The sequence below is a fragment of the Bacillus sp. JAS24-2 genome (assembly GCF_008274905.1).
GTDB classification, from domain to species: domain Bacteria; phylum Bacillota; class Bacilli; order Bacillales; family Bacillaceae_G; genus Bacillus_A; species Bacillus_A cereus.
On sequence record NZ_CP031068.1, the window covers coordinates 5,156,727 to 5,214,397 of the forward strand.

The following is a 57,671-nucleotide window of genomic DNA, read 5'->3' on the forward strand; positions in this document are numbered from 1 at the left end:
CGATAAATAAATAATGCTGTTCCTGTGCAAAATAGCACATTAAATAGTTGTAAAGCGAATAATGAATCACCAAATATACGAATAATTACCGACTCATATATAATAAAAGGTAAATGAGTTACAGTCCCTATATTATTACCAATTGCAATCTGCTTTGCAGACTCATACATCACTTTCATATCACCAATTATTGGAGCATCTACAAATAACAGCATACTAACCCTCACAACTATAGATATACTTATAAGAAAAATAAGAAATTGTTTATCTGTAAAACGATATTGTAGAATTGATGCCACTAACAAAATAAGTATGACGAAAATTGCTAATATGATTGTTACACTTGTTGTACTTCCTCCAAAAAATTGCTTACTTGTCTCAAATGCTGCCCAACAACTATAAACAAAAAATGCGAGCATCGCACCGATTGTAATTTTATTGAAGAAAGATGAAAAATTTGTTTGTATATGATTCATATGTCCATTGCACCTCTATTTCCATTCATAACAAAACGATTCTATCATGAATGGGGACACGGCTGATAGGGAATTTCTATGACAAATACATAGTCATTACTTTTTACTTGCAATGTAAGCGAATCCTCTTTTACACTACATTTTAGATAAAATAAATTTTCTTTCAGTTACATGAATACAAATACAGAAGTTTAAATAATCCTCTTTTGGAATACACTTTACTTCATTAAATATCTAATATGAGTAATCTGCTTACACATATTATTCTGATTGAAAACAGACTATAGGGGCTGAATATATGGAAAAGAAATTCATGCGAGAATCTAAAGCAATTAAGACAACACGTGTTTTTCCTAACGATTTAAATAATCACCAAACACTTTTTGGAGGGAAATTATTAGCAGAAATTGATAGTATTGCTTCAATTGCGGCTGCAAGACATAGTCGTAAACATTGCGTAACAGCATCTATTGATTCAGTTGATTTTTTAACTCCAATTCACCAAGCTGATTCTGTTTGTTATGAAGCATTTGTATGTTATACAGGGAAATCTTCAATGGAAGTTTTCGTAAAAGTAATCGCAGAAAACTTATTAGCAGGCGAGCGTAGAATTGCTGCTACTTGCTTCATTACATTTGTGGCAATAAAAGATGGAAAACCTTCATCCGTACCACAAGTACTTCCTGAAACTGAAGAAGAACATTGGTTACACACAACCGGTTTAGAACGCGCGGAAAACCGAAAAAAGGGACGTTTAAAAAGTAAAGAGATGGCTGAAGTTTTAACTTTAAGTAAGCCATGGAATATATAATACGATACTCTCACTTCATACATGCACAGGTTTATTTCATCCTTGCATGTATTTTTTATTGTAAAAAATTCCACCTCTTATCTTTTATTTACTGTTTGTCTCCTAAAATAATCCACCAGTTTTTCCTTTATTTTGCTATACTATTAATGGTATATTAGATAAGGTTCGTTTAAAAATAACTATAATATAATTAAGTATATAAGGGATGGTGCGATAATGTCTATTGAGGTACCAATTTCAATACCAAAAACGTTAATTATTATTCCTGCGTATAACGAGGAAGAAGCAATTGCAGATACATTAACAAGATTATTAAAACTAAAACAGCATTTTACAGAATTAAGCATTTGCGTTATTAATGATGGATCACATGATAAAACAGCTCAAATCGTAAATGATTTTCCTGTTCACCTTGTGAACTTACCATATAACCTAGGTATTGGCTCAGCTGTACAAACTGGTTATAAATACGCTTATGAGAATGGATATGATATTGCGATTCAGTTCGATGCTGATGGGCAACATAATCCTGATGATTTGTACAAAATTATAAAACCTATTGCTGAAGACCAATGCGATATGGTGCTAGGTTCACGTTTTACAGAGAAAACAGCCTATAAAGGTAGTATTTCTAGAAGAATTGGTATTTTTTATTTTACTGCTCTACTGAAAGTACTAACAAAACAAACCTTTATGGATCCAACTTCTGGGTATCGTGCTATCAATAGAGAAGTAATTAAGATTTTTGCACATAATTATCCAAAAGATTATCCAGAACCAGAAGTCCTTATTCATTTAAAAAAGAAAAAATTACGCATTAATGAAATATCCGTAAATATGCAAGAGCGTCAAGGGGGACAATCTTCTATCACACCTCTTAAATCTGCATATTACATGATTAAAGTAAGCCTTGCTATATTGATGCAAAAAATTGTGAAAGGTTGATAATAAATGCCTATAATTACCTTTTCATTTATCTTCATTCTATTATTATTTTTATTAATTATTAATTCCATTCGTCGTGGAGCTTTAGAAACTAAATATGCTATTTTATGGATTTTCGTTTGTGTTGCAATGGCTATTTTAAGTTCTACTGAAAAAATTATAAATTGGATTGGCCAACTATTACACGTAGAATATCCTCCATCTGTTTTATTCTTATTTGGACTATTATTCTGTTTCATATTAATTTTTGACTTAACAAGAAAAATTTCTAAATTACATCATCAACTTGTAACGTTAACGCAAGATTATGCGTTATTAAAGCAAAAATTAAAAGTAACGCAACCTGAAACCGATAAAGAATAGTTTTCTATTTAAATATGAATATATACAAAAAAACATCTTAATTTTTTAAAAAAATTAAGATGTTTTTTATTGCAAACTATTTTTTTCTAATTAATAATTTACTAATTTTCATAACAGTTGCCACGGTCCCAACTCCAATTATAATAAATAAGAATGGTATTAACGGTAATGCATATCGTTCATATGCAACATAAAAACATGTTAAAGCTGTTTGCAATAAAAGGATTGACCATAAAAATGTAGTCTCTCTCCACCTTTTTAAAAGGAAAATAAATGAAAGTACTGTACATATTAAAAACGTCGTCTTAATAAAATTATATATTTCATTCATATCCTTTGCAGAAACATTGAATACTTCAATATTATGCTCTATAGAATAATACGGTTTTTTCCAAAGAATTTCTGGCTTCAAAACTAAATAACTCTCTATCATAGATTCCTTATCAGTTTTCCACCATTCCTTCATTTTATCAATCGCTATTTTTTCTTCTAATTCCATAAATTCATGTGCTTCAAGATTAGGGTATTTTGCATGTAACTCTATTTCAAGTTCCCCCATATCCTTACCTTCTGGGTAACCTTTCCCTTGATACGTTCCAAGTAATAACGGATTCCCTGCCCCAGCAGTTAGTGGGATAAATTTATCAAATTGAATGTAATTGCGAGCCCACCATGGTCCAAGTACGATAAGTCCTATTCCTATGCTTATAATCGCTTGCTTCATCATAATACGGAATGGGTAGCGTTTCATTAAAAGATACCCAAATAGTAAGATTGGATATAAGGCAATTTGTACACGGAGGTACAGTGCTAAAAAGTAGAAAATTAATACAATCAGAAGATGTTTCGTTTTATGAGTATCAGCTAATTTTAAACTCCAATATACTAATCCTAATGAAAGGAATAGAAACGGTCCTTCTGTTAAAGTTAAGTTTTCCATAACAATCTCTGGAGGATACACAGCTAATAAGAAAGCACCTATTAATCCTGCAGCAGAATTCAATAAATAAGTGCCAATCTTATAAGTTAGCAAAATACTAAGTACCCCTAATAGGATAATAATTAATTTTGCTACAAAAAGACCTTCACTGCCATTTCCAAAAAAATAAAATACAACAGCTAATAAAGCTGGAAAACCCGGCATAATATGAATCGTTGGTTTATCTGGTTCATGATATGTTAACATCCCTGTTTCCAATAAAATATTTGCCGTTTTTTGATAACCTATATCATCGCTAGCTATAGATAGATCTGCACCATGTGTTTGTAAAGTTGCAAAACGAAGTGTAAAACCGACTATCATAATAATCCCTAAAAGGATTATATTAGATTTGCGAGTAAATCGCCCTAACATCTCATCTTCTCCCTTCAGATACATAATTTTCAAAATATATTTCTATATTTTTACAACACAATACGTTCTATAATAAATACTTTTTATACAAAGTACAACAATAGAAAGTTGATTTACAAAGTTTATATGCGTTAAACTTATACAGATGTTCTTGTAATCTTCTTCCTTCCAAAAGGCTTGTATATATGATGCAAGACATAAAAAACTTGAGGAGATAAAAATTCTATGATGGAACAAAAGCAACTTGTTTCTGTTGTCATACCCCTGTATAACACGGAAAAATATATTGAAGAAACGATGCAGTCAATACTAGATCAAACATATAAAAACATTGAAATTGTAATTGTAGATGATGGAAGTAAAGATCAATCACCTTCTATTGTGAAAAACCTTGCTGAAAAATACCCAGGGCAAGTAAAATACGTTCATCAAAAAAACCAAGGTGTTTCGGTAGCCCGTAATACAGGTATCGAAAATGCTAGCGGAGAATATATCGCTTTCCTTGATAGTGACGACTTATGGCATCCAACTAAAATTGAGAAACAAATCGAGAGTATGCATAAAAACAACATGGACGCGTGCTATTGTGGTTATATGAATTTCTACGAAGAAACAGGCGAAAAGCTTGAGCATACAACAAACTTTATTAAAGGTGATATGGCAAAAGCATTCCTAACACATCAAGTTGTTGCTCAAACAAGTACTTGGATTTTCAAACGATCCATCGTAATGGATCATAACATTCGTTTTACACCAGGATGTAGTTGGGGAGAAGATTTAGAGTTTTTATTTAAACTTATGAGTTTGACAAATGTATGTTATGTCGATGAATACTTAACTTATTATAGAATCTTATCAGAAGGAAATCTTTCTTCTAAGTATAAAGATTATGAATTAAAAACAACAAAAGAGCTAGAAGTATTCAATCGTATGAAAGATTGGGTACATAATAAATCTCAAGACTTCATTACGAAAGACCCTCAGTCACTGATTGAGATTCTTGAGACTTATTTATTCCCTTATACAGTCATCAATAACGCTTGTATATATATTAAAGAAAACTCTCGATTAGATAAATCACAAGTTCAATTAATCAAAAAAGATATAAGGAAATATTGCCGTAAAATCTATTCAAAGAATGGAAAGCGTAGTAAAAAACTATATGCAATGCTTTGGTTTGTACGAATTAAATTTCTGTTTTCTTAAACTGAAAATATAACGATACTCTCTCTTTCTGTGAACAAATTAAATTTACAAATAGGACAAACTAACCGGGTCCTAAAGAATAGAAAGGTCTTTTCTCATGAAAACAAATAAAATTCTAAAAAACGCATCCTACCTCTTTGTAGGAAACATTACTGTCCGCTTTGTACTGGCTATTGCAACAATTTTCTTTGCAAGATATGTTTCTCCAAGTGATTACGGTATGTTTACAACTGCGTTAGCAGTTTCAGCTGTTATTTGTTACTTTACAGATGCAGGTTTAACACATACGTTTATGCGTGAAGGAACGAGAAGCGATGCTAATATTAGTGTGCTAATAAGTAGTTATTTACGTATTCGTTTAATATTAGCTATCGTAATTTCTGTACTTTTCGCTATTTTTGCCCAGTTCTTCTATCCCGATGCTTACTTACGTGCGATGGTATATTGGGTTGTCCTACCAACAATGTTCGGAGCAACCTTACAAGGTGTTGGTATGGCTTACTTCCAAGTAACAGAACGCATGCAATTTACAGCTATTATTTCTGTACTACAAGGTGTAACAGCTGCTGCTGCCCTATTACTAGGGATGTCTTTCCAATGGTCACTTATGATGGTTGCTGCCATGTACGGGGTATCTAGTCTTGTAACAGGTGTTATCGCCTTTATAATGACAATACGTTACACGAAAGTCCATAAGGGTTGGGATAAAGGCATTTTAGATCAACTACTTATTTTCACGATCAACGGAATCATTATTATGCTCTTACCACAATTGGGCCCTATTATATTAGAAAAGGTTTCAACATATAAGCAAGTTGGATTCTTTGGTGCTGCATCTAAAATACCTGCTGTACTATATCAAATACCTGGAGTAATTGCAGCTGCTTTTTATCCAAGACTTTTTGCTTTTGGTAATGAGAAAAATATTGAAGAACATAGAAAATTATCAAGTTTTGAATTAAAACTTATGTCTTTTTTAGGAATGGGAATTTCTATCCCCTTTATTGCTGATCCAAGTTTCTGGATTGTTAGTTTATTAGGAGAAAAATACGCTCCCGCTGGTGACGCTCTTGCTATTCTAGCGTTTATGGTTATTTTACAATCAATTAACTATCCACTAGCCGATAATTTAACAACGATTGGCCAGCAATGGAAACGTGCAACAACAATGACTATTGGATTAGTTGTTGCCATCATAGGTTATATTGTATTAGGTAGTAAATATGGAATGATGGGGGCAGCTGCCGCAGCCATCATTACCGAAATTACACTATTAATTGGATTTACCCTCTTTATTCGTAAAGGCATGCAATTATTAGTTAAAGGAATTATATTTAATTCCTTAGCCTTTATTATTAGTTACGGTATATACCGAATTGCATTAATCAACTTACCACCATTAGTTGCTTTAACTCTTACTGGTATACTATACGGTATAATCGGAATTGTAATTGATCCTCAAATACGTGGATTCGTTTTAGGATTTATAAAACAAAAGCTTATTCGCAAACATGCTTAAAAGCAAAAAGCTTTTCCTATTTAAAAATGGAAAAGCTTTTTGCTTTTTTATATACCATCATTTTTCTTCAGTAAAAAAATGCTATATATTCCAGCTCAAATTGACTTACTTTCTGAAAATGCCTTATACTAAATTACATGTAAACTATGAACTTCAACGCTTGTAAAAATATATATGCTTCAACAAAAATATATATTTTCTCATGTTAAAACTAAAGAACACACCTTTAAAAATTGGTGTGTTTTTATATGCTACCTAAAAACTAGTTGCTACATGTAACGACTTTCAAAGGAGGATTATCAATTTTTATGAGCATAAAGCCGAATAATAAATTCTTTTCCAAGAAAACAATAATAATTATGCCAATATTATTATTGTGCGCTTTTGCTTTTCATTATTTCTTTTTAACATCTAATCAAGCCTTTTCTGGTACAGGGGATGCGTTACGTCAATTTGGTTTTTTTACGTTTCTTCTACAACATGCCTTTAAAGATGGCAACCTTTTTTGGTCTTTTGATTATGGATTAGGTGGAGATTTATTTGGAGAGTTTAGTTATTATTACAGCACATCACCGTTTTTCTGGATTACACTGTTACTACCTAAACTAAGTCTTGAGCAAGTATATGACGTGAAATTATACATGAGTATTTTAAAAAACTTTTTAGCTATGGTATTCATGTATGGTTCTTTACGTTACCATAATAAAACAGCATTCTCATCTTTTGTTGCTGCTATTATATATGGTGGTTGTATTACTTTCATCCGCCACTCTTTACTATGGGATTTCATGGCTGATGCCATTGTATTTTTACCATTAGTAATATGGGGACTTGATAAATATATTATTGAAAAGAAGCGCGGACTTTTCCTAATCGCTGCTACTTTAATGTTAGCATCAAACTTTTATTTTGCTTTTATCACAAGTATTTTCATATTTATTTATGCATTATTCCAATACTTTGCGACACAACAAAATAAAACGATTGTCTCTTTTCTAACTTATTATATTAGAATCGGTTTATTGTATGGATTATCACTCGGTTTAGCCGCCGTTTGCTTCCTCCCATCAGTTAATGCCGTATTTAGTGCTGATCGACTATCAAAAAAGTTTGAGATACCATTATTATTTGAAGATAAATTTTATAAAGATTTAATGGAAAATATTTTCTTCATGTATAATGCTGAAAATCATCAATTAGCTTTACCAGCTTTAATTTTATTCTTAATCGTATTTGGAATGTTTATACGTGATAAACTCGTTAAAAATAAAGTATTCTTTACGTTATTCATGTTCATTCTGTTTATGCTTCCATATACATATTCTGTGTTTAATGGTTTTTCAGCAATGCAATCTAGATGGTTCTATTTATTTGTATTTGTAATTGCCCAAACAATTGCATACATTCTAGATTGGATGATTATTCATAAGAAAGACTACAAATTACCTTATTTAATAAGTTTATTAGTGTCTATTGGATTATTCATTTATGCATTTTATAGAAAAGCAAATATAAATGTAACTGATAAACCTTTACAAGACGTTGATAACATTTTACTCGGAACTGTCGTTCTTTCTGTTATTACAGTATGTTTATGGCGTTATATTTCCAAACCTTTCATACAATTTTTAGTTGTATTGAATGTACTCGTTAGCACAATTTCTATGAATTATATGTATGCGAATAATATACTTAGCACCGTTTACGGACAGAGCCAGATTTCAACTGAAAAGTTACACGAACCAGGCTATGATAATAAAGAAGAAATTGCTGCAATTCGCTACATACAAGAAAATGATAAAGACTTTTATCGTATTCTTAATCCATATAGCGAATATAACACACCGATGCTACAAGGATATCATGGCGTAAGTACGTATCAAAGCTTAGTTAATTATTATGTCCATGACTTTATGAAAAATAAATATGGTGTATTCCAAATGTACGATACACCTTCAATGTTTTATCAAGCTGATAGTCGACTACTACTCGAAAATATGCTAGGTATAAAATATCGCGTATTAAGTGCTGATACAGATTCAAAGAATGTACCTTATGGATATAAACTATTACAGCAAGTAGGACCATATAATATTTACAAAAATGACTATGCTTTACCGTTAGGATATGTATATGATTCGGCTATAAGTGAAGAAGAATTTTCTAAATTAAACTTCGCTCAGCGTGATCAATTATTATTACATGCTGTTGTCGTTAATAATACAAAAGAATTTTCATTAAACCATTTTAATAAACAAGACCTCAAATCAAAGGCAGTATCTATTAAAACGGAAAAAGCAAAATTCGAAAACATGGAAAAACAAGAAAATAAACTAATTGTTCATGGCTTTGGAAATATGATTGTACCTATCAATTATCCTGATACACCTGGTGATCTACTGATAGAATTAAAATTAAAAAATGCAGGCACATTCAATGCAACTGTTAATGGAAAAACGATAGGAAAAGGGGACGATGCTGGTGCATACTCTTATCCGTTAGAAAGGTTTGTTTACAATTTGGGCAATGAGCGTCCAGAAAACCTAACTATCTCTATTGATATGGCAGGTGAGTATGAATTAGGTGACTTGCAAGCAAATATTGTAAACTATGAAAGTGTACAAAAAGAAACAAAAAAACTAACTGAAAATAGGCTTGAAAATATTTATTATAAGAACAATTATTTAAAAGGGGATATCAAATCAAATAAAGACGGGCTCTTATATTTATCTGTCCCATATAGTAAAGGCTGGACTATAAAAATTGATGGAAAAGAAACAGAATTTACGAAAGCGAATTCTGCCTTTATCGGTGTTCCCATTACAAAAGGTTCACATGTAATCGAAATGACTTACGTTACACCTTACTTCAAATTAGGTATGATTATATCAATCATCTCACTAATTATCTGTATAGCTTTACTAATTTTCAAAAATCCAAAAGCACGACGAAAATTTTCTTTTAAAAAGCAATAATGAGCAATCAATGAATCATGAATCTATCCAATTGGATAGATTCATATAAAAACGCATAACATTGTTTTAACCCACTACAAACAAGGAGTGTCAAAAATGACTCTTTCAATCGTTGTACCATGCTACAATGAAGAAAAGGTGCTTCGAGCCTTTTATTCAGAGACTTCTCTTGAAATTCATAAATTAACTACCGATTATGAATTTGTTTTTGTTAATGATGGTAGTAAAGATGATACTTTAAATATTTTACGTGATTTAGCTAGTTCAGATTCGTCAGTACACTACATATCATTTAGTCGAAACTTCGGAAAAGAAGCTGCAATGTTAGCTGGTTTAAAATATGCTACAGGCGATGCAATTGTTATTATGGATGCTGACTTACAACACCCTCCTACGTTAATAAAAGAACTGTTAGAAGGATATAACGACGGCTACGACCAAGTCATTGCAAAAAGAACAAGAACTGGTGATTCACCCGTTCGCTCTTTCGTCTCTCGTCTTTACTATAAAGTGATGAATAAATTTGTAGATATTGAATTAGTAGACGGTATTGGTGACTTTAGACTTTTAAGTCGAAGAGCAGTAGATTCTTTATTATCTTTAAGTGAATACAACCGATTTTCAAAAGGCTTATTTTCTTGGATCGGTTATAACGAATTAATCATTGAATATGAAAATGTATTACGTTCTGATGGAGAAAGTAAATGGACCTTCTCGAAATTATTAAATTACGGAATTGATGGTGTAATTTCATTTAATAATAAACCGTTACGTCTATCTATATATCTCGGATTACTAACAACCATTTTAGGACTTTTATACGTAATCACTACGTTCGTTCAAATCATCCTTGGTGGTGTGGAAGTTCCTGGTTACTTTACTCTCATTTCCGCTATACTATTTATTGGCGGTATTCAACTCATATTCCTAGGTGTTATTGGTGAATATATCGGTCGTATTTATTATGAAACAAAACGTAGACCGCATTTTATTGTAGCTGAAAAGAAAGTTAGTGAAGTTAAACAAAAGGCATAACCAAAAAGTTACTTCTGTAGGTAGAAGTAACTTTTTTATATACTAACATTTACAAACACTTCTTTTGAAAAAATATACATTTTGAAATGATGGCATTATATGAAAGAATTTAGTATCATGATTCAAGGTACTATTTCAAGTTGGACGGAGGATACTATGAGCTTATTAACAGTTGAAAAATTAGGACATACATTTGGTGATCGTACATTATTTAAAGATGTATCTATGCGATTATTAGCAGGTGAGCACGTTGGATTAGTTGGTGCAAACGGTGTTGGTAAATCAACATTCATGAATATCATTACTGGTCAGCTTATTCATGACCAAGGTCGTGTAGAATGGACACCGGGCACACATTACGGCTACTTAGATCAGCATACTGTTTTAACGCCTGGACGTACGATCCGTGACGTACTAGCGGATGCATTTTTACCGTTATTCGAAAAGGAAAAAGCTTTAAATGAAGTTACAGAAAAAATGGGAACTGCTACACCAGAAGAACTAGAAGAACTTCTTGAACAAATGGCAGAAATACAAGATGCACTTGAAGCAGGTGGTTTCTATTTACTAGATATGAAAATTGAAGAGGCTGCACGTGGTCTTGGAATTGATGCTATTGGTTTAGATCGTGATGTTTCAGCACTAAGTGGTGGACAACGTACAAAGGTATTGCTTGCAAAGCTATTACTTGAACAGCCAGAAGTATTATTGCTTGATGAACCTACTAACTATTTAGACGTTGAACATATTCATTGGTTAACAAATTATTTAAAAGAATACCCACATGCATTCTTATTAATTTCTCATGATACAGAATTTATGAACAAATGTGTTGATGTTATTTTCCATCTAGAATTCACAAAAATGACACGCTATACAGCGACATATGAAAAATTCCTAGAACTAGCAGAAATCAATAAAAACCAACATATAAACGCTTATGAAAAGCAGCGCGAGTTTATCAAAAAGCAAGAAGACTTCATTGCAAAAAACAAGGCTCGTTATTCAACGACAGGTCGTGCAAAGAGTCGTCAAAAGCAACTTGATCGCATGGAACTTATTGATCGCCCAGAAACAGCAATTAAACCTGAATTCTCATTTAAAGAAAGTCGCGCAAGTAGTCGCTTCGTCTTTGAAGGTGAAAATGTAGAAATCGGATATACACATCCGCTACTACCAAAGCTATCAATGACGATCGAACGTGGTGAAAAAATTGCTATTGTTGGATGTAACGGTGTTGGTAAATCAACGTTACTAAAAACAATCTTAGGTAAAATTAAGCCTTTAAGCGGTAAAACAAGCCTTGGTGACTTCTTAGAGCCTGCATACTTTGAGCAAGAAGTTAAAGCTGACAATATAACACCAATTGATGATGTATGGAATACATTCCCTGGTTTAGACCAGCATCAAATTCGTGCGATGTTAGCAAAATGCGGATTAAAAAATGAACATATTTCTCGCCCATTAAGTCAATTAAGTGGTGGAGAACAAGCAAAAGTTCGTTTATGTAAGCTAATGGGTGAGGAAAGTAACTGGCTACTATTTGATGAGCCGACAAACCATCTTGATGTTACAGCAAAAGCGGAACTTAAGAAGGCTATGAAAGCATATAAAGGAACAATCCTCCTTGTATGTCACGAACCGGACTTCTATGAAGATTGGATTACAAAAGTTTGGGATGTTGAAGAATGGTCTCAAAATAGTAAATAGTCTTTAAGAAAAAACTCCTTGTGTAGACAAGGAGTTTTTTACTTATTTTTATTAAGAATTTTTTATATTGTAGTATCCTATAAGTCGTAATCGAAATTCTTTTAATTCCGGATACGCCTCTAAATTTGCTAACATACCTCTAATTACTGGAATTCTTGGATTAAGCAATCGTATTTCCGCCTCTAAAACATCTAACGTTACTAACAACTCATCATCCTCTAATTGATCAGCTAAACTACGCTTAAATACAATAATTTCTTTTAAAAAATGCTCTTTAACTTGTTCCTTAATAAGCTCTGATTTACAAAGGAATTCTCCAAGCTTTTCTTCATGTAAAATAGGTTCTTCCGAAGATTCTACCAAACCATCTACTAAATGATCTACTCTTTTTAAAATAAAAGCAGCGACATACGATAAATCAATTTCTGGTGCTTGTAAAATAATTAATTCTAAATAACCACGGCATATGCCTTCTACTATAATTACTAAATCCAATAAATATGGCATAACCTTTTCACCATAAATGGACAATAAACTATTCCGATAAAATGCATGAGACTCTAACTTCATCCGCATCATAAATGCTTCTACTTCTTTATTAAACGGAATTGCATTTTCTCTCGCATGCATAATAATAAATTCTTTATGCTTTTGTATATCATTAAACTGACAATGTAATTGTTTTGCAAATTTTTCACGCGGTAATAAAGACTCTTGTTCAATATCCAGCATTTTCTTTTGGATTTTGTCATAATAATATCGAAGTGTCGCTAATAAAAGCTCATCTTTCGATTTAAAATATAAGTAAAAAGCTCCCTTAGATATACCACTAGCTGTCACAATTTCCTGCACTGATGTCGCATTTACACCCTTAGTAGCAAATAACTTCATAGCCAATTCTATAATCAAACGCTCTTTTTCTTTCATATCTTCTCTCCTAAATTTAATCTCGCATCTTATTATAAATGTATTATACCATCTCTTTTTATTGACGATTGACCGAACGGTCAGTTATATTATGTATTAGACTGACCAGTTGGTCAATATAATAAAAAGGGAGCGCAAACATGAACAAAATCATCAATTTCTCGTTAAAAAATAAGTTCGCAGTTTGGCTACTAACCATTATTGTTACTATTGCCGGGATCTACTCTGGACTCAATATGAAGCTGGAAACAATTCCTGATATTACAACACCGATTGTGACAGTAACTACGGTCTATCCTGGTGCTACACCAGAAGAAGTAGCTGATAAAGTTTCAAAGCCGATGGAAGAACAACTACAAAATTTAAGTGGTGTTAACGTTGTGAGCTCATCATCTTTTCAAAACGCATCTTCTATTCAAGTAGAATACGATTTTGATAAAAATATGGAAAAAGCAGAATCAGAAATTAAAGAAGCTCTCACAAATGTAAAGCTCCCAGAAGGTGTTAAAGATCCTAAAGTTTCACGAGTAAACTTCAATGCCTTTCCTGTTATTTCGTTAAGCGTAGCAAGCAAGAATGAATCTTTAGCTACCTTAACTGAAAATGTAGAAAAGAATGTTGTACCAGGATTAAAAGGACTTGATGGTGTTGCATCTGTCCAAATTGCTGGCCAACAAGTAGATGAAGTACAGCTTGTCTTCAAGAAAGATAAAATGAAAGAACTAGGACTAAGTGAAGATACTGTAAAAAATGTTATTAAGGGATCGGATGTATCTTTACCACTTGGCTTATACACATTTAAAGACACGGAAAAATCAGTTGTTGTAGATGGCAATATTACAACGATTAAAGCATTAAAAGAACTTAAAATCCCAGCTATACCTTCCTCACCTAACGGTCAAGGTAGTCAAAATGCTGGCGCTGGTGCACAAACGCCGCAAATGAATCCAGCTGCTATGAACGGGATTCCAACAGTTACATTAGAAGAAATTGCTGACATTAAAGAAGTTGGGAAAGCAGAATCTATTTCTCGAACAAATGGAAAAGAAGCAATTGGAATTCAAATTGTGAAGGCCTCTGATGCAAATACAGTTGATGTTGTAAATGCAGTAAAAGATAAAGTAAAAGATCTTGAGAAAAAATATAAAGATTTAGAGATCATTTCAACATTCGACCAAGGTGCACCTATTGAAAAATCAGTTGAAACAATGCTAAGCAAAGCAATTTTCGGTGCTATCTTTGCGATCGTTATTATTATGCTGTTCCTACGAAATATTCGAACAACGTTAATCTCTGTCGTTTCCATACCACTTTCTTTATTAATTGCTGTTTTAGTCATAAAGCAAATGGATATTACGCTTAACATTATGACACTTGGAGCAATGACCGTTGCTATAGGCCGCGTTGTCGATGACTCAATTGTTGTTATTGAAAATATTTACCGACGTATGTCATTATCAGAAGAGAAATTGCGCGGAAAAGATTTAATTCGTGAAGCTACGAAAGAAATGTTTATCCCAATTATGTCTTCTACCATCGTAACAATTGCTGTATTTTTACCACTTGGACTAGTAAAAGGTATGATTGGTGAAATGTTCTTACCATTCGCCTTAACTATCGTCTTCGCTTTATTAGCATCATTACTAGTAGCAGTTACAATCGTACCGATGCTAGCTCATTCCTTATTTAAGAAAGAGAGCATGAGGGAAAAAGAAGTACATCATGAAGAAAAACCAAGTAAATTAGCAAATGGGTATAAACGCATACTTGCATGGGCTTTAAATCACAAAATTATTACATCAAGTATCGCTGTCCTTCTATTAGTTGGTAGTCTTGCACTTGTACCAGTTATCGGTGTAAGTTTCTTACCTTCTGAAGAAGAAAAAATGATTATCGCAACATACAACCCTGAACCAGGTCAAACGTTAGAAGACGTTGAAAAAATTGCAACAAAAGCTGAGAAGCACTTCCAAAATAATAAAGACGTCAAAACAATTCAATTCTCATTAGGTGGCGAAAACCCAATGAGTCCTGGTCGATCAAACCAAGCAATGTTCTTCGTGCAATATGATAACGACACGAAAAACTTTGAAAAAGAGAAAGAACAAGTCGTTAAAGATTTACAGAAGATGTCTGGCAAAGGCGAATGGAAAAACCAAGACTTCGGAGCAAGTGGCGGTAGTAACGAAATTAAACTATACGTTTACGGAGATAGCTCAGAAGACATTAAGCCTGTCGTAAAAGATATTCAAAATATCATGAAGAAAAATAAAGACTTAAAGGATATTGACTCTAGTATTGCAAAAACGTATGCAGAGTACACTTTAGTCGCAGATCAGGAAAAGCTGAGTAAAATGGGCTTAACGGCTGCTCAAATTGGAATGGGACTTTCTAATCAACATGATCGCCCTGTTCTGACAACAATTAAAAAAGACGGTAAAGATATCAATGTATATGTAGAAGCTGAAAAACAAAATTATGAAACAATCGATGACTTAACAAATCGTAAAATTACAACACCACTTGGTACTGAAGTGGCTGTGAAAGATGTTATGACTGTAAAAGAAGGTGAAACTTCGAATACAGTGAAACACCGCGATGGCCGTGTTTATGCAGAAGTAAGTGCAAAACTAACATCTGATGACGTTTCAAAAGCATCTGCCGCTGTTCAAAAAGAAGTAGATAAAATGGATCTTCCTTCTGGCGTAGATGTTTCTATGGGCGGCGTTACAAAAGATATTGAAGAATCATTTAAGCAACTTGGCTTAGCGATGTTAGCTGCGATTGCCATTGTATACTTCGTTCTTGTCGTTACATTTGGCGGTGCCCTTGCACCATTCGCAATTTTATTCTCGCTACCATTTACGATTATCGGAGCTCTTGTTGCCTTATTAATCTCCGGTGAAACATTAAGTGTGTCTGCAATGATTGGGGCGCTTATGTTAATCGGTATCGTTGTAACAAACGCAATCGTGCTTATCGACCGCGTTATTCATAAAGAAAATGAAGGACTATCAACACGTGAAGCTTTATTAGAAGCTGGTGCAACACGCCTTCGTCCAATTTTAATGACTGCAATTGCAACAATTGGTGCTCTTATCCCGCTTGCATTAGGATTTGAAGGTAGTGGCTTAATTTCTAAAGGACTTGGTGTAACGGTAATTGGTGGATTAACAAGTTCAACGTTATTAACACTTCTTATTGTTCCAATCGTTTATGAAGTATTAAGCAAATTTAAAAAGAAAAAAACAAAATAACAAAAAATAACCTCGCTAACTGCGAGGTTATTTTTTATTTCCAAACAAGACTAGAAAATCACCATAGCCTTCTTTCTCTAATTCCTCTTTTGGAATAAATCGAAGGGCTGCAGAATTAATGCAGTAACGAAGGCCATTTGGTCCTGGACCGTCTGGAAATACATGCCCAAGATGTGAATCTCCTTCCTTACTTCTCAGTTCTGTACGCGTCATATTATGACTCACATCCATCTTTTCTTTCACACTTGCTGACATAACTGGTTTTGTAAAACTAGGCCATCCACATCCACTATCAAATTTGTCTAGAGAAGTAAATAGCGGCTCACCTGAAACGATGTCTACATAAAGACCTTCCTCTTTATGGTTCCAATACTCATTTCGAAATGGTGGTTCTGTACCATTTTCCTGCGTTACATAAAACTGCATCTCATTGAGTTTTTCTTTTAAATGAGCATTATCCTTTGGCCAATGTTGCTTAATAAAAGCATCTCGTCCTGAGCCTTTTCGATATAACTCATAGCGGAATGTGTTTTTCTTATGATATCCTTGGTGATATTCTTCAGCTGGATAAAATGTAGCTGCTGGTAGTATTTTTGTCGCAATTGGTTTTGAAAAGCGCCCACTCTGCTCAAGTTCTTCTTTTGAGGCTTCTGCTTTTTTATGTTGTTCTTCATTATGATAAAAAATCACTGTTTCATAAGACTGTCCGCGGTCGTGGAATTGTCCTCCAATATCGGTCGGATCAATTTGTCTCCAATATATATTTAACAATTCCTCATACGACATTTTATTTGCATCAAATGTAATTTGTACCGCTTCATAATGTCCTGTTGTTTCTGAGCACACTTCTTTATACGTTGGGTCCTCTTTATGACCGCCTGTATAACCTGAAATAACCTGTATAATGCCCTCCATCTCTTCAAATGGAGAAACCATACACCAGAAACACCCTCCAGCAAATGTAGCTAACTCTACCTTTTCATTTACAGCCATTACTTCACCCCTATTCTATATTCTCCTTACAGTATGGCATAAGAAACATAATGTTATAAAAGAAAAAGCATCGAACATCGATGCTTTTTCTTACTTCACTTTATTTTTTCCAACATCCTTCTCCATTTCATCACTTGTCACGTCTAAAACATCTAGTAAGAAAATGAAGATTGGAATACCGATAATCAGTCCCCATACACCTAAGAAGTGCTCTGAGAAAATTAATACCATAAAAGTATAGAAAATCGGTAAATTTGTTTTTTGCGACATAAACTTCGGATTTAATACGTAACTTTCAAGCGCATGAATCACTGTTACGATAACTAAAATATAAACAACGTACATAATACCGCCAATATTGTAAGCAATCATACAAAGTGGGAATAACGAAATGATAACCCCCGCTACTGGAATTAATCCAAGCAAGAAAATCATTAATGCTAAACCTAATAATTGCGGGAATCCTAATATCCATAATGCGATAACTGAAAGAACACAGTTAACAACAGCAATTAAAAATTGTGCTTCGATTACCTTTCCAAATGAACGTGCAAATTTCTTTCCGAAGTACTCAATTTCAGTATAGAAAATTGCAAGCCTGCTTTCTTTAAACTTTGCAGTAAAACCAACAATACGAGATTTTTCTAATAAGAAAAACAAACTCAAAATTAAAGAAAGTAAAACCTGAAGGCCAAATTTACCAACATTCGTAATCGATTTATACAAAATGTCTACGCCTTGTCCTACATATTTAGAAAGCTCCATATGATTGACAGCATTAACTGCATACTTAATTAGTTCACTATCTGGTGGGTTTCTTAAAAATACATTGAATTGGTAAATCAGTTGTGAAATTTGTATCGTCAATACTGGTAAATATTTAAATAGCGTAATAGCAATTCCACCAATTAACATTACATATAGAAATGCTATAATAATTTTTCGATTAATAGGCATGAAATGATCTAATTTGCGGGAAATAAACTTTTGGAATCGATCCATTAAATACGTGAGAATAAACGTAATTAATATTAAATTCAACATACTTTGCAGCCCGTATAACACGAGAGCAAGTATTACTAATACGAGTAACCTCTGAAATCCTTTACTTTGAAACAGGTTTTTTATTTGCATAATCGACGAATACTCTCTCCTGTCCTATAAACTAAAACGTTAATAAGTAGATTTCTCTCTCTTTTCTACTTTTAATTATTCATTCATATTAAGATTTTTATAAACTCATTATATGCCTACCTTAACAGGTATATAGTAGCTTACTTCTTATTTTACAATACAATGACCTAATTCAAAACGTATTCTACATAGTATTAATGAAGATTTAAGGAAACTTATATTTTTTTAAATAGGTCTTACCACTACTGTAACATAAAAAGCAAGCTATCAGTAGAAATCTGTCCTACAAATAGCTTGCTTTTCTTGTTTTTTAAGTAAGTTTTACTATCCAATGAATGGTATGAACATTGGGATGACAACTACTGTTACAACCCCAACTACTGTTACAGCAATACTTGCCATCGCTGCCTCTACCTCACCCATTTCAATTCCTACCGCAACTCCTAATGCATGACCCGCTGTTCCAAGTGCTAAACCTTTTGCAATCGGATGTTTCACTCTAAATGTTTTTAAGAATAATGCTCCTAATGCGTATACGATAACTGCGTTGAAAATAACTGCAAACGATGTAATTGCTGGAATACCACCAATACTTTCTGAAATTGGTAACGCAATTGCTGTTGTTGCTGCTTGTGGTAGCATTGAATTCATTACTGCTGTATCTAAACCGATTGCTTTTGCAACAATGAACACGACAATTACTGAGCAAATAGATCCAACCACGATAGCTGATAAAATTTGCCACCAATATTTTTTCAACTTATCAACTTGTTTATAGAGTGGGATAGCAAATGCAATTGTTGCTGGCTCTAAGAAGAAACTAATCATTTTTCCGCCAGTATTATATTCTTCAAAAGTAAAGTTACCTACCTTTAGAAAGACAATCCCTAATACCATCGCTACGAATAATGGTGTAAATAGGAAGAACCCTTTTGAATGCTTGAATAATAATGTTCCGATTCCGTATGCGATTAATGAAACGACGATTCCGAAATATGGAGTCATTGTGCTTGCCATGTTCATTACCTCCTAACAATATATAAATGCAATGGTTACGCAACCTTTCCGTGCTTGCGTCCTTTATTTACTACTTTCAATTCTTTTGTATCTTCTGTTTCTTTTTCATCTTTTCCTAAAATAAATTGTGCAAATAACCCTGTTACAGCAAGTAAAATAACTGTTGCTACAACAATTACAGTTAAAATTTGTACAAAGTATTGCCCCATTACACCAAGAGAATTAATAACTGAAATACCTGATGGGACGAATAAGAATCCAATAATACCTGTTAAAGCTGTTCCGAGTGATTCAACTTGCTCCAATTTAATAACTTTTAAACATAATAGACTAAATAAAATAACTAACCCGATTACCGATGAAGGCATTGGAATTGGTAAATGTGTTGCAATAATATTAGAAATTAACATAATAGCTGAGAATATGAATGCTTGTGATAAGAAACTATATACTTTTTTCGTACTCATTTTGGCCACCTCTTTCGATTTGGTACCTTTATTGTATAGGATACAAACGTATAAGTAAGCGTTTACATAACAGAACGTCAAATATACAGAATCAGTTACAAATATAAAAGGATGAAATACAAAAGCTGCTTCTTAAATACGAAGCAGCTTCTTGAGTTCTTTTGCATATGTACGGCTAACAGGTACTTTCGATCCTTCTTTCATGATTAAATTATAAGTAGAATTAAACCATGGCTGAATTTCAGTAATATGATTAATATTCGCAATAAAGCTACGGTGTACGCGCATGAAGCTTGCTTGTGGTAACTTCTTCTCTAAAATTACAAGTGTATCATGTGTTACATACGTTTCCCTCGTTGTTTTTACTGTTACTTTCCCATCTACAAGCCCTACATATATAATATCTTCAATATTCACAAGTACGATTGATTCTTCAATTGGTAATGCTAATTTATGCATCTCTGCTGTTACATCTGTCCCCTTTATTTCGTGCTTCGTTTCTATTTGCGCTTGTTTTTGTTTTTTATACTTCTTTAATGTCTGCACAATACGCTCTTCATCAAATGGTTTTAAAATGTAGTCTAACGCATCTACTTCAAATGCTTGCAGCGCATATTGATCATAGGCAGTAGCAAATACAATTGCAGGTGGATTTTTCATCTTCTTTAATATATTCGCGATTTCAAATCCGTTATCATCGGATAATTGAATATCTAAAAACACAATATCTGGTCTACTTTGCATTAGTTCTTCTAATGCGTCTTCCACACAATCAGCCTCACCAATTATCTCAACTTCTTTCGTTCTCTCTAATAAATACTTTAGTTCATCACGTGCTAACATTTCATCGTCAACTACTAATACTTTTAACACCCGGCTCTTCCTCCCCTACTTTTTTTGGAATAATAAAGGTAATCTCCGTCCCTTTATTTAATTCACTTTCAATATGAAGCATCGTTTCTTTCCCAAATAACCCAATAAGACGTTCATTAATATTATATAAAGCTGTTCCAGTCCCTTTCTTTGACGAAACTACCATCTTTCCTAATTGTTCTAAACGTTCTTCCTCAATTCCCTGTCCATTATCTTTTACTTCAAAGTGAACCATACCCTCTTTTTCAAAAACATGCACTTCCACTTCGCATACTGGTTGCTTCTTCGGAAAAGCATGTCGCAATGCATTTTCAACCAATAGTTGAAGAACAAATGGTGGTACTAAAGTTGTCTTTAGCTCATCTTCAATATACATCTTTACCTCATACTTATTTGGGAACCTTGCTTGTTCTAGTGATAAGTATGCCTGTACATGGTTTAATTCTTGTTCTAGTGGAATCAATAACTGACGTGCCCCTTGCAAATTACAACGGAAATATACGCTAAGCTGTAATAATAACTTCCTTGCTTTTTCTACATCTGTTCGACATAAAGCTGATACTGTATTAATCGCATTAAATAAAAAGTGTGGGTTAATTTGCGCTTGTAATGCTTTTATCTCCGCATCTTGAAGTAATTTACTTTGCAACTCAGCTTCTCCTAACTCTAACTGCGTGGAGAATATTTTTGCTAACCCTTCTGCTAATTCCTCTTCCACACGACTTAACTGGTTAGGATTTTTGAAATAGAGTTTTAATGTCCCTATCGTATTTCCATGCGAAGTTAGTGGAATTACAATCGCCGCTTGCAAAGGGCACCCTTCATGTTGACAATTAATAACCTCACGTGATTTCGCTTTCATTATTTTCCCTGTGTTTAACACTTCTTTCGACAAACCGGTTATTAAACTATGTGAAGGAATATGGTGATCTGATGCTAATCCAACATGAGCTAATATTTTCTCTGTATCTGTTAAGGATACCGCATCTGTTCCTGTAAAACGGTGAATAATTTGTGCCACATGCTTACATGATTCTTCTGTTAAGCCTTGGCGGAAATACGGTAACGTTTTATCTGCAATACGTAATACTTTATGGGTCTGAAGTGCCTTTGCATTCTCCTCCTGACGCAAAATAGCTTGTATCATAGAAAGTAAAATAAAACTTCCAAAACTATTTACAAGAATCATTGGTATCGCTATTGTTTTCACAACGCTAATTCCATCCTCTATAATTAATAAAATCATTAGCATTTCTAAAGATACGATAAAAACACTTAAAACTGCTGAAAACTTAGGAGTAATTGTACGATTATATTTTTTGAAAATATATCCAATATAACCAGTTATAATCCCCGCTAAAATAGAAGAGATTGCGCAGCTTAGCGCTGTCGTACCACCAAGCATATAACGATGAATACCAGCAATAAATCCTACTCCAACCCCTACGATAGGGCCACCAAGTAAGCCGCTAATACCGACACCCATAATACGCGTATTCGCAATTGTACTTGACGAAGAAACACCTTGTAACCAGTTTTCATTCATAATCGTATTTCCTGCTATTTCAATCCCAGTGTAATTGCTTACAATTGTAAATACCGAAAAAATACAAATAAGCTTCAGCTTATCTACATAGCCATCCTGTTTATGAAGGAGGCGTCTGAAAGTTTTAATATGAGAGAGTAAAAATCCTAAAATAACTATAAGTCCGACTCGTTCAATCATCATGAGTACTAAATTTAGCATCTTTGATTCATTCCTTTTTATTTAGTTAGTTTTATTATGGGAAAATAATGAAGTCGGCGTCAAGAAGAACGAAATATTTTTTGAAATATTTTACACATAATAACTTCCTCTTTATTTGACAATACAATAGAAGAGTGCTAAAAATAAAGTAATATAATACAGTCCTTTAACTCAACCCCGTGAGGTTGAGAAGGAAGTCGGAATATAATATACGTATGTTCTTTTTGGGGGATACGTATGCTTTTTTGGCCTTCTCATCATATCAGGTGAGAAGGCCTTTTGTTATTCTTCCATAGCGACTGTAGAAAATAAGGAGGAGTAATAATGAACGTCACTACTGATGTACAACAAACAACAGAGGAGACGAAAGCGAAAAGATATAAAACATTATTTGGTTCTGCGCTAGGATATGCAGCAGAAGGTTTAGATATGTTGCTATTATCTTTCGTACTTGTCTATATTTTAAAAGAGTTTCACTTAAGTCCTGTTGAAGGTGGAAACTTAACATTAGCTACCACAATAGGGATGTTAATTGGTTCTTATTTATTTGGATTTATTGCTGATTTATTTGGCCGTATTCGTACAATGGCCTTCACAATCTTACTGTTTTCACTAGCAACCGCACTCATTTATTTCGCAACAGACTACTGGCAATTATTAATTCTGCGCTTTTTAGTTGGAATGGGAGTTGGTGGTGAATTCGGAATCGGAATGGCCATCGTAACAGAAACCTGGTCTAAAGAAATGCGAGCTAAAGCGACATCTGTTGTTGCACTTGGATGGCAATTTGGTGTACTGATTGCTTCACTCCTTCCAGCATTTATTGTCCCACACTTTGGATGGAGAGCCGTTTTCTTATTTGGATTAATTCCAGCTTTACTAGCTGTCTATGTCCGTAAAAGTTTAAGTGAACCGAAAATATGGGAGCAAAAACAACGCTACAAAAAGGAACTGTTGCAAAAAGAAGCTACAGGTAAATTAACAACTACTGAAGCAGAACAACTAAAACATATAAAAAAATTCCCACTTCGAAAGTTATTTGCCAATAAAAAAGTAACAATTACAACAATTGGTCTTATTATTATGTCGTTTATCCAAAACTTCGGATATTACGGAATCTTCACATGGATGCCCACTATTTTAGCAAATAAATATAACTATACATTAGCAAAAGCAAGTGGCTGGATGTTCATTTCTACCATCGGTATGCTAATTGGAATTGCAATCTTTGGTATTCTAGCTGATAAAATTGGTCGCCGTAAAACTTTTGCAATCTATTATATTGGCGGTACAGTATACTGTCTCATTTACTTCTTCTTATTCACAGATTCAACATTATTATTATGGGGAAGTGCATTGCTTGGATTCTTTGCAAATGGAATGATGGGAGGATTTGGGGCAATTTTAGCTGAAAACTATCCTGCTGAAGCTCGCTCTACCGCTGAAAACTTTATTTTCGGTACAGGACGTGGGTTAGCTGGATTTGGGCCTGTTATTATTGGCTTACTCGCTACAGGTGGCAACCTACTTGGAGCATTGTCCTTGATTTTTATCATCTACCCAATCGGGTTAATTACAATGCTACTATGTGTACCAGAAACAAAGGGAAAAGTATTAGATTAAACGTAAAAGAGGAAGCATCTCATTTAAGATGCTTCCTCTTTTACGTTTTTATTTATTTTGATTTACTAGCCTTCTGAAATAAGAATGCAGTTTTATCTTCTTCTTTTACAATACCTTGTTTTAATGCTAATTCTCCCGCAACTTTAGGCGCTAACCATAGCATTGGGAATAACAAAATTGATACCGGAACTGCCGTCACCACGATAAACGATTGTAGCGCATTAATACTTCCTTCACCCATATATAAAAGAATTGCTGCAACTGCGCCCATAATAAGCGACCAAAAAATTCGCAAACTAATTCTAGGATCTCCGTCTCCAGTCACTGCCATTGAAATGGAATACGCCATTGAATCCCCTGTTGTCACTACAAATAAAATTGTTAATAAAAGAAATGCTGGTCCAATAATATTAGAAAGTGGCAATTGTCCTGTAATTGCAATCATAGCTGCCGGCATACCAGATTCACTTAATGCGTCCGAGATAGACCCAGGATTCATCAACTCATAAAACACGCCTGATCCACCTAATATAGTAAACCAAAACGTTGTAATAATAGGTGCGATAATTCCAATTGCAACGATGATTTCTCGAATCGTTCTCCCTCTTGAAATTCGACTCACTAAAATTGCCATCATTGGTCCGTATCCAATAAACCATCCCCAGAAAAAGATTGTCCAAGATCCTAACCAACTTGCATCACCACGATATGTGCTCATCGGTATAAATTCATTTACATAAAATCCAAACGAAGAAACAAACGAATCAATAATAAATCCACCTGGCCCAAATAGTAATATGAATGCCATTAATACAATTGCTAATCTAACATTTAAATTACTTATAATTTGAATCCCTTTATCAATACCTGTTACTGCCGATATGGTAGACACGGCCACCACACAAACAATAATTGCTAATTGAGTAGTAAACACATCAGAAATTCCAAATAATTCTTGTAATCCATAACTTGCTTGTAAACCTAAAAATCCAATTGGGCCAATTGTACCTGCAGCTACTGCAATAATTGCAGCTGCATCAATTATCGTTCCAAGCAGGCTCTTTCTTAATTTTTCCCCAAAAATAGGATATAAAAGCGTTCGAGGTTTTAGCGGCATATCTTTATGATAATGTCCATACATCATAACTACCGCACTAATTGTACCTAAAATCGTCCATGCTAAAAATCCCCAATGCATATAACTTTGTGCTAAAGCAGGCATGACTGCTTCTTTCGTTCCAGCAGATATACCATCATGTATTGGTGGCACCGTCATCAAATGATACATTGGCTCTGCTGCTGCCCAAAAAACGCCACCTCCGGCAAGTAATGTAGACATAATAATAGCAAGCCATTTTGCCGTACTAATCTCAGGTTTTTCTAATCCTCCAAGCTTAACTCTCCCATATTTGGAGAACGCCATACACATCGCAACAATAAATGTACCTAATAATAAAATTTGCCAGAAGGCACCGAAATATTTAATTGAAAAAGCGAAACTTTTATTAATCGCACTCTCTACATAATCCTTGTTCAAAAAAACTGCAATTACAAATAATAAAAGTGAACCACCACTAATAATAAATACAGGCCAATCAGTTTTTCGACTCTTCATCCTCATTTACACTTCCTCCTTCCTCAGCAATCTAAAAAAACAACTTTATTATGTTTTATTGTTTAAAACCAAAACACAATAATTATATATGCATAACATTTTATCGACTTCCCACATACTTATGTTGTCCCTAAAAATATGCCAAATCCCTTATTAAAAAGAAAGAATCTCTTCCTCTTACATAAAAAAGCAAAACAAAAGACCTTATATTTCTATAAGGTCTTCGAAACAGAAATTTGATTATAACATAAGGAACTCCTTGGTTCAAAAAGCCTCTTCCAAAAATAACCGAGAGTAAAGGCTTCCATTTGCTACATAACAGTAATTTTAAAAAATTATATTTCACAGAAAAAACCTACACTAAATATCATTTATGAAAGAAATTTGGCTTCAAAATTTCATTCGGATACGGTTTATGATAAATGTGGGTGGTAGCTGGAGATAATGGTGGAATAAGCCATACCCAATTACCTGTTACAACACGACCACAAGCAGCTTCTTGCTTCTCAAATTGCTGAAATTGTTGTGCAGCAGTATGGTGATCAACAATACTAACTCCTTGTTTTTTAAAGGAGTGTAGTACGGCAATATTTAACTCAATTAGCGCCTTATCTTTCCATAAGGTACCGTTTCTCGATGTATCTAAATCCATCATCTCCGCAACAGCCGGAAGTAAATTATAACGATCATGATCTGCTAAGTTGCGCGCCCCAATTTCTGTTCCCATATACCATCCATTGAACGGAGCGGCTGTATAAGAAATACCGCCAATTTCTAAACGCATATCTGAAATCATTGGAACACCATACCATTTTACTCCAAGTGATGAAATAGGGTATTCCGGGTGTTCAATTGGCACTTCTTTTACTTCTTCTCTCGGAATTTCTTTATATATAGGCGCTTTTCCATCTATAGAAAACACAAGTGGCAATACATCGTAATTCGTACCTTCTCCTTGCCAACCAAGCTCCTGACAAAAGTCCGTAAATGTAGCGGAATGAGAATCACCAATCACTCCCGTTTCTGTTTTATATCCTGCATATCGAATCAATTGGTGATTATAAATTCTTATATTATTTTCTTCACCTTGATATTGCTTAAAAATCGTAATGGTTGGTTTAACTTTTCCGTCGTTCGTTGCATATTTAATATGATGAATTAATGCATTATATACACCCTCTTCATCATTTACTTCGCGCGCATCTAATATGTGCATCTTACTCCAAAATAGTCTTCCAATACATCTATTACTGTTACGCCATGCCATTCGTGAACCATGAACAAGTTCTTCAAATGTATGCTCATATGTCCCTGTCTTCTCTATCTCAATTTGAATTTCTTTTATACGTTCTTCTATCAATTGTTCTTTATGAAGCTCCTTATAACAAATCGTAATAAAATTGCTTGCTTCCTCTATTAATTGTTTCGTTTTACTCATAAACAATCTCCTTCTATTTCAACAAAACCCTGCTACTTTACAGTATAAGCAAAAAGGATAGGAGTCACAAATGAAAGTGAGAGTGTTACTTTTATTGTAATATTTTTCAGAAAATTAATGGAATTACTATTGACTTATATGGAAAACGGGTGTATTTTTGACTTAGGTAAAGTATTTTTACCTAGACCAACTTTTTAAGTCGAAAGGAGGGAATGTTATGTCTTCATTTCAATTGCCAAAGCTTTCATATGACTATGATGAACTAGAGCCACATATTGATAGCAATACACTTGCCATTCATCATGGAAAGCACCATGCGACATACGTAAACAATTTAAATGCTACTTTAGAAAATTATACTGAATTACATAATAAATCTTTAGAAGAATTGCTATGTAATTTAGATGCTTTACCGAAGGAAATTGTTACAGCTGTACGAAATAACGGTGGTGGTCACTATTGTCATAGTCTTTTTTGGGAAGTGATGAGCCCACGAGGTGGCGGTGAGCCTAATGGAGACGTTGCAAAAGTAATTGATTATTATTTCAATACCTTTGACAACTTAAAAGATCAACTTTCCAAAGCAGCTATTAGTCGTTTTGGAAGTGGCTATGGATGGCTTGTTCTTGACGGTGAGGAACTCTCTGTTATGAGTACACCAAATCAAGATACGCCTTTGCAAGAAGGGAAAATCCCCTTACTCGTAATTGATGTATGGGAACATGCTTATTATTTAAAGTATCAAAATAGGCGCCCAGAGTTTGTTACCAACTGGTGGCATACAGTAAACTGGGACCAAGTAAACGAGAAGTATTTACAAGCAATTCAATCACAAAAACATTAGTCGTACGTATAAGGTAAATTTGGTAATGTAAAATCAGTATTGTCGAAATCCTCCAGAATCCCCCGGATTGCCACCGGGGGATTTATGATTACTTCATTGTATTTATATAATGTTTTAAAATATTTTTTATTTCTAGTTTCAGCTCTCGGAACAAAAATCCGAATTCACGAGCCTTTCCATTATGTAACGTACAGTTAGTTACCTCATTATAAGGAGCTATATTTCCCCCAGCTTTCTGAATGAGTGCTTTTATTCCTGTCTTCTCTTCTATGAAATGAATAATTTCTTCCATAGAAACTACTCCGTTACTACAGGCGTTAATTGGTCCTCTCACATTTGCCATTCCGCACCAAGCTAGAAACTCTCCTGCCTCTTTTTCATGTATAAATGACAAAGTTCCATCTACATGATCCACAACGATAGGTTTTTGGTTCACAATACATTCAACGTAAAATTGTAACCTTTTCGTATAATCATTTTCTCCAATAACAACTGGAAAACGCACTGCAACGACTGGGAATGTTGCATGTTGAAATACAACGGCTTCAGCTAATCTCTTTCCTTCACCATAATTGAAGTCATTCCTATCTCCATACGCGATTGCATACTCGTACGGATTAAAGTCTTCTTCTGATAAGCTTAGGGCAGGTTCATAGACGGCCATTGAAGATGTCATAACATATTTCTTCGTTTTCCCTCGTAACACTTCACATATTACCTTCGCTGCATTCGAGCTATAGCATAAATTATCGTATACAATATCATAACTTTTATCTCCTAGACGCTCTGCTAGTTGTTTTTCATCTTCCCTATCTACAATAAGTCTTTTTACTCTACTGCCAAAAGAATCTTCCGTAATTCCTCTCGTCGCAATCGTTACATCGTGCCCCTCTTGCAAAAGTGCTTCTACTAAATGTTTACCAAAAAATCTTGTTCCCCCTAGCACCAATACTTTTTTCAACTTCATCATCCCCACTTTAGCAAATTGTAAAATACTACCTCTCTATTATAAGTGCTAACATATAAAAAGCATGGAATTCGTTTAACGATTCCATGCCTTTATACAGATAATATATTAACGTACTCGATATTTATAAATACAATAACAGAAGTATAAAATAGAAATTACAGATACATAAACCCATAATTCATATACGAATCCCTCTCCCCACACTCCCATAAAATAAAAGAGTGAAGGTAAAGTCAATGTTACCCATGATTGTACGAAGGCAATCCTTCCAAGATATTGATTAATGTTCTTCTTTTGTGTATTTAATACAAAGAATAAATACCAAAGTAATGCCCACATAAACCACGTTAACGCATTAACAACATCATGGAATTGAACAAATGAAACAACCATATAGAATAAGGCTATAATTGCTACCCAAATACAAAACCATCCTAGACCACTACTATCCATTCCTTTTATAAAAGTAACACCTACATATAAATAAGTTAATCCAAATAAGAAAGTAGCCGCATATGAATACACTGTCCAATTGCTTTGGTCAGAAATCATAATCAAATAAAACGGAATAATAATTTGTAGTGCACCCACAAATAAATTAAAAACACCCGCACTTTTCATCTCTGCTTTCCCTAATATAACAAGACTATTTAAAAATAAAGCTGCCCCTGAAAGTAATAATCCTACATAACCCATATATATTCGTGTGAAAATCTTTACCTTTCACACTTTTAACCTCCCCACACTATAAAATGATACTTATATTATTTTTCTTCCCATTTAAAACTACATACATAATTTTTCACCTAAATAAGTCAGACCTCCTACCTCAAAAAAAGGAGTGAATTTAAAACGCTTTCAATAATAAATACTCCTATCAAAACATGAACTAGGATTCCTTGATTATAAACGTACTCTAGCAATGATACAAGTGTTGGAATACATTTCAATAATACGCTTTCAATTCCCATAAAAAATTAATAAAATAATACATTACTCTATCTCATTCTACTACCTTCTAGCATAAGATATTGTAAAATCATATCATTTAAAACAGCGAACGTTCTTTTCTAGGTTCGCTAATAAACTTAGTAGAAAATGAATATAAAAAATGACCTCTTGCTTTTATGCAAAGGTCATTTTTTATATTCATCATTAAACTTCTAAATAGCCATTTTTATTATTTGATTGCCATTTCCAAGAGTCAGCACACATTTCTTCTAATCCGCGTGTTGCCTCCCAGCCTAATTCACGCTTTGCTTTCGATGCATCAGCAAAACATACTGCCACATCACCTGGGCGACGCTCTGTAATTTTATAAGGAACTTTCTTGCCCGAAACTTTTTCAAACGCTTCAACCATCTCTAGTACACTATAGCCCATGCCTGTGCCCAGGTTATAAGCATCTACTCCTGTTGTACTCAGTACTTTCTCAAGCGCCTTTACGTGACCATTTGCTAAGTCCACAACATGGATGTAATCACGGACTCCTGTTCCATCTTTCGTTGGATAGTCATTTCCGAATACGCTTAATTCTTTTAACTTACCTACCGCTACTTGCGTTACATATGGCATTAAGTTATTTGGGATTCCATTTGGATCTTCTCCGATACGCCCACTTTCGTGTGCACCAAATGGATTGAAATAGCGAAGTAATGCGATACTCCATTCTGCATCTGCAAATGCTACATCACGCATAATTTGCTCAATCATTAATTTCGTTTGACCATATGGATTTGTTGCACTTAATGGAAACTCCTCCGTAATCGGTGACGTTTCCGGGATACCATATACAGTTGCAGATGAACTAAAGATTATCTTCTTTACATTATGTTTCTGCATTACTTCACATAGCACTAACGTGCTTGTAATGTTGTTATGATAATATGTTAATGGAATCGCTACTGACTCCCCTACAGCTTTAAATCCTGCAAAGTGAATAACTGCTTCAATTGAATTTTCTTCAAAAATTGCGTCAAGCGCTTCGCGATTTAAAACATCTTCTTTATAAAACTTAAATTGTTTTCCTGTTATTTCTTTTACTCGATTTATAGATTCTACCGAGCTATTCGAAAGATTATCCACTACTATAACTTCGTAACCGCTATTTAGTAATTCTACACATGTATGACTACCAATATATCCTGCTCCACCTGTTACAAGTATTGCCATAATTATAGTCCTCCATATTTCATTCATTATAAACTTCTCAAAGTATATCACATATTTCTTATCCTATGTTTAACATGCGAACACAGAAACTTACATTTTATCCCATAATAATTTTATAACATATACGATTCTAATCAGGTAATAAAAAAATGCCACATAATAAAAATTATGTGACGTTTTTTTATTAAATTACGTAACAATATACACTTAGAAAATGCGCAAGACTACCTAATAATACAAAAACATGAAAAATTTCATGATGCCCCATGTATTTAAACTCTAACCATTTTGGCTTTGTTCCATAAATAAATCCACCAATTGTATAAAAAATGCCCCCAAGTACTAAGAAAATAATGCCTCCTGTACTTAAATTCTCAGCTAACGGTGCAAAGAATAAAACAATTAACCAACCCATCGTAATATAAATTGCTGTCGATAACCACCTTGGACAATTAAACCAAAACATTTTAAATACAATGCCACAAATCGCAGTTGCATAGACTAAACAAAATAATAGCAAACCACTTGCTGAATTTAATGTAATTAAGCAAAAGGGTGCATATGTACCTGCAATTAATATAAAAATCATAGAATGATCTAGCTTCCTAAAGAAGTATATAACACGTTCATTGGCCACAACACTATGATATACAGCTGACGCCGTATAAAGGACCATCATTCCAATACCAAACAAAATAACAGCTGTAATTGCAGCAAATGATGGCATCTTGATAGAAACTTTCACAAGCATAGCTAATAACGCAATAAATGATAATATCGCTCCACCTAAGTGAGTAAATGCATTAACTGGTTCCCTTACATAAGTATTCATAATAACACCCCTCATATAATTACATGTAGTTTCAATAACTACATGTAATTATATACATATTTCTTTTTAAGGTCAACATTTACAATTCATTTGTTTCGTAATACCATATTTAAAGATATATTAAACATTAAGTTCCACTAAGTTATAAAAGTGAGGGATTCTACGTGGAAAATATAAATGAATTACTTAAGACATTACATTTAGAAAAAAACATTAAACTTGAGGATATTCCAAATGTTGACTTATATGTAGACCAAGTTGTCCAACTATTTGAGAATACTTATGCAGATACAACGAGAACTGATGATGAAAAAGTATTAACAAAAACGATGATTAATAATTACGCAAAAGGGAAACTATTCATCCCTATCAAAAATAAAAAGTATTCAAAAGAGCATATGATTTTAATTAGCCTAATTTATCAATTAAAGGGAGCTCTCTCCATTAACGACATAAAAAGTTCATTAGAAACTATAAATGACTCCTTATTAAATGATGATTCATTCGAATTAAATACGTTATACAAAAATTATCTTGCTCTTACTGAAAGCAATGTCGAAAGCTTTAAACAAGACGTAAATAACCGTGTTACAGAAGTAAATGAGATTTCTTCCTTAGAAGATACAAAGCTAGAAAAATTTCTACTACTAACATCCTTCGTCACTATGAGTAATATGTATAGACGTTTAGCGGAGCAACTAGTGGATGATTTAAAAGAATCATAAATAAAAAACTATCCACCTATTAAAGTGGATAGTTTTTTATTTACTTAATTGCTTCATGAACTTTTAGTTGTTTCCCTTTAATCGTTGTAGTCTTCATGACTTTCAAGACAAGTGGTCCTTTTCCATTTAATATTTCAACGTAAGAAACATTATCTTGTATCGTAATAATACCTATATCTTCTGCTGTAACACCTTTAATTTTAGCAATTGTACCGACGAAATCTACCGCCCTAATTTTCTTTTTCTTCCCGCCATTAAAGTACAGCTTCATAATGCCTTTGTTGATATCTGTATTTTTATCTTTCTTTATAATTGGTTTAGCATGTATCTTTTCTTCAAATGCAGCTTTCTCTTTCATAACTTCTTCTTTTGAAGGTCCAATTGCCTTTGGAATTTCAAATCCAATATACTCCTCAATCTCTTCTAAAAATCTATTTTCATATGGTGTTATAAATGTAATAGCTTTTCCACTATTTCCAGCTCGTCCCGTTCTTCCAGTACGATGTACGTAGCTTTCTTTTTCAAGTGGAATATCATAATTAATAACATGTGTAATATTATCAATATCAATTCCTCTCGCAGCTACATCTGTTGCTACTAAATAACGGAATTTTCCTTTTCTAAAATCATCCATGACTTCAAAACGATCTTCTTGTACCATACCACCATGTATTTTGTCACAAGGATAGTTAGCTCGTTTTAATTGTCTATATACATGATCTACATTTTCTTGTGTACGACAGAAAATAATACAGCTATCAGGATTCTCAATCGTTGTTACATCTTTAAGTAGTGAAAGCTTCTCGTCTTCTATCACCTCAAAAAGAGTATGTTCAATTTTATCCGTCGTAATCCCAGCTGCTTTAATTTCAATATGAATTGGTGAATTCATATATGTACGAGACAATTTCTCAACATCTTCTGGAAGTGTTGCTGAAAATAACATCGTCATTCTTTTTGTAGGTAATTCATCAATAATTGCCTCCACTTGATCGATAAAGCCCATATTTAGCATCTCATCTGCTTCATCAATAACTAAATACTTCAAACACTCTAAAGAAAGGGTACCCTTCTCAATATGATCCAACACACGACCAGGAGTACCAACTACAATATGTGTCTTTTGCTTTAATTCTAATTTTTGACGTGCAAATGGAGATTTCCCATAAACTGCCGCAGCCTTAATCCTTTTGAATCGACCTATATTTGTAATATCTTCTTTTACCTGTACCGCAAGCTCTCTCGTTGGTGTTAAAACTAATGCTTGTGGTTTATTCTCTTCCCACTCCACCATTTCACAAAGTGGAATACCAAATGAAGCTGTTTTTCCACTTCCAGTCTGGGACTTCACAACAAGATCCTTCTTTTCTAATGCAACTGGAATAACCTCACCTTGTACTTCTGTTGGATGATTATATCCTAACCCAGTAAGTGCCCTTACGATTTCCGTACTTAGTTTATAATCAGAAAAACTTTTTTTACTCATATATTAACCTCATTTTATTTTGTATTATTTTCTTTTTTATCTTTTGTATACATTACTATCACCCTACTTATTATACTTGAAACCTCACATAAAAAGGTGGATCATGCCAGATTCATCTTTTTATATAGAAATAAACCTTATCATTTCATATAATGTTCAACTACTTGATAACATCTTTTGCTCGTATTGTTAGCATTAACCTTTTCATAGTATCCTACATCCACTCAAAAAAGATAAAAAGAATACATACAACCTTGTATAATTATCTTAATTTTTCAACCCTTCTCATAAACGAACAATACAAATGAAAAAACGTTTTAAATTCGTTTTTAACGTTCTTTTTCAGATATAAAATCTACTTTTTCAAAAAACGTTAAGAAATCCTTTGACTTCTTAATAAAAATAATGTAAATTATCCTATGGACGAACATTTTTGATTAATAAAAATAAAATATTCGTATTTTAGGGGTGTAAATGATGGAAAACGTATTCGACTATGAAGATATTCAATTAATTCCTGCAAAATGTATTGTAAATAGCCGCTCTGAATGTGATACAACTGTCACTTTAGGAAAACATAAATTTAAATTACCTGTCGTACCTGCAAATATGCAAACGATTATTGATGAAAGAATTGCAACTTATTTAGCTGAGAACAACTACTTTTATATCATGCATCGTTTCCAACCAGAGAAACGAATCTCATTCATTAGAGATATGCAATCACGTGGATTAATCGCTTCTATCAGCGTTGGTGTAAAAGAGGACGAATATGAATTCGTACAACAATTAGCTGCTGAGCAACTGACACCTGAATATATCACGATTGATATCGCACACGGTCATTCTAATGCTGTGATCAACATGATTCAACATATTAAAAAACATTTACCAGAGAGCTTCGTTATCGCTGGAAACGTTGGAACTCCAGAAGCGGTAAGAGAATTAGAAAATGCTGGTGCCGATGCAACAAAAGTTGGTATTGGACCTGGTAAAGTTTGTATTACTAAAATTAAAACAGGCTTCGGAACTGGTGGTTGGCAGCTAGCTGCACTTCGCTGGTGTGCAAAAGCTGCAAGTAAGCCAATTATCGCTGATGGTGGTATTCGTACACACGGCGACGTAGCTAAATCTATACGATTTGGGGCAACTATGGTCATGATCGGTTCTCTATTCGCTGGTCACGAAGAGTCTCCAGGGGAAACAATTGAAAGAGATGGCAAACTTTATAAAGAATACTTCGGTTCTGCTTCTGAATTCCAAAAGGGTGAGAAGAAAAACGTTGAAGGTAAGAAAATGTTCGTTGAGCATAAAGGTTCTTTAGAAGATACGTTAATCGAAATGGAACAAGATCTTCAATCTTCTATCTCTTACGCTGGTGGAACAAAATTAGATGCTATTCGTACTGTAGATTATGTTGTCGTGAAAAACTCGATTTTCAATGGTGACAAAGTATATTAATTCTTAAATTAACTTGAAGGACAAGCATTTTCATGCTTGTCCTTCTTTTTTGTATATAAAAATGAAAAATATTTTAATTTAACCGAATTTTCTATTATTATATTTTTAGATAGTCTTAATAAGGAGGATATACGACTTGAAAAATGTAATAGAAAATCGTCTTAATTGCGCAGAGGTACCTGCTGAACTAACATGGGATTTATCCGATTTGTATAATTCTGATGCCGAATAGCATACTGCATTAAACGCATTGGAAAATGATATACAGAAACTTGATTCATTTAAAGGACATTTACATACTAGCTCCCACACTTTATTAAATTGCCTACTTTTAGAAGAAGAACTTTTAATGACGTTAACAAAACTGTACTCATATGCAAATTTAAAAGAATCTACTGATCGTACAAAGCCAAGTATTCAAGCGAACTCTTCCAAAATTTCTGCTTTATGGACGAAAGTACATACTGCACTATCCTTTATTCATAATGAAATCCTCATATTCGGCGAAGGAACAATTGAAAAATATTTAACTGAAGAAACAAAACTTGAACCTTTCCGTAAATCGTTACTAGAAATACTACAAAAAAGGCAGCACACACTGCATCCACTGCAGTAGCTCAAATGATTAAAGAGGAAGGACAACCTGCTATTGATCGCTGGTGGTACAATGAAACATGCCGGAGTAGATATGTCAAAACCAGACGCAATCCGTAAAGCTGTTTCTTACGTTGGTTCATTAATTGATAAATTAGAGCATTCTTATCAAGTATAAAAAATAAGCCCTCGCTTTATGAGGGCTTATTTCATATTTACTTCCCAAACCGTTTGCGATATCCACATTTCCTGCAAAGTTCTTCAACCGCAACTCTTTTCGAAAATCCATCGACAATGTTTGTTGCTCTTTCACCTTCGATAATGTTAGAAAATGAATCATTATTAATATTCCCAAGGTTAATAATCCCTTCACCATCTAAACAACAAGGAATAACTGTTCCATTCGCTAAAATACCCGCTTGATTACGAAGTCCATGACAGAATCCTTTCCCATCATCCTCTTCTTCATGTAATGCTGGCCACTGGAATTCATAGTCTTGATTAATAAAGACACGTTCTGCAATTTTTATACCTTTTCCTGGTGTAAGCTTCTCTTCAATTTGATAAGATAGATCAAATTCATTTTCAATTATAGATAATAACTCTCTATTTTTCTGGATTTCAGCATTCGTTTTATTATCCTGAGTTAAATTCCATAACCTTAACGATACAATTAAATCTGATTGACTTGTCGCTTCCCTAATGAAGGAAAGTATACTCCTTACATAGCCCTCTTTATCTTGCGAACCTGGATGTCCATCAAAACTATGCAGTGAAAAATTCATTTGTCTTAACGCAGGCTTATTTAACAGCCTATGTCTTCTCTTATTAATTAACGTTCCGTTCGTTGTAATATTAACTTTAAACCCTTTTTCATGACTTAAGTCTAATAGTTGATCTATTTTCGGGTGGAGCAACGGCTCACCCTTCACGTGCAAATAAATGTAGTCTGTGTGAGGTTTAATTTGGTCTAATCTTTTAGCAAAATCCTCCACAGAAATGAATTGCTTCTGCCTTTCCGTCGGCGGACAAAAGCTACACGCAAGATTACATACACTCGTAATCTCCAAGTAAAACTTCTTAAACTTCTTCACCTTTAATTCCTCACTTCTCTAACTACTTATACTTTTTCCTCTTCATATTACAGCATATTTTTATGGAAATAGAAACATACTTATTTTAGGAAATCTACATACCATCTAATAATATTTAAAAGACCATCGGTAATTTTTGTCCAATGGTCTTTTTATCCTTTTATATGCAAAGAATAAATTTATTTATGATACGGTTCATCGTAACTATTCTAAATAAGGTTATTTTTTATTATTTTCATAATTAAATTTAACAAAAAAGGTAGTGCCTTCCGATCCTGTTTGAATTTCTATTTTTGCATTATGGCGGGCAGCAATGGCATAACATACACCTAACCCCAATCCAGTTCCATTATCTTTGGTCGTGTAAAACGGCGTACCCAGTTTCTCTAATACTTCAGGCCTGATACCTTTTCCTTGATCCCGCACTGCAAGCACCACACAATTTTGACCTTCCTTGTAAGTGCTAATGGTTAGAGCTTTCCCTGTATTCATCGCTTCTAAGCCATTACGATATAGATTCATTAATAATTGCCGTATTTCATTACGATTTAAAAGTAATTCTGGAATGTCATTTGTATCGACTTGAATATATTTATTTTGATTGTACGTATCAATCTTTATTAAAGGAATAATATCGCGGATAATTGAATTTAAATCTAACATCTGCAAATCCGATTTCCTTGTATTACCCATTGAGAGAAATTCAGTAATAATAGAATTGGCACGGTTAAGTTCTTCAATCATTAAATGAAAGTACTTATTATGTTTCTCATAGGTATTCTCTTCTTTTAATAACTGTAAAAATCCTAGTACTGTTGTCATTGGATTTCTAATTTCATGGCTGATACCTGCTGCCATTTGCCCTATTAAATCTATGTTGGATAATCTTTTCAATTCCTGTTCATATTTCTTTTTTTCCGTTATGTTTTTAAAAATACAACAAATACCATCATCATACGGGTATGCAATAACTTCGTGCCAATATTCATCTGCAGTAGAAAGAAATTCGAAATGAACTGTAGTTCGCTCTGACATCGCACGATGAAATTCCTTATACATAACTGTGTCGATTTCACTCGGGAAAACATCCCATATATTCTTTCCTAATACATCTTTTGCTGTTTTTCTTTGCGGAAAATATTGGTGCTTATTTACGTACGTAAATTCCCATTTATTATTTAAAATAAAAAATCCATCCGTAATACATTCAATCACACTTGTAACTTTTTCATTAGCAGCAGCTAGCTCTCTCGTTCGCTCTTCCACTATGCTTTCTAGTTGATCCATATATGACAAATTCGAAAACGTAGGGGCTGTGGCATCAACGATAGATTTTGCTAGTTGAAGTTGAGAATGATCATAATTGTGAGCTTTTCCTTCTTTGCCAACGACGATTACCCCTAATACTTCTCCAATTGAAACCAATGGAATCATCAATAGACCCTTACTATCTATATTTTTTGTTTGAATAACTTCTTGAATCTTGGCTTCATAGCTTTTCTCTGTCCAATCCGCTTCTGTCCAATGACAGCCCTTACTTAATTTCGTTGTTTTAATTGTTGTTTTATCTAGCGGATCTAGAAGATGAGCAGTCATATTTTTACTCTCTAAAATCTGTTCTAGGTAAAAAAAGCATTTATCAAAACTCTCCTGTATCGAGGAACACATTGATAAATCACGTGTAACATTTAGTAACAGCTGCTTCTCAGCAATAAGGTTTTCCTTTTGTTTTAAATTATTTGTGTTTTGAATTGCAACCGCAGCCATATTTACATAAGCTTCAACACTTTGAATTTCTGAATCTGTTAAGTTCATCGGAATTCCATAATCAAATAAAAAAACTAGACCAAATAACTCTTGCCCAAATGAGATAGGCAAAGCTAATAAGGACTTAATTTTGAATGCATTAACCGGTCTCGGATCTGGTCGATGATCCTTTGAGGTATCAGGAATATAGATGGTTTTTTTCGTTTCAATAACCTCTTTTGCCAGTAAGTCTATTTCAGGATCAATTACTTGAGTATCGAGCGTTACGCCATTTATAGTCTCTGGTTTTCCTGCAAACCCTCTAAATGTTCCATCTTCCTGGGGTAAATAAATTCCAACAGCATCGCACCTAACAATTTCCTCTGATATCGCCATTGTCACACGCTGTAATACGTCACGTAGTTCTAATTTCGTATTTATTATTTTTGTTATATTTGCGAGTCTAGAATATCTCGTCTGATCACTTACCATTCACATAGCCTCCAATTATAGGCATAATAAAATAAATATGATAATATCAGTGTTTTACATAGAATACATTACTTATGATACGGTTCTCCACGATTAATCCGAAACGCTCTATACACTTGCTCAAGCAACACTAATCGCATTAATTGGTGTGGTAATGTCATCTTTGAAAAAGAAAGTGATTCATTTGAACGCTTCATCACTCCTGAGCTTAGTCCAAGTGATCCACCAATTACAAATGCGACTTTACTCTTTCCGTATGTAGCAAGGCGATCTAGACTTACCGCAAATTCTTCTGATGACTTTTGCTTTCCTTCTATAGCTAATGCAATCACATGCGTGTCATCAGAAATTTTATCGAGTATACGTATACCTTCTTTTTCCTTTACAATTAACATTTCTGCTTCACTTAAATTTTCTGGCGCCTTTTCATCAGGTAATTCAATTACTTCTACTTTTGCGTATGCAGATAATCGTTTTAAGTATTCTGCTATACCTTGTTTCAAATATTTTTCTTTTAATTTCCCAATTGAAATAATCGAGATATTCACACGTATCCTCCACCTTACAAACATGTTATCCACAAAACTTATCCACATATCCACAAATACTACCCACATATTGTGTGAGAATCTGTGTTCGATACAACATATGTCGCCTCATTTTGACAAAATTCACATGTTTTTTTCTCTTTTCCCGAGTTATCCACATTGTTGATAACTGGTGCAACTTCACACTCATCCACAATAATATCTAACGCTAATTCAACATGTTCTAAACAACAAGGTAAATTCATTTTCTACACCTCACTTTTCTACAATAGAAAACAGGAGGTAGGCCCTCCTGTTTTTAATACTTTTGAATGCCTAATTTCACTGTTGTTGTTACTCTTTTTGTACCACGATAAAACGTAAGGGTCATTTTATCATTAATTTCCTTATCATATAAGGCCGTACGGAATCCAATAATATCGCGAATCGGTTTTCCATCTACTGCCACAATAACATCATGTTCTCTTAAACCAGCATCCGCACCTGGCGAAGGACTTTTCACATCCAAAATACAAACGCCCTCTGTTACAGTACCTGGTAAATGTAATGTTTTTGACCAATAATAGTTTGGGATTTCATTTAATGACCTAAGTTCAATCCCAACATACGGTCTTCTTACTTTTCCATACTTCTCAAGTTCATTCATAATCGGAACAGCTCTAGTCACCGGAATAGCAAGGCCGATTCCTTCTACTTCTTTTGCAGCAATTTTCATTGAATTAATACCAATTAATTGTCCTGCTGCATTTACAAGCGCACCACCACTATTCCCCGGATTAATCGCTGCATCTGTTTGTAACACTTCTACTTGCCAATCATAATGTCCATCTTGATCTAAATCTACAGGGACAATACGTTCATTAGCTGAAATAATACCTTGTGTAACTGTTCCAGAAAATTGCAGTCCAAGTGGGTTTCCAATCGCAATAACTGGTTCTCCTCTGCGAACAGTATTAGAATCGCCAATTTCAATTATTTTTTTCACATGCTTTGCATCTATTTCTAATACAGCTAAATCTGTGACTACATCGGTTCCTAATACTTTTCCAGGAACCTTCTTACCATCACTTAGACTTACTTCAATACGATTCGCTCCAGCTACAACATGATTATTCGTTACAATATAAGCTTGACCATCTGTCTTTTTATAAATTACTCCTGATCCTGTACCGGCCTCTGAATCTGCCTCTGAAAAATTATCTCGTTGAATGTTAATAACACCCACAACAGCTTCAGATGCACGATCAACAGCATCTACAAAGCTAATCTGTTTAATCCCTTGAGCTTCAGCCATATTACTTTCGCTTGCTTCAGCTTGCGGAAGCGTATCAGCAGAATTCGAAAATAAAGGCGCTCCAAACGCAAATAAAGAAGCTCCTACAATTGTTCCCGCTATACTCGAAAGAACTATACCTTTGTGCTTCTTTTTTCCTGCACGTTTCATACGATAACTTTCTTCATCAATAAAGGACATATTTGTTCACCTATCTTCCTGAAAACAACTATATTCACCTTTATTGTTTACTAAAATGAAGAATTATACGTATTGAATTTTTGTAGGCATTTTTGGATCTGTATCGTGAATTTCAAAGGATTCACCCACTCCAAATCCTTTTTCCTCTAGTACTTGTGATACTGACATACGCGCTAGTTCTTTCATGTTATTATCTAAGCTTAAATGGGCTAAATAAATATGCTTTGTCTCATCTGTAATTACATCTGCCATCGCTAATGCAGCATCCTCATTACAAACATGCCCAACGTCACTTAAAATACGTCGTTTAATGCTCCATGGATAACGTCCCATACGAAGCATTTCTACATCATGATTACTTTCAAATACAAAAGCATTAGCTCCCTTAATAACGCCCTTCATACGGTCACTTACGTATCCCGTATCTGTAATAAGCGCTAATTTCCTATTATTGTTATGGAAAGCATAAAACATCGGTTCTGCCGCATCATGAGAAACTCCAAATGACTCGACTTCAATATCACCAAATGTTTTCACATCACCAACTGAGAAAATAAACTTTTGTTCAGTTGGGATATTTCCTATTAAATGTTCCATTGCATTCCATGTTTTCTCATTCGCATAAACAGGTAAATCATATTTACGTGCCAATACACCTAATCCTTTAATATGATCACTATGCTCATGCGTTACAAGAATACCTGATACATCATTTATATTTAGTTCTGCTTGTTTAAATAAAGCCTCTGTTGCTTTACCACTTAAACCTGCGTCGACTAGTAATTTTTTTTCATCGGTTCCTACGTATAGCATATTTCCTGTACTTCCACTTGCAAGTACGCTAAAATGCAACCCCATTCTTTCTCACTCCAGTATGTTCATCAACCACTTGATTTTCCTTTTCTCCTAATTCCATAACTTGTCCTTCAATTGCATTCACAAAGAAGTCCTGCTTCTGCTCCGTTTTTAAATTCCACGTTGGAGCAAGTACTTGGTTATTAGAAGTAGATGCGGTAAGAGTGGCATAACCAATTTGCGCTTCTTTAACATGCGTATTTCCATGAATTTTATTTTTTAAATACAAATTTTCTAAAGCTGTTTGAGCCGTAATAATTTCTTGCTCTTTCGTTTTTTCACCTTCGCCCATTTCTTTTAAATCAGTTAGCATTGTCTGCGTATATGAAACAAGTTCATTTTTTTCATTTAATTCCACAACAATCATCGCCTGATTATTATAGAAAATAGGCTTATCTTTATATTTTTGGAAGAAATAAATTTTAGAGTCTTTCACCGCTCCAAATTCATACTTTTGTCCATCCAATACATAGTTCTTCAAAAATTCATTATACTTATCTTTTGATAATGATTTCGTATTTAAAAAAGGCTCTTTTAGCTTACTTTCTATCTTGTACATATTTTGTATATGCACCGTTTGATTTTTCAAAGACTGTATATCTTCTTCTTTAAAGGCTTTATTTTCCGCTCTAATAAATGACTCTTTTTTCGGTTCTTTAGGGATATTTCCCATCGTAATTTTATTTGCTTTTAATTCTTGATCTATCTTTGTTTCTGCAATAAGCTCCAATTGATTACTATCTTGCTTTTGAATGAATTGGAAAATGAGAAAGAGGTCCAAAACAAAAAAGGTCACAATAAATATGGTTTTAATCCGATCCCAATCCATTTAGTCCTCCCTCACTCCACTCATAGATTTTCTGTTTACCTGTTTCATCTTCAACAAGCTTTACATACCAAATTGGTTGTAGTCGAACCACTTGCCCATCTAGTGATAACTTGTATCCAATGCCAATATCCTTAATTAATTGTTTCTTTATCTCTGGATTATTTTCTAGGGATGCTATTACAACATGCCCTGACGGAAGAGTAACCTTCTGTTCTATACCTTTAGTATTTAAAGACAGCAACGGTCTTTCATATTCCATTACTTCTTCTGATCCCCATACTTGTCTTAATTCCGCTAATCCATCTGCATTGAATACTGGATATCCATCTTCATTTAAGCGAAATACTGTCTCTCCTTTATTCATATAGTCCAAACGATATGAATCCAAACTCCCACTGTGACCACTTACAAATTCAAAGCTTTTTTGTAAAAGCATTAAATTATCTATCGTTTTCTCAGTTAAAACAGAAGAGTTTTTATACTTTAGCATGTGACGATCGTTTTCAATTTCCATGGATCTAATACCATCTGTAAATGTTTCTTTCGACATCTCGGTAATCGGACTTAAATAACGAGGATCACTAAACAGAGTATTCTTAAACGTATCAACTGCTAAATTAGATGAAATATATGTTATATTGCTTAACTCTGTCGTTCCATCTGGTAAAAATAATTTTTTCATATCATTAAGTTGATAATCAAAATAAGGTTTTGCTGATACTATAAATTGATTTTGGGCATTTACAATATCTTTTAAATACAAGCCACTTAATTTTGCCTCGTATATTTTAAAGTTATCACCATCAGAAACAAAGTTAATTTTAATTTCTTGATCCTTACTTCTAGAAGGATCAAGGAGAATACGATTAAAATGTTTAGGCTTATCTGTACTTTTCTCTTTCATGTTGAACATGGATTTAACTGCATCAAATGGGATATCGGTAGGGAAAACAAGTTCAACTTTCCCTTCACCATGCACATATGAAAGGAAATCCCCCTTAGTGATTGATATCTCTCTAAAACCATGTAGTTCCCCTACTTCTAGAGGCTTATAGATTGATTCTATATCTGCCTCTCTTCTGCTCCCATAATGATTTTTATCTTTATGCACGATGATAGAAGTAGGACGGACAACATCGGAAATTTTAGTTTGGTTCATTCCTTCATTCCCCTGTACAAATTTCGCGTTTTGCATGGATGTAGAATCTGGCACATACGTCCATAGATTAAAAGTAAGAAATAGGCTAATTACAACTAGGTTAATTAAAACTATTGTTTTAAAGTTTTCCATACTCATTCCCAATCGTCCTCTTCATCTGCTGCCATTGGTAACGTGAAATAAATAGTTGTCCCTTTTCCTTCTTCACTCTTCGCCCAAATAGAGCCACCATGTGCCTCAATCATTTCTTTTGCAATTGCTAATCCAAGTCCCGTACCACCCATTTGTCTTGAACGAGCTTTATCTACGCGATAAAAACGTTCAAAGATTTTATCAACGTTTTCTTTTGGAATACCCATTCCTTGGTCACTTACACTAATTTCTAATAAATCACCGCGATCACGTAAACGATATGTTACTGTTCCACCTTCTGGCGAATACTTTAATGCGTTAGAAATAATGTTATACAGCACTTGAGTAATTTTGTCAGTATCCATATCAATAAATCTAGATTTCTTAGAGAAAGATCGTTTGAAACTTACATTTTGCTCTTTAGACATTTCAAAGCGATCAATAATATTATTAAAGAAATCAGTAAAGTCGACCCATTCTTTCATTAAACGATGCTCTGTACTATCCAGTTTAGATAGCTGTAACAACGCATTTACAAGTCTAATCATTCTTTCTGTTTCTTCTTGTGTAACCGTTAAAAATTGTGGTGCAATATTTGGATCCTGCCATGCTCCATCTGTAAGTGCCTCTAAATAACTGCGCATCGTCGTTAATGGCGTCCTTAATTCATGAGAGACATTTGCCACAAACTCACGGCGTTCCCGTTCTATACGTTCCTGCTCTGTTACATCATATAGTACAGCAATTAAGCCGTTTGCCTTCCCTGTTTCTTTTTGAATAACAGAGAAACTAGCACGTAAAATATATGGTTCGTTTCTCGTACTAAAATCTAATAAAACAGAATCTGGCTCTTCATATAAATGATCGAGCGTAAATTCTTCCTGTATCCCTAATACCTCTAAAACAGATTGATCGAGCGCTGTTTCACGAGAAACATTTAACATCTTTTCCGCAGGGTCATTTAGTAAAATAATATCCCCTTTTCGATCAGTAGCAATTACTCCATCTGTCATATGTGATAAAACAGATGATAATTTACGCCTTTCACTTTCTGTAGAAGAACGAGCTTGTTGTAATTTTTTCGATAAATTATTGAAGGATAATGCCAGTTGTCCAATTTCATCATGGCTATGCACTTTTACTTTTCTGGAATAATTTCCTTTTGCCATTTCGATTGCTTGTCTCCGCATATCTGAAATTGGTCTTGTAATTGTTTGAGCCAATAAAATCCCAAGTACGGCCGTTACTAATAAAGCAATTACTGTTCCCGTAGCAAAAATTTGATTTATATCCTTCATTTGTTTATATACATCTTCCATAGATGCCACAATGTAAATAACACCAAGCGCATCCTTACCGTTATCATCTAGAATCGGAGTAAGCATAACTTGAACACGATGACCTGTACTACCATCCTTCTCAATTTTCACTTCCGGCTTTTTTTGTACTAATACTCGCTGAACAGCTATATCAGTTGATGTTCGATTCACCTTATTCTGCTTTGATTCATCTGAAATAGCCAGTAACTTTCTGTGCGAATCAAATACGCTTACCTCTTGTATAACTTTCTTCTGATCAGAGGCAAATTTTCGAATTGAAGTTTTAATCGTTTCATCTGTTGACTCTGTTTCTGCTTTTGTATAACTTTTTTTAAACTCTTGCTTCAAATTATATGATAATAAGTTTGTTTGCTGCGTTAAAGAATCCCTAAAACCTTGTACTAAGCTCTTCTCTAATTCCCTTACGAAATATACTCCAATAACTTGCATCGCTATTAATATTAATAGCATATATATAAGCACAAATTTTAAATGAATAGATTGAAAAAAACCAACTTTCTTCATATACTATTCCTGCTCTGGGTCACGCAAGTAATACCCTACTCCACGTCTAGTTACAATTAAAGTAGGATGGCTTGGATTATCTTCAATTTTTTCACGCAAACGACGTACTGTAACGTCTACTGTGCGCACATCTCCAAAATAGTCATAACCCCAAACTGTTTGTAATAAATGTTCGCGTGTCATAACTTGTCCTAAATGTTTCGCTAAATAATGTAGCAACTCAAATTCACGATGTGTAAGCTCGATATTTTCCTCGCGCTTCGTTACACTATATGCATTTGGATTAATCACAATTGGTCCAATAACCATTTCTGTATTTTCTTCTTTTTCCGCAGCACCACCTTGTTGATGGCGGCGTAAATTCGCCTTCACACGAGCAAGTAATTCCCTTGTACTAAATGGCTTCGTTACATAATCATCTGCCCCAAGCTCAAGCCCTAATACTTTATCAATCTCAGAGTCCTTTGCTGTAAGCATAATAATCGGCATTTCTGAGCTTTTACGTATTTCACGGCAAACCTCTAAGCCGTCTTTACCTGGTAGCATAATATCTAATAAAACCATATCTGGTTGCTCTTCATTAGCCTTTTCAATTGCTTCATCACCATCATGCGCCATTACTATTTCAAAACCTTCTTTTTCTAAGTTAAACTTCAAAATATCTGCAATCGGCTTTTCATCATCAACTACTAAAATTTTCTTTCCCATCATCGTCTATTTCCTCCTTATAAAAATATGGTCAATAATCCCTAAACATATTGATGTTTACATAGTATGTCCTATATGACCGCATCCTTTGTTTAAGTATTTTCTCCTCTATTCTCATAGACTCATGTATGATCCACTTTTACACGGCATCTTATACGATCTATAGAAAAACCTCTAGCTTCAACTGCTAGAGGCTCCTCGTTCTATTTTAAAATAACTACTCAGTTTTGTAAAATTACATAAATAAAAAGGATATTAAGTGGGCCCACTTAATATCCTGAGAGTGGCTCGGGACGGAATCGAACCGCCGACACGAGGATTTTCAGTCCTCTGCTCTACCGACTGAGCTACCGAGCCAAAACTATATATAAAACCACTAATGGTGGTATAAACAAAAGTGGCGGTCCCGACCGGGGTCGAACCGGCGATCTCCTGCGTGACAGGCAGGCATGTTAACCACTACACCACGGGACCAAAAATAAGCAAAAAAAACATGACCCGTACGGGATTCGAACCCGTGTTACCGCCGTGAAAGGGCGGTGTCTTAACCACTTGACCAACGGGCCACGAAAAATAAAATGGTGAGCCATGAAGGACTCGAACCTTCGACCCTCTGATTAAAAGTCAGATGCTCTACCAACTGAGCTAATGGCTCATACTCACCAACGTCATATTTTCGTGACGACAAGATGTATCATAACATGTATTCTGTATTTATTGCAATACTTTTTTCGTTTTTTTATAAAAGAATAAGAAAAAACTCATGCAGACATGAGTTTTTTCTAAACACTATTAATTAAGCTTCGTATACGTTACGAACAATATTTGTTTGGTTACGATCTGGTCCAACTGAGAACATAGATATTTGAATTCCTGTTAACTCAGAAACACGTTCTACGTATTTTCGTGCATTTTCAGGAAGTTCATCTAATGATTTTACACCAGTAATATCTTCTTCCCAACCTGGAAGCTCTTCATATACAGGCTCACATTTTGCTAAAATGTTTAAGTTAGCTGGAACTTCATCAATAACTTCACCATTGTATTTGTAAGCAACACAAATTTTAAGAGTTGGAATACCTGTTAAAACGTCGATAGAATTTAATGATAGATCCGTTAAACCACTAACACGACGTGCATGTCTTACAACAACGCTATCGAACCAACCTACGCGGCGTGGACGACCAGTTGTCGTTCCATACTCGCGACCAACTTCACGAATTTGATGACCAATTTCATCATGAAGCTCAGTAGGGAATGGACCATCACCAACGCGGCTTGTATATGCTTTACATACACCTACAACGCGAGTAACTTTCGCAGGACCAACTCCAGTTCCAACTGTTACACCACCAGCAATTGGGTTAGAAGATGTAACGAACGGGTACGTACCGTGGTCAATATCAAGCATAACACCTTGCGCACCTTCAAATAATACACGGTGATTATTATCTAATGCATCATTTAATACAACAGATGTATCACATACATATTGCGCGATTTGTTGCCCGTACTCGAAGTACTCTTCGAAAATTTCTTCTACAGTGAAACCTTCTGTATCGTACATTTTTTCAAATAAACGATTTTTTTCTACTAAATTGCGCTCAAGCTTCTCTTTAAATGCTTCACGGTCTAAAAGATCAGCCATACGAATACCAATACGAGCAGCTTTATCCATATATGCAGGACCGATACCTTTTTTCGTTGTACCGATTTTGTTATCACCTTTACTTGCTTCTTCTAACTCATCTTGCTTTAAGTGGTAAGGTAAAATAACATGTGCACGGTTACTTACACGTAAATTATCAGTACTTACACCACGATCGTGTAAGTATTTTAACTCTTCAAGTAATGCTTTTGGATCTACTACTAATCCGTTTCCGATTACACAAATTTTCTCTTTATAGAAAATACCAGATGGAATTAAGTGTAATTTATATTTAACTCCGCCGAAAACAATTGTATGTCCCGCGTTATTTCCACCTTGATATCTTGCAACTACTTCCGCATGCTCAGAAAGAAAATCAGTGATTTTACCTTTTCCTTCATCGCCCCATTGTGTTCCTACAACTACTACTGAAGACATTATTAAAGCACCTCCGCAATTTTCAAACGATCTATTCAAACAATATAATTGTACCAAAACCGAAAGAGAAGTCAACCGAAAAGCGAACATTTTTTCACAAAAAAACATTTTCGTTCGTAAGAATTATATATTTAACTTATGAAAGCCTTATCTTTCTTATAAAAAAAAAGAAACACATCTTATTATAAGAAATGTGTTTCTTTTTTATACTGCCTTTATGCCGGTGGAGCATGTCCATCCTCAAAACGACGTTCTAAGTTAACGAACTTATTGAACTCTTTGACGAATGCAAGTTCCACTGAACCTACTGGACCGTTACGTTGTTTTGCAATAATAATTTCAATTGTATTTTTGTTTTCCGTTTCTCGATCATAGTAGTCTTCACGATATAGGAAAGCTACAATATCAGCATCCTGCTCAATACTTCCAGATTCACGAATATCAGACATCATCGGGCGTTTATCTTGACGAGATTCTACACCACGAGATAACTGTGATAAAGCAATAACAGGCACTTGCAATTCACGTGCAATCCCTTTTAAGGTACGAGAAATCTCAGATACTTCCTGCTGACGGTTTTCTCCTGATTTCCCACTTCCTTGAATAAGCTGCAAATAGTCAATCAAAATCATACCAAGACCTTGTTCTTGCTTTAATCTACGACATTTTGCTCGAATCTCATTTACTTTAATACCTGGCGTATCATCAATATATATACCAGCATTTGAGAGACTCCCCATTGCCATTGTTAATTTTGCCCAATCATCGGAAGTTAATGAACCAGTACGAAGTCTTTGTGCATCAATATTCCCTTCTGCACAAAGCATACGCATAACAAGCTGATCAGCACCCATCTCCAAACTAAAAATCGCTACATTTTCATCCGTTTTCGTCGCTACGTTTTGTGCAATATTTAATGAAAATGCCGTTTTCCCTACTGATGGACGTGCTGCCACGATAATTAAATCATTTCGTTGGAAACCTGCTGTCATCTTATCTAATTCAGTAAACCCAGTTGGTATCCCAGTAACTTCACCCTTTTGATTATGCAAAAGTTCAATTTTGTCATAAGCATCTACAAGAACATCTTTAATGTTTTGGAATGCTTTTGCATTCGTTTGATGGGATACTTCTAATATTTTTTTCTCAGCCTCATTTAAAAGACCATCCACATCATCTTCTCTCTCGTATCCATCCGATACAATATGAGTCGCCGTGCGAATTAAACGACGTAAAAGCGCCTTTTCAGCGATGATGCGTGCGTAATATTCTACGTTAGCTGCAGTTGGCACAACTTCTGCTAACTCTGCTAAGTAAGAAACCCCACCAACTTCTTCTAGTAATCCTTGATCAGCCATTGCTGATGTCATCATTACTAAGTCGATCGGCTCTCCCTTATCAGATAGCCCAAGCATGACTTCAAAAATCTTTTGATGTTTCGTTCGATAGAACGAATCAGGTACCAATAACTCTGATGCTGATGTTAACGCATCTTGATCAATCAATATGGCCCCTAAAACCGCCTGCTCAGCCTCTATATTATGCGGAGGGGTACGATCAGCAAGTACATCACTCATACGCAATCCTCCTTGCTTAATTTATTTTTATTGTTCACTAACATGAACTTTTACTGTTGCTGTTACTTGTGGATGCAATTTCACAGTAACGTTTGTATAACCTAACGCGCGGATTGCATCGTCCATTTCAAATTTACGTTTATCAAGCTTAATCTTGTGTGATTTTTGCATTGCATCTACGATTTGTTTGCTTGTGATAGAACCAAATAAACGGCCACCTTCTCCAGATTTCGCCTTTAATTCTACAGTTAATTTCTCTAAAGTCTCTTTTAACTCTTTTGCATTTTCAAGCTCTGCTGCTGCATCTTTTTCTTCTTTACGCTTTTGAGCTTCTAAAGTTTTCATACTGCTATTTGTTGCTTCAGCAGCTAATCCTTGTTTTAATAAGAAGTTATTTGCATAGCCATCTGGTACGTTTTTTACTTCTCCTTTTTTACCTTTACCTTTTACGTCTTTTAGAAAAATTACTTTCATGATTGTGTGCCTCCCTGTAAATAGTCATCAATAACAAATCGAAGCTTCTCCTCAGCTTCATCTACTGTAACATTTTTCATCTGTGTGGCTGCATTCGTCAAATGCCCGCCCCCGCCTAAGTTTTCCATAATTAGCTGCACATTCACTTCACCTAAAGACCTGCTGCTAATTCCAATGAGATTCTCGCCACGTTTCGCAACAACAAATGATGCAATAATCCCTGTCATCGTTAATAACGTGTCTGCCGATTGCGCAATAAGCACTTGATCGTAGTAATCATCACTATCAACTTTAGCAATCGCAATTCCATTTTTATAAATGTACGCATTTTTTATAGCTTTTGCAACCCGTAAATACTGATCCATATCTTCCTTTAAAAGTTCTTGTACAAGTACAGTATCTGCACCATGTGAGCGTAAATAAGAAGCAGCATCAAATGTACGAGCCCCTGTCCGGAATGTGAAACTTTTCGTGTCGACAATAATACCCGCTAACAATGCCGTCGCTTCTAACATTGTCATCTTTAAATTTTTAGGTTGATACTCAAGTAATTCTGTAACCAATTCTGCTGTTGAAGAAGCATATGGTTCCATATAAACTAGCAATGGATCTTCAATAAAATCTTCTCCACGGCGATGATGATCAATAACTACTACATTTTCAATTTTATGTAACAGTTTTTGCTCCATCACCATAGAAGGTTTATGCGTATCGACAACAACAAGTAACGACTCATCATTTGCAAATTCCATCGCTTGCTCTGGAGTAATAAAACGAGACCATAACTCCTCATTTTGTTTCACTTTGTCCATCAAACGCTTAATTCCTTTATCGGAATCATTTTCATCTAACACAATATATCCTTTACGCTCATTTAATTGAGCCACTTTTAAAATACCAATCGCAGCACCAATTGCGTCCATATCGGGAGCCCTATGCCCCATAATAATGACATTACTACTTTCTAATACTAAATCCTTTAACGCATGCGAAATGACCCTAGCGCGTACACGGGTACGTTTTTCAACCGGATTTGTCTTACCTCCATAGAACTTAACTTTACCTGTCGCTTGTTTAATAGCTACTTGGTCTCCCCCACGCCCAAGCGCAAGATCTAAACCAGATTGAGCCATTGCTCCAAGCTCTGATAAAGGTAAATCACCTGATCCGACACCCACACTTAATGTAAGTGGTATATTCCTTTTAGATGTTTCTTCACGCACCTGATCTAAAATGCTAAATTTCCCTTTTTCCATCTGCGTCAAAATACTTTCATTTAGCACAACGAAGAATCTTTCTGAAGATGCACGTTTTAAATACGCCCCATACTTAAGTGCCCATTCATTTAGTCGCGATGTCACAAGACTTGTTATATTCGTACGTAATTGATCATCTAATCCTTGTGTAACTTCATCATAATTATCCAAATAGATGACAGCTAAAACAGTCCTTTGATCCTCGTACATCTTTTCGATTTCTGTTTGTTCCGTTACATCAAAGAAATAAATTAACTTTTCTTCTTTCCTTACAAAAACGCGAAACTTTCGATTATTTAAAGAGACTATATCATCAGAAGTTTCTCCTTTAATGAAAAGAAGTAATGTTTCTGATACATCGTAAAGGTGCCATCCAGCTAATGCATGCTGTCCCAGACATGAAGATAAATAAGGATTTGCCCAATCAATCCCATAATCCTTATTGTATAACAAAATACCAATCGGCATTTGGTTAAATGCTTCATTACTTACTTTCTTTACTCTTGTAATCATATCTGTCGTATGCTTTTCGAAATTCCTTTGAAAATTAAGTTCAAATCGTATAACGATAAAGAATACGATACAAAAAATGACAAAAGCAGCTATCCCCATAATTAAATGAAAATAACAGAGAATTGAAATGAGCACAAACACAAAAAATGCCAATACATAAACAGGATATAAAAACCACTGTTTCTTATCAAATTCAGGCATGTATACAACTCCTATAAAGTAAAACTAACTCACCTTCCAGTTAGTTAAACAGATTAAAATAGTATAAGGAATATTATTTTATCCCCCTATTTTAGAACGCAATGAAATCCCTAAGTCAATTATACCTAAGATTGTCACAAGAGGAAACAGCATCGGAATAAACATGCATGCAATAAAACTAATAATAGGAACCCCTTTAGTAAAACCTTTTCTATACGCTAAAAAGGCGATAAATGTCAGACCTTGCAGTACAAGCAATAGTGCAAATATGACATTTAGGTTAGAAAATACCATATGTAAATATGATGTTGGTTCTACTTTTATAAAAGTTGCTAACAAAATAAATATAACGTAATACCAAATGATACTCTTTGGTAATTGTATATCTTTAAATTTAGGCCAAGATATAACGTCATGTTTTAACTTTTTCAAAACACTACCTGATATTATCACTGTAATCCAAGAAAAACATACTGAAACTAGCACAAGTATACTCGGAAGTAACGATTGTAATATATCATTCATTTGTGCAAGTAACTCTTTTTGTTCCTTACTAATCGGCATACCTGTAGCACTTACTATCTTTTCGCTTTTCGCCATACTTTCACTAAATATACTTTGCATTTGCTTCATTATATCTATGTTGAAAAACTTTATACTCGCAACATAAATAAGTACAAAACCAATTAAGTATGCAAGCGTCCCAGCTATTAAGATTTCCACTGGCTTTTTTCTTGTTTTATACATATATCCTAAAACAATCCCTATCAATCCAAACATAATTGTCTTCACTAAATTCATCGGTTGACTCACAATAACAGTAACAAAAAGTGCCGCTACAAAAACCACGAGCACATTAGATAGTTTATGTCTTATCATTAATAGTATAAATGGTAACGGCAACGCAAAAGTTACAACTGTACCCAAAATCGGAACATACATAGATATAAGCAATAACATTGCATATATAGCCAACAACGCGGCACCTTCAGTAATAAATCTTGCTTGTTTCACATTTTAACCTCTCTTTCAAAAAAGAAAAGCATAGCAAAATGCACAGTAGAGTCCGACTCTACTGTGCATTTCATACGCTATTATTCACCAACATATGGTAAAAGTGCCATTTGACGAGCACGTTTAATTGCAACTGTAAGTTTGCGTTGGTATTTCGCGCTTGTTCCTGTTACACGACGAGGTAAAATTTTACCACGCTCAGAAACGAAACGTTTTAATAAATCAACATCTTTATAGTCAATGCGAGTGATGCCGTTAGCTGTGAAGAAACACACCTTACGACGTTTCGCACGTCCACCTTTGCGTCCTGCCATGTCTATTTCCCTCCATTCTTTGTTAAAACTAACAAATTTACTGTATTAGAACGGTAAATCGTCGTCGGAAATGTCGATCGGTTGACCTACATTTGAAAATGGATCGTCATTCTTCGTAAATCCAGAGTTACCTTGGTTACCTGAATTACTAGATTGACCAAATGGGTTAGAGCCTTGGTTACCGAAACCAGCTCCTGATGGTTGCTGATTAAATGAACCACGTTGCTCCCCACCGCCATTACGCGGCTCTAAAAATTGCACGCTTTCCGCAAGAACTTCTGTTACGTATACACGTTTACCATCTTGTCCCTCGTAATTACGAGTTTGAAGACGTCCATCTACGCCTGCTAAGCTACCTTTTTTCAAATAATTTGCTACGTTTTCTGCTTGTTTACGCCATATTACACAATTAATAAAGTCAGCTTCACGCTCACCTTGTTGATTGGCAAATGCGCGATTCACAGCTAACGTAAAAGTAGCTACTGCAACACCATTGGGCGTGTAACGTAAGTCAGGGTCCTTAGTTAAACGACCAACGAGGATAACACGATTCATCAATCGAACCACTCTCCCTTATATATCAATTATTTTTCTTCTTCTTTAACAACGATATGACGAAGGATGTCTTCGTTGATCTTAGCTAAACGGTCGAATTCGTTAATCGCTTCTGCGTTAGATTTCACGTTTAAGATCATGTAGAAACCTTCACGTAAGTCGTTGATTTCGTAAGCTAAACGACGCTTACCCCACTCTTTCGTGTTAATGATTTCTGCACCATTGTTTGTTAAAACACCTGCAAAACGTTCAACTAAAGCTTTTTGAGCTTCTTCTTCAACGCCAGGACGAATGATGTACATAATTTCGTACTTTCTCATTACACTTTCACCTCCTTTTGGTCTAAACGGCCCGTAATGGGCAAGGAGCAATTAATTTATAGTAATTACTCACGAGTTTAGATTATATCATAGTAAGTTATATGAATCAACTCACCAATACATAAAAAACTTGGCAAACATATAATATATTTGCCAAGCTCATATCTTTATTTTTCCTAGGAAATATTAAATTAAACGTTAAAACGGAAGTGCATAACATCTCCGTCTTTTACGATATATTCTTTTCCTTCTAAACGTACTTTTCCAGCTTCTTTTGCAGCTGTCATAGAACCGTTTGTCATTAAGTCATCGTAAGAAACTGTTTCTGCACGAATAAATCCACGCTCAAAGTCTGTATGAATAACACCAGCACATTGCGGTGCCTTCATTCCTTGTTTAAATGTCCAAGCACGTACTTCTTGAACGCCAGCTGTAAAGTAAGTAGCAAGTCCTAATAGGTCATATGCTGCACGAATTAATTGATCTAAACCAGACTCTTCAATTCCTAATTCTTCAAGGAATACTTTTTTCTCTTCTTCGTCTAATTCAGCGATTTCTGATTCGATTTTTGCACATACAACGATTACTTGAGAATTTTCATTTGCTGCAAATTCTTTTACCATTTGTACGTATTTATTTTCCGAAGGATCGATAACATCGTCTTCACTTACATTCGCTACGTATAACATTTCTTTTGTTGTAAGTAAATGAAGGCCTTTAACAACCTTCATCTGCTCTTCTGTAAATTCAACAGTACGAGCTGGTTTTCCCTCTTCAAAAGCTTCTTTTAAACGAACTAAAATTTCATGCTCATATACCGCTTCTTTATCTTTTTGTCTTGCTAATTTCGCAACACGCTCGATACGCTTATCAACAGACTCTAAGTCCGCTAAAATTAGCTCTAAATTGATTGTTTCAATATCATCAATTGGATCTACTTTCCCTGAAACGTGCGTAATATTTTCGTCTTCAAAACAACGAACAACTTGGCAAATTGCATCTACTTGACGAATGTGAGATAAGAATTTATTTCCTAAACCTTCACCTTTACTAGCACCTTTTACAATACCTGCAATATCAGTAAACTCGAATACAGTCGGAACAGTCTTTTTCGGTTCTACTAATTCCGTTAATTTATTTAAACGCTCATCTGGTACTTCTACAATCCCTACGTTTGGATCAATTGTACAGAATGGATAGTTCGCAGATTCTGCTCCTGCTTGTGTAATTGCATTAAATAAAGTGGACTTCCCTACGTTAGGTAATCCAACAATCCCAGCCGTTAATCCCATATTTTTCACTCCTATGTCTCAATCTTTCATCATTATAGATAGTAACGAAAAAAATGACAAGTTTCCGCCAAACGAAAAAAAGTAACAGTTACCTACTGTAACTGTTACTCTCCCTCTATTCTTCGTGCTTCACAAGTATTTTTTTCACCTTACGATCAAACTCTCTTCGAGGAATCATTACTGAATGGTCACACCCCTCGCACTTAATGCGGATATCCATTCCCATACGAATAATTTTCCAACGATTCTCGCCACATGGATGGGCTTTCTTCATTTCCACAACATCATACAAGTTATATTCCTTTTGCTCCACTCTCCAAACTCCTCTCCATACTAAATTGCTTTTCCACTAACTAATTCTTCACGATTATATAAAACCATACGTGGATATGGAATTTCAATTCCATGTAAATCAAGACGATTTTTAATCTCTTTACGAAGTGCCCTTGCAATAACTGCATGTTGCATCGGTTCTACTTCAGCAATAACACGTAATATAACTTCTGATGCAGCTAATGTTTGCACACCTAATAATTGAGGTGTTGTTACCATTTTTTCGTACTTTGAAGGTAATTCTACTAATAAATCTTCAATAACTTGCTCTGCTTTCGCAATATCA

General features: G+C 34.4%; 51 protein-coding genes, 4 tRNA genes and 1 pseudogene (2 of these 56 cut by a window edge). 15 read left to right on the forward strand and 41 right to left on the reverse strand.

Annotated features, from left to right (window positions below):
• Window positions 1-476: the 5' portion of an ArnT family glycosyltransferase gene (locus DN407_RS26780; protein WP_149216732.1), read on the reverse strand. The gene continues 838 nt to the left of window position 1, outside the view; the window shows 476 of its 1,314 coding nt (coding positions 1-476); the start codon lies at window positions 474-476; its stop codon lies beyond the left edge, outside the window.
• A gap of 298 nt (window positions 477-774) precedes the next feature.
• Here DN407_RS26780 and DN407_RS26785 point away from each other — a divergent pair, with 298 nt between their 5' ends.
• From DN407_RS26785 to DN407_RS26795, 3 genes are all read left to right on the forward strand, one after another.
• Window positions 775-1,287 carry an acyl-CoA thioesterase gene (locus tag DN407_RS26785; RefSeq protein ID WP_000412120.1) on the forward strand — a complete coding sequence of 171 codons (513 nt, stop codon included), beginning with the start codon at window positions 775-777 and terminating at the stop codon, window positions 1,285-1,287.
• Between the two features lie 216 nt (window positions 1,288-1,503).
• Complete coding sequence (locus tag DN407_RS26790; RefSeq protein ID WP_000021476.1) at window positions 1,504-2,232, forward strand: glycosyltransferase family 2 protein; 729 nt, start codon at window positions 1,504-1,506, stop codon at window positions 2,230-2,232.
• Window positions 2,233-2,238: 6 nt separating this feature from the next.
• On the forward strand, window positions 2,239-2,595 hold the full coding sequence (locus tag DN407_RS26795) for a DUF2304 domain-containing protein (protein WP_001121767.1): 357 nt from the start codon (window positions 2,239-2,241) through the stop codon (window positions 2,593-2,595).
• A 76-nt stretch (window positions 2,596-2,671) separates the two neighbouring features.
• Here the strand turns inward: DN407_RS26795 and DN407_RS26800 are convergent, their stop codons facing one another.
• Window positions 2,672-3,949 (reverse strand): glycosyltransferase family 39 protein, encoded by a 1,278-nt coding sequence (locus tag DN407_RS26800; RefSeq protein WP_149216733.1) that lies wholly within the window; start codon window positions 3,947-3,949, stop codon window positions 2,672-2,674.
• A 225-nt stretch (window positions 3,950-4,174) separates the two neighbouring features.
• Between DN407_RS26800 and DN407_RS26805 the strand changes: the two genes are divergently transcribed.
• From DN407_RS26805 to DN407_RS26825, 5 genes are all read left to right on the forward strand, one after another.
• On the forward strand, window positions 4,175-5,155 hold the full coding sequence (locus DN407_RS26805) for a glycosyltransferase family 2 protein (RefSeq protein WP_000970519.1): 981 nt from the start codon (window positions 4,175-4,177) through the stop codon (window positions 5,153-5,155).
• A gap of 97 nt (window positions 5,156-5,252) precedes the next feature.
• Window positions 5,253-6,674 carry an oligosaccharide flippase family protein gene (locus DN407_RS26810; RefSeq protein ID WP_000856129.1) on the forward strand — a complete coding sequence of 474 codons (1,422 nt, stop codon included), beginning with the start codon at window positions 5,253-5,255 and terminating at the stop codon, window positions 6,672-6,674.
• A 308-nt stretch (window positions 6,675-6,982) separates the two neighbouring features.
• Complete coding sequence (locus tag DN407_RS26815) at window positions 6,983-9,649, forward strand: YfhO family protein (RefSeq protein WP_053513758.1); 2,667 nt, start codon at window positions 6,983-6,985, stop codon at window positions 9,647-9,649.
• A gap of 96 nt (window positions 9,650-9,745) precedes the next feature.
• Entirely contained in the window at window positions 9,746-10,684 is a 939-nt protein-coding gene (locus tag DN407_RS26820; protein ID WP_000175827.1) for a glycosyltransferase family 2 protein, read from the forward strand.
• Between the two features lie 156 nt (window positions 10,685-10,840).
• Entirely contained in the window at window positions 10,841-12,394 is a 1,554-nt protein-coding gene (locus DN407_RS26825; protein WP_000055410.1) for an ABC-F family ATP-binding cassette domain-containing protein, read from the forward strand.
• A gap of 51 nt (window positions 12,395-12,445) precedes the next feature.
• On the opposite strand, the gene DN407_RS26830 is transcribed toward DN407_RS26825, so the two are convergent.
• Entirely contained in the window at window positions 12,446-13,321 is an 876-nt protein-coding gene (locus tag DN407_RS26830) for a TetR/AcrR family transcriptional regulator (RefSeq protein WP_149216734.1), read from the reverse strand.
• A 140-nt stretch (window positions 13,322-13,461) separates the two neighbouring features.
• Here DN407_RS26830 and DN407_RS26835 point away from each other — a divergent pair, with 140 nt between their 5' ends.
• The gene (locus DN407_RS26835; RefSeq protein ID WP_097855695.1) at window positions 13,462-16,578 is read left to right on the forward strand and encodes an efflux RND transporter permease subunit; all 3,117 of its coding nucleotides are present in this window, start codon (window positions 13,462-13,464) and stop codon (window positions 16,576-16,578) included.
• Between the two features lie 27 nt (window positions 16,579-16,605).
• Here the strand turns inward: DN407_RS26835 and msrB are convergent, their stop codons facing one another.
• The 6 genes from msrB to lytS all read right to left on the reverse strand — a co-directional run bounded on the left by msrB (window position 16,606) and on the right by lytS (window position 22,809).
• Window positions 16,606-17,571: a peptide-methionine (R)-S-oxide reductase MsrB gene (gene msrB / locus DN407_RS26840; protein WP_149216735.1), complete on the reverse strand. Its 966-nt coding sequence runs from the start codon at window positions 17,569-17,571 to the stop codon at window positions 16,606-16,608.
• A 90-nt stretch (window positions 17,572-17,661) separates the two neighbouring features.
• Window positions 17,662-18,705 carry an AI-2E family transporter gene (locus DN407_RS26845; RefSeq protein WP_001166010.1) on the reverse strand — a complete coding sequence of 348 codons (1,044 nt, stop codon included), beginning with the start codon at window positions 18,703-18,705 and terminating at the stop codon, window positions 17,662-17,664.
• 324 nt (window positions 18,706-19,029) lie between these two features.
• Window positions 19,030-19,722, reverse strand: coding sequence for an antiholin-like protein LrgB (gene lrgB, locus DN407_RS26850; RefSeq protein ID WP_000168868.1), 693 nt, complete (start codon window positions 19,720-19,722; stop codon window positions 19,030-19,032).
• A gap of 35 nt (window positions 19,723-19,757) precedes the next feature.
• Window positions 19,758-20,189, reverse strand: coding sequence for an antiholin-like murein hydrolase modulator LrgA (gene lrgA / locus DN407_RS26855; protein ID WP_000104901.1), 432 nt, complete (start codon window positions 20,187-20,189; stop codon window positions 19,758-19,760).
• A 132-nt stretch (window positions 20,190-20,321) separates the two neighbouring features.
• A complete protein-coding gene (locus DN407_RS26860; protein WP_000921841.1) occupies window positions 20,322-21,062 on the reverse strand; it encodes a LytR/AlgR family response regulator transcription factor in 741 nt (246 codons plus the stop codon).
• Complete coding sequence (gene lytS, locus DN407_RS26865; protein ID WP_000933590.1) at window positions 21,040-22,809, reverse strand: two-component system sensor histidine kinase LytS; 1,770 nt, start codon at window positions 22,807-22,809, stop codon at window positions 21,040-21,042. Before lytS ends, DN407_RS26860 begins: the two co-directional genes overlap by 23 nt.
• Window positions 22,810-23,133: 324 nt before the next feature.
• Between lytS and DN407_RS26870 the strand changes: the two genes are divergently transcribed.
• Window positions 23,134-24,432 carry an MFS transporter gene (locus tag DN407_RS26870; protein WP_048568683.1) on the forward strand — a complete coding sequence of 433 codons (1,299 nt, stop codon included), beginning with the start codon at window positions 23,134-23,136 and terminating at the stop codon, window positions 24,430-24,432.
• Window positions 24,433-24,484: 52 nt separating this feature from the next.
• On the opposite strand, the gene DN407_RS26875 is transcribed toward DN407_RS26870, so the two are convergent.
• Both DN407_RS26875 and DN407_RS26880 read right to left on the reverse strand, forming a co-directional pair.
• Entirely contained in the window at window positions 24,485-26,053 is a 1,569-nt protein-coding gene (locus tag DN407_RS26875; protein ID WP_001242440.1) for a BCCT family transporter, read from the reverse strand.
• A 361-nt stretch (window positions 26,054-26,414) separates the two neighbouring features.
• The gene (locus tag DN407_RS26880; RefSeq protein WP_000047625.1) at window positions 26,415-27,485 is read right to left on the reverse strand and encodes a nitric oxide synthase oxygenase; all 1,071 of its coding nucleotides are present in this window, start codon (window positions 27,483-27,485) and stop codon (window positions 26,415-26,417) included.
• Between the two features lie 217 nt (window positions 27,486-27,702).
• On the opposite strand from DN407_RS26880, the gene sodA reads away from it, so the two are divergent.
• Window positions 27,703-28,329 (forward strand): superoxide dismutase [Mn], encoded by a 627-nt coding sequence (gene sodA, locus DN407_RS26890; protein WP_000094035.1) that lies wholly within the window; start codon window positions 27,703-27,705, stop codon window positions 28,327-28,329.
• Between the two features lie 88 nt (window positions 28,330-28,417).
• Here sodA and DN407_RS26895 read toward each other — a convergent pair whose 3' ends face one another.
• From DN407_RS26895 to trhA, 4 genes are all read right to left on the reverse strand, one after another.
• Window positions 28,418-29,299 carry an NAD-dependent epimerase/dehydratase family protein gene (locus DN407_RS26895; RefSeq protein WP_033668094.1) on the reverse strand — a complete coding sequence of 294 codons (882 nt, stop codon included), beginning with the start codon at window positions 29,297-29,299 and terminating at the stop codon, window positions 28,418-28,420.
• Window positions 29,300-29,404: 105 nt separating this feature from the next.
• Window positions 29,405-29,995: an AmiS/UreI family transporter gene (locus DN407_RS26900; protein ID WP_000542569.1), complete on the reverse strand. Its 591-nt coding sequence runs from the start codon at window positions 29,993-29,995 to the stop codon at window positions 29,405-29,407.
• 459 nt (window positions 29,996-30,454) lie between these two features.
• Window positions 30,455-31,471: a UDP-glucose 4-epimerase GalE gene (gene galE, locus DN407_RS26910; protein WP_000996548.1), complete on the reverse strand. Its 1,017-nt coding sequence runs from the start codon at window positions 31,469-31,471 to the stop codon at window positions 30,455-30,457.
• Window positions 31,472-31,655: 184 nt separating this feature from the next.
• Entirely contained in the window at window positions 31,656-32,303 is a 648-nt protein-coding gene (gene trhA, locus DN407_RS26915; RefSeq protein ID WP_001099728.1) for a PAQR family membrane homeostasis protein TrhA, read from the reverse strand.
• 164 nt (window positions 32,304-32,467) lie between these two features.
• Here trhA and DN407_RS26920 point away from each other — a divergent pair, with 164 nt between their 5' ends.
• Window positions 32,468-33,028, forward strand: coding sequence for a DUF1836 domain-containing protein (locus tag DN407_RS26920; protein ID WP_000427884.1), 561 nt, complete (start codon window positions 32,468-32,470; stop codon window positions 33,026-33,028).
• Window positions 33,029-33,068: 40 nt separating this feature from the next.
• Here the strand turns inward: DN407_RS26920 and DN407_RS26925 are convergent, their stop codons facing one another.
• Window positions 33,069-34,514: a DEAD/DEAH box helicase gene (locus tag DN407_RS26925; RefSeq protein ID WP_149216736.1), complete on the reverse strand. Its 1,446-nt coding sequence runs from the start codon at window positions 34,512-34,514 to the stop codon at window positions 33,069-33,071.
• 477 nt (window positions 34,515-34,991) lie between these two features.
• Here DN407_RS26925 and guaC point away from each other — a divergent pair, with 477 nt between their 5' ends.
• The 3 genes and pseudogenes from guaC to DN407_RS26940 all read left to right on the forward strand — a co-directional run bounded on the left by guaC (window position 34,992) and on the right by DN407_RS26940 (window position 36,747).
• A complete protein-coding gene (gene guaC, locus DN407_RS26930) occupies window positions 34,992-35,975 on the forward strand; it encodes a GMP reductase (protein ID WP_000432447.1) in 984 nt (327 codons plus the stop codon).
• 136 nt (window positions 35,976-36,111) lie between these two features.
• A pseudogene (locus DN407_RS26935) lies at window positions 36,112-36,582 on the forward strand (oligoendopeptidase F); the annotation flags it as partial.
• Window positions 36,583-36,642: 60 nt separating this feature from the next.
• Window positions 36,643-36,747: an oligoendopeptidase F gene (locus DN407_RS26940; RefSeq protein ID WP_009327392.1), complete on the forward strand. Its 105-nt coding sequence runs from the start codon at window positions 36,643-36,645 to the stop codon at window positions 36,745-36,747.
• A gap of 37 nt (window positions 36,748-36,784) precedes the next feature.
• Here the strand turns inward: DN407_RS26940 and DN407_RS26945 are convergent, their stop codons facing one another.
• From DN407_RS26945 to DN407_RS27065, 25 genes are all read right to left on the reverse strand, one after another.
• The gene (locus DN407_RS26945) at window positions 36,785-37,663 is read right to left on the reverse strand and encodes a radical SAM/SPASM domain-containing protein (protein WP_000713633.1); all 879 of its coding nucleotides are present in this window, start codon (window positions 37,661-37,663) and stop codon (window positions 36,785-36,787) included.
• A 219-nt stretch (window positions 37,664-37,882) separates the two neighbouring features.
• Window positions 37,883-39,901 (reverse strand): GAF domain-containing sensor histidine kinase, encoded by a 2,019-nt coding sequence (locus DN407_RS26950; protein WP_065702724.1) that lies wholly within the window; start codon window positions 39,899-39,901, stop codon window positions 37,883-37,885.
• 68 nt (window positions 39,902-39,969) lie between these two features.
• On the reverse strand, window positions 39,970-40,449 hold the full coding sequence (rlmH, locus tag DN407_RS26955) for a 23S rRNA (pseudouridine(1915)-N(3))-methyltransferase RlmH (protein WP_065702722.1): 480 nt from the start codon (window positions 40,447-40,449) through the stop codon (window positions 39,970-39,972).
• Between the two features lie 59 nt (window positions 40,450-40,508).
• Entirely contained in the window at window positions 40,509-40,694 is a 186-nt protein-coding gene (locus DN407_RS26960) for a CxxH/CxxC protein (RefSeq protein WP_001052831.1), read from the reverse strand.
• A 53-nt stretch (window positions 40,695-40,747) separates the two neighbouring features.
• Window positions 40,748-41,923: a S1C family serine protease gene (locus DN407_RS26965; protein ID WP_149216737.1), complete on the reverse strand. Its 1,176-nt coding sequence runs from the start codon at window positions 41,921-41,923 to the stop codon at window positions 40,748-40,750.
• A gap of 63 nt (window positions 41,924-41,986) precedes the next feature.
• Complete coding sequence (locus tag DN407_RS26970) at window positions 41,987-42,781, reverse strand: MBL fold metallo-hydrolase (RefSeq protein ID WP_000522837.1); 795 nt, start codon at window positions 42,779-42,781, stop codon at window positions 41,987-41,989.
• Window positions 42,765-43,607: a two-component system regulatory protein YycI gene (locus DN407_RS26975; RefSeq protein ID WP_000383740.1), complete on the reverse strand. Its 843-nt coding sequence runs from the start codon at window positions 43,605-43,607 to the stop codon at window positions 42,765-42,767. The genes DN407_RS26970 and DN407_RS26975 overlap by 17 nt, the downstream gene beginning before the upstream one ends.
• Complete coding sequence (locus DN407_RS26980; protein WP_016111063.1) at window positions 43,588-44,904, reverse strand: YycH family regulatory protein; 1,317 nt, start codon at window positions 44,902-44,904, stop codon at window positions 43,588-43,590. Before DN407_RS26980 ends, DN407_RS26975 begins: the two co-directional genes overlap by 20 nt.
• Window positions 44,901-46,742, reverse strand: coding sequence for a cell wall metabolism sensor histidine kinase WalK (gene walK / locus DN407_RS26985; protein WP_000755367.1), 1,842 nt, complete (start codon window positions 46,740-46,742; stop codon window positions 44,901-44,903). Before walK ends, DN407_RS26980 begins: the two co-directional genes overlap by 4 nt.
• A gap of 3 nt (window positions 46,743-46,745) precedes the next feature.
• Entirely contained in the window at window positions 46,746-47,453 is a 708-nt protein-coding gene (gene walR, locus DN407_RS26990) for a cell wall metabolism DNA-binding response regulator WalR (RefSeq protein WP_000971865.1), read from the reverse strand.
• 281 nt (window positions 47,454-47,734) lie between these two features.
• A tRNA-Phe gene (locus DN407_RS26995) sits at window positions 47,735-47,807 on the reverse strand.
• A 41-nt stretch (window positions 47,808-47,848) separates the two neighbouring features.
• A tRNA-Asp gene (locus DN407_RS27000) sits at window positions 47,849-47,924 on the reverse strand.
• Between the two features lie 20 nt (window positions 47,925-47,944).
• Window positions 47,945-48,016 (reverse strand) — tRNA-Glu (locus DN407_RS27005).
• Between the two features lie 13 nt (window positions 48,017-48,029).
• Window positions 48,030-48,105, reverse strand: a tRNA-Lys gene (locus DN407_RS27010).
• A 141-nt stretch (window positions 48,106-48,246) separates the two neighbouring features.
• On the reverse strand, window positions 48,247-49,536 hold the full coding sequence (locus DN407_RS27015) for an adenylosuccinate synthase (protein ID WP_000100238.1): 1,290 nt from the start codon (window positions 49,534-49,536) through the stop codon (window positions 48,247-48,249).
• Between the two features lie 215 nt (window positions 49,537-49,751).
• Complete coding sequence (dnaB, locus tag DN407_RS27020; RefSeq protein ID WP_001286148.1) at window positions 49,752-51,113, reverse strand: replicative DNA helicase; 1,362 nt, start codon at window positions 51,111-51,113, stop codon at window positions 49,752-49,754.
• A gap of 27 nt (window positions 51,114-51,140) precedes the next feature.
• Window positions 51,141-51,587, reverse strand: a complete 447-nt coding sequence (rplI, locus tag DN407_RS27025; RefSeq protein WP_000864228.1) for a 50S ribosomal protein L9 — start codon at window positions 51,585-51,587, stop codon at window positions 51,141-51,143.
• A complete protein-coding gene (locus DN407_RS27030; RefSeq protein ID WP_001113788.1) occupies window positions 51,584-53,557 on the reverse strand; it encodes a DHH family phosphoesterase in 1,974 nt (657 codons plus the stop codon). Before DN407_RS27030 ends, rplI begins: the two co-directional genes overlap by 4 nt.
• A gap of 78 nt (window positions 53,558-53,635) precedes the next feature.
• Window positions 53,636-54,571, reverse strand: a complete 936-nt coding sequence (locus DN407_RS27035; RefSeq protein WP_000806422.1) for a YybS family protein — start codon at window positions 54,569-54,571, stop codon at window positions 53,636-53,638.
• Between the two features lie 80 nt (window positions 54,572-54,651).
• Entirely contained in the window at window positions 54,652-54,885 is a 234-nt protein-coding gene (gene rpsR, locus DN407_RS27040; RefSeq protein WP_000918873.1) for a 30S ribosomal protein S18, read from the reverse strand.
• A gap of 45 nt (window positions 54,886-54,930) precedes the next feature.
• Window positions 54,931-55,443 (reverse strand): single-stranded DNA-binding protein, encoded by a 513-nt coding sequence (gene ssb, locus DN407_RS27045; RefSeq protein ID WP_000981966.1) that lies wholly within the window; start codon window positions 55,441-55,443, stop codon window positions 54,931-54,933.
• Window positions 55,444-55,469: 26 nt separating this feature from the next.
• Window positions 55,470-55,760, reverse strand: coding sequence for a 30S ribosomal protein S6 (gene rpsF / locus DN407_RS27050; protein WP_001233778.1), 291 nt, complete (start codon window positions 55,758-55,760; stop codon window positions 55,470-55,472).
• 191 nt (window positions 55,761-55,951) lie between these two features.
• Entirely contained in the window at window positions 55,952-57,052 is a 1,101-nt protein-coding gene (gene ychF, locus DN407_RS27055; RefSeq protein ID WP_000524672.1) for a redox-regulated ATPase YchF, read from the reverse strand.
• A 115-nt stretch (window positions 57,053-57,167) separates the two neighbouring features.
• Entirely contained in the window at window positions 57,168-57,365 is a 198-nt protein-coding gene (locus DN407_RS27060; RefSeq protein ID WP_000435485.1) for a DUF951 domain-containing protein, read from the reverse strand.
• Window positions 57,366-57,385: 20 nt separating this feature from the next.
• Window positions 57,386-57,671 carry the final stretch of a mechanosensitive ion channel family protein gene (locus DN407_RS27065; RefSeq protein WP_000364815.1) on the reverse strand. It continues 596 nt past the right edge of the window, so only the last 286 of its 882 coding nucleotides appear in the window; its start codon lies beyond the right edge, outside the window; it ends in the stop codon at window positions 57,386-57,388.

Excerpts from the sequence above, each read along its gene's own strand:
- DN407_RS26900 (WP_000542569.1), bottom strand. The coding sequence starts at position 29,995 with ATGGGTTATGTAGGATTATTACTTTCAGGGGCAGCTTTATTTTTAAAT.
- DN407_RS26815 (WP_053513758.1), top strand. The coding sequence starts at position 6,983 with ATGAGCATAAAGCCGAATAATAAATTCTTTTCCAAGAAAACAATAATA.
- DN407_RS26880 (WP_000047625.1), bottom strand. The coding sequence starts at position 27,485 with ATGAGTAAAACGAAACAATTAATAGAGGAAGCAAGCAATTTTATTACG.
- DN407_RS26805 (WP_000970519.1), top strand. The coding sequence starts at position 4,175 with ATGATGGAACAAAAGCAACTTGTTTCTGTTGTCATACCCCTGTATAAC.
- sodA (WP_000094035.1), top strand. The coding sequence starts at position 27,703 with ATGTCTTCATTTCAATTGCCAAAGCTTTCATATGACTATGATGAACTA.
- DN407_RS26820 (WP_000175827.1), top strand. The coding sequence starts at position 9,746 with ATGACTCTTTCAATCGTTGTACCATGCTACAATGAAGAAAAGGTGCTT.
- DN407_RS26800 (WP_149216733.1), bottom strand. The coding sequence starts at position 3,949 with ATGTTAGGGCGATTTACTCGCAAATCTAATATAATCCTTTTAGGGATT.
- rpsR (WP_000918873.1), bottom strand. The coding sequence starts at position 54,885 with ATGGCAGGACGCAAAGGTGGACGTGCGAAACGTCGTAAGGTGTGTTTC.
- DN407_RS26960 (WP_001052831.1), bottom strand. The coding sequence starts at position 40,694 with ATGAATTTACCTTGTTGTTTAGAACATGTTGAATTAGCGTTAGATATT.
- DN407_RS26940 (WP_009327392.1), top strand. The coding sequence starts at position 36,643 with ATGAAACATGCCGGAGTAGATATGTCAAAACCAGACGCAATCCGTAAA.
- DN407_RS26895 (WP_033668094.1), bottom strand. The coding sequence starts at position 29,299 with ATGATGAAGTTGAAAAAAGTATTGGTGCTAGGGGGAACAAGATTTTTT.
- DN407_RS26870 (WP_048568683.1), top strand. The coding sequence starts at position 23,134 with ATGAACGTCACTACTGATGTACAACAAACAACAGAGGAGACGAAAGCG.
- DN407_RS27030 (WP_001113788.1), bottom strand. The coding sequence starts at position 53,557 with ATGCCTGAATTTGATAAGAAACAGTGGTTTTTATATCCTGTTTATGTA.
- DN407_RS26795 (WP_001121767.1), top strand. The coding sequence starts at position 2,239 with ATGCCTATAATTACCTTTTCATTTATCTTCATTCTATTATTATTTTTA.
- DN407_RS26875 (WP_001242440.1), bottom strand. The coding sequence starts at position 26,053 with ATGAGGATGAAGAGTCGAAAAACTGATTGGCCTGTATTTATTATTAGT.
- DN407_RS26980 (WP_016111063.1), bottom strand. The coding sequence starts at position 44,904 with ATGAGTATGGAAAACTTTAAAACAATAGTTTTAATTAACCTAGTTGTA.
- lrgA (WP_000104901.1), bottom strand. The coding sequence starts at position 20,189 with ATGAGTACGAAAAAAGTATATAGTTTCTTATCACAAGCATTCATATTC.
- rpsF (WP_001233778.1), bottom strand. The coding sequence starts at position 55,760 with ATGAGAAAGTACGAAATTATGTACATCATTCGTCCTGGCGTTGAAGAA.
- dnaB (WP_001286148.1), bottom strand. The coding sequence starts at position 51,113 with ATGAGTGATGTACTTGCTGATCGTACCCCTCCGCATAATATAGAGGCT.
- DN407_RS26825 (WP_000055410.1), top strand. The coding sequence starts at position 10,841 with ATGAGCTTATTAACAGTTGAAAAATTAGGACATACATTTGGTGATCGT.
- DN407_RS26845 (WP_001166010.1), bottom strand. The coding sequence starts at position 18,705 with ATGCAAATAAAAAACCTGTTTCAAAGTAAAGGATTTCAGAGGTTACTC.
- DN407_RS26975 (WP_000383740.1), bottom strand. The coding sequence starts at position 43,607 with ATGGATTGGGATCGGATTAAAACCATATTTATTGTGACCTTTTTTGTT.
- walK (WP_000755367.1), bottom strand. The coding sequence starts at position 46,742 with ATGAAGAAAGTTGGTTTTTTTCAATCTATTCATTTAAAATTTGTGCTT.
- DN407_RS26950 (WP_065702724.1), bottom strand. The coding sequence starts at position 39,901 with ATGGTAAGTGATCAGACGAGATATTCTAGACTCGCAAATATAACAAAA.
- ychF (WP_000524672.1), bottom strand. The coding sequence starts at position 57,052 with ATGGGATTAACGGCTGGGATTGTTGGATTACCTAACGTAGGGAAGTCC.
- DN407_RS26810 (WP_000856129.1), top strand. The coding sequence starts at position 5,253 with ATGAAAACAAATAAAATTCTAAAAAACGCATCCTACCTCTTTGTAGGA.
- DN407_RS26835 (WP_097855695.1), top strand. The coding sequence starts at position 13,462 with ATGAACAAAATCATCAATTTCTCGTTAAAAAATAAGTTCGCAGTTTGG.
- guaC (WP_000432447.1), top strand. The coding sequence starts at position 34,992 with ATGGAAAACGTATTCGACTATGAAGATATTCAATTAATTCCTGCAAAA.
- msrB (WP_149216735.1), bottom strand. The coding sequence starts at position 17,571 with ATGGCTGTAAATGAAAAGGTAGAGTTAGCTACATTTGCTGGAGGGTGT.
- DN407_RS26790 (WP_000021476.1), top strand. The coding sequence starts at position 1,504 with ATGTCTATTGAGGTACCAATTTCAATACCAAAAACGTTAATTATTATT.
- lytS (WP_000933590.1), bottom strand. The coding sequence starts at position 22,809 with ATGCTAAATTTAGTACTCATGATGATTGAACGAGTCGGACTTATAGTT.
- rplI (WP_000864228.1), bottom strand. The coding sequence starts at position 51,587 with ATGAAAGTAATTTTTCTAAAAGACGTAAAAGGTAAAGGTAAAAAAGGA.
- DN407_RS26830 (WP_149216734.1), bottom strand. The coding sequence starts at position 13,321 with ATGAAAGAAAAAGAGCGTTTGATTATAGAATTGGCTATGAAGTTATTT.
- DN407_RS26970 (WP_000522837.1), bottom strand. The coding sequence starts at position 42,781 with ATGGGGTTGCATTTTAGCGTACTTGCAAGTGGAAGTACAGGAAATATG.
- lrgB (WP_000168868.1), bottom strand. The coding sequence starts at position 19,722 with ATGGCAAGCACAATGACTCCATATTTCGGAATCGTCGTTTCATTAATC.
- galE (WP_000996548.1), bottom strand. The coding sequence starts at position 31,471 with ATGGCAATACTTGTAACAGGTGGAGCAGGATATATTGGTAGTCATACA.
- DN407_RS27015 (WP_000100238.1), bottom strand. The coding sequence starts at position 49,536 with ATGTCTTCAGTAGTAGTTGTAGGAACACAATGGGGCGATGAAGGAAAA.
- walR (WP_000971865.1), bottom strand. The coding sequence starts at position 47,453 with ATGATGGGAAAGAAAATTTTAGTAGTTGATGATGAAAAGCCGATTGCA.
- DN407_RS26925 (WP_149216736.1), bottom strand. The coding sequence starts at position 34,514 with ATGAGTAAAAAAAGTTTTTCTGATTATAAACTAAGTACGGAAATCGTA.
- DN407_RS26965 (WP_149216737.1), bottom strand. The coding sequence starts at position 41,923 with ATGTCCTTTATTGATGAAGAAAGTTATCGTATGAAACGTGCAGGAAAA.
- DN407_RS26785 (WP_000412120.1), top strand. The coding sequence starts at position 775 with ATGGAAAAGAAATTCATGCGAGAATCTAAAGCAATTAAGACAACACGT.
- trhA (WP_001099728.1), bottom strand. The coding sequence starts at position 32,303 with ATGAATACTTATGTAAGGGAACCAGTTAATGCATTTACTCACTTAGGT.